General features: G+C 35.0%; 53 protein-coding genes (2 of these 53 cut by a window edge). 17 read left to right on the top strand and 36 right to left on the bottom strand.

The genetic code is table 11. The annotated features are described in order from the left end of the window. Together AC07XU_RS00515 and AC07XU_RS00510 are read right to left on the bottom strand one after the other, a co-directional pair. A protein-coding gene (locus AC07XU_RS00515) for a glycosyltransferase family 4 protein (RefSeq protein ID WP_494941676.1) crosses the window boundary here: on the bottom strand, window positions 1-786 show its 5' portion. The gene continues 333 nt to the left of window position 1, outside the view; the window shows 786 of its 1,119 coding nt (coding positions 1-786); its start codon is at window positions 784-786; the stop codon falls past the left edge of the window. A gap of 63 nt (window positions 787-849) precedes the next feature. Continuing rightward, a complete protein-coding gene (locus AC07XU_RS00510; RefSeq protein WP_494941675.1) occupies window positions 850-1,668 on the bottom strand; it encodes a 2,3,4,5-tetrahydropyridine-2,6-dicarboxylate N-succinyltransferase in 819 nt (272 codons plus the stop codon). Window positions 1,669-1,812: 144 nt separating this feature from the next. Here AC07XU_RS00510 and AC07XU_RS00505 point away from each other — a divergent pair, with 144 nt between their 5' ends. Continuing rightward, window positions 1,813-2,205, top strand: coding sequence for an RNA-binding S4 domain-containing protein (locus AC07XU_RS00505; RefSeq protein WP_494941674.1), 393 nt, complete (start codon window positions 1,813-1,815; stop codon window positions 2,203-2,205). Between the two features lie 73 nt (window positions 2,206-2,278). Here AC07XU_RS00505 and AC07XU_RS00500 read toward each other — a convergent pair whose 3' ends face one another. The 3 genes from AC07XU_RS00500 to AC07XU_RS00490 all read right to left on the bottom strand — a co-directional run bounded on the left by AC07XU_RS00500 (window position 2,279) and on the right by AC07XU_RS00490 (window position 4,310). Further along, entirely contained in the window at window positions 2,279-3,031 is a 753-nt protein-coding gene (locus AC07XU_RS00500) for an EcsC family protein (RefSeq protein ID WP_494941673.1), read from the bottom strand. 60 nt (window positions 3,032-3,091) lie between these two features. Further along, window positions 3,092-3,574: a nucleoside deaminase gene (locus tag AC07XU_RS00495; protein ID WP_494941672.1), complete on the bottom strand. Its 483-nt coding sequence runs from the start codon at window positions 3,572-3,574 to the stop codon at window positions 3,092-3,094. A 136-nt stretch (window positions 3,575-3,710) separates the two neighbouring features. Beyond that, on the bottom strand, window positions 3,711-4,310 hold the full coding sequence (locus AC07XU_RS00490; protein ID WP_494941671.1) for an OmpH/Skp family outer membrane protein: 600 nt from the start codon (window positions 4,308-4,310) through the stop codon (window positions 3,711-3,713). 234 nt (window positions 4,311-4,544) lie between these two features. Here AC07XU_RS00490 and gyrB point away from each other — a divergent pair, with 234 nt between their 5' ends. Further along, window positions 4,545-6,503 carry a DNA topoisomerase (ATP-hydrolyzing) subunit B gene (gene gyrB / locus AC07XU_RS00485; RefSeq protein ID WP_494941670.1) on the top strand — a complete coding sequence of 653 codons (1,959 nt, stop codon included), beginning with the start codon at window positions 4,545-4,547 and terminating at the stop codon, window positions 6,501-6,503. A 373-nt stretch (window positions 6,504-6,876) separates the two neighbouring features. Here gyrB and AC07XU_RS00480 read toward each other — a convergent pair whose 3' ends face one another. Both AC07XU_RS00480 and AC07XU_RS00475 read right to left on the bottom strand, forming a co-directional pair. Continuing rightward, window positions 6,877-7,803, bottom strand: coding sequence for a bestrophin family protein (locus AC07XU_RS00480; RefSeq protein WP_494941669.1), 927 nt, complete (start codon window positions 7,801-7,803; stop codon window positions 6,877-6,879). Window positions 7,804-7,841: 38 nt separating this feature from the next. Further along, on the bottom strand, window positions 7,842-8,336 hold the full coding sequence (locus tag AC07XU_RS00475) for a hypothetical protein (RefSeq protein WP_494941668.1): 495 nt from the start codon (window positions 8,334-8,336) through the stop codon (window positions 7,842-7,844). A gap of 248 nt (window positions 8,337-8,584) precedes the next feature. Here AC07XU_RS00475 and AC07XU_RS00470 point away from each other — a divergent pair, with 248 nt between their 5' ends. Next, complete coding sequence (locus tag AC07XU_RS00470) at window positions 8,585-9,505, top strand: sterol desaturase family protein (protein WP_494941667.1); 921 nt, start codon at window positions 8,585-8,587, stop codon at window positions 9,503-9,505. A gap of 69 nt (window positions 9,506-9,574) precedes the next feature. Here the strand turns inward: AC07XU_RS00470 and AC07XU_RS00465 are convergent, their stop codons facing one another. The 6 genes from AC07XU_RS00465 to mdh all read right to left on the bottom strand — a co-directional run bounded on the left by AC07XU_RS00465 (window position 9,575) and on the right by mdh (window position 14,549). Continuing rightward, the gene (locus AC07XU_RS00465) at window positions 9,575-10,924 is read right to left on the bottom strand and encodes a sensor histidine kinase (protein WP_494941666.1); all 1,350 of its coding nucleotides are present in this window, start codon (window positions 10,922-10,924) and stop codon (window positions 9,575-9,577) included. Further along, on the bottom strand, window positions 10,924-11,601 hold the full coding sequence (locus tag AC07XU_RS00460; protein ID WP_494941665.1) for a response regulator transcription factor: 678 nt from the start codon (window positions 11,599-11,601) through the stop codon (window positions 10,924-10,926). Before AC07XU_RS00460 ends, AC07XU_RS00465 begins: the two co-directional genes overlap by 1 nt. 170 nt (window positions 11,602-11,771) lie before the next feature. Beyond that, complete coding sequence (locus tag AC07XU_RS00455; protein ID WP_494941664.1) at window positions 11,772-12,308, bottom strand: SRPBCC family protein; 537 nt, start codon at window positions 12,306-12,308, stop codon at window positions 11,772-11,774. A 60-nt stretch (window positions 12,309-12,368) separates the two neighbouring features. After that, a complete protein-coding gene (locus tag AC07XU_RS00450; protein WP_494941663.1) occupies window positions 12,369-13,043 on the bottom strand; it encodes a peptidoglycan recognition protein family protein in 675 nt (224 codons plus the stop codon). A gap of 55 nt (window positions 13,044-13,098) precedes the next feature. Continuing rightward, on the bottom strand, window positions 13,099-13,539 hold the full coding sequence (locus AC07XU_RS00445; RefSeq protein WP_494941662.1) for a retropepsin-like aspartic protease: 441 nt from the start codon (window positions 13,537-13,539) through the stop codon (window positions 13,099-13,101). 71 nt (window positions 13,540-13,610) lie between these two features. Beyond that, window positions 13,611-14,549, bottom strand: a complete 939-nt coding sequence (gene mdh, locus AC07XU_RS00440; protein ID WP_494941661.1) for a malate dehydrogenase — start codon at window positions 14,547-14,549, stop codon at window positions 13,611-13,613. A 768-nt stretch (window positions 14,550-15,317) separates the two neighbouring features. On the opposite strand from mdh, the gene AC07XU_RS00435 reads away from it, so the two are divergent. The 5 genes from AC07XU_RS00435 (at window position 15,318) to AC07XU_RS00415 (ending at window position 24,502) form a co-directional block, all read left to right on the top strand. Further along, window positions 15,318-15,770 carry a lipocalin family protein gene (locus AC07XU_RS00435; protein WP_494941660.1) on the top strand — a complete coding sequence of 151 codons (453 nt, stop codon included), beginning with the start codon at window positions 15,318-15,320 and terminating at the stop codon, window positions 15,768-15,770. An 80-nt stretch (window positions 15,771-15,850) separates the two neighbouring features. After that, complete coding sequence (locus AC07XU_RS00430; RefSeq protein ID WP_494941659.1) at window positions 15,851-16,531, top strand: type 1 glutamine amidotransferase domain-containing protein; 681 nt, start codon at window positions 15,851-15,853, stop codon at window positions 16,529-16,531. A 1,203-nt stretch (window positions 16,532-17,734) separates the two neighbouring features. Beyond that, window positions 17,735-22,168, top strand: coding sequence for a DNA polymerase III subunit alpha (gene dnaE, locus AC07XU_RS00425; protein WP_494941658.1), 4,434 nt, complete (start codon window positions 17,735-17,737; stop codon window positions 22,166-22,168). Window positions 22,169-22,341: 173 nt separating this feature from the next. After that, window positions 22,342-22,659, top strand: a complete 318-nt coding sequence (gene trxA, locus AC07XU_RS00420) for a thioredoxin (protein WP_136878156.1) — start codon at window positions 22,342-22,344, stop codon at window positions 22,657-22,659. A 634-nt stretch (window positions 22,660-23,293) separates the two neighbouring features. Further along, a complete protein-coding gene (locus tag AC07XU_RS00415) occupies window positions 23,294-24,502 on the top strand; it encodes a PQQ-dependent sugar dehydrogenase (RefSeq protein ID WP_494941657.1) in 1,209 nt (402 codons plus the stop codon). A gap of 331 nt (window positions 24,503-24,833) precedes the next feature. Here AC07XU_RS00415 and AC07XU_RS00410 read toward each other — a convergent pair whose 3' ends face one another. From AC07XU_RS00410 to AC07XU_RS00395, 4 genes are all read right to left on the bottom strand, one after another. Further along, the gene (locus AC07XU_RS00410; RefSeq protein ID WP_494941656.1) at window positions 24,834-25,628 is read right to left on the bottom strand and encodes a DUF3667 domain-containing protein; all 795 of its coding nucleotides are present in this window, start codon (window positions 25,626-25,628) and stop codon (window positions 24,834-24,836) included. 17 nt (window positions 25,629-25,645) lie between these two features. Beyond that, window positions 25,646-25,951 (bottom strand): hypothetical protein, encoded by a 306-nt coding sequence (locus tag AC07XU_RS00405; RefSeq protein ID WP_494941655.1) that lies wholly within the window; start codon window positions 25,949-25,951, stop codon window positions 25,646-25,648. Window positions 25,952-25,987: 36 nt separating this feature from the next. After that, window positions 25,988-26,407: a DUF1801 domain-containing protein gene (locus AC07XU_RS00400; RefSeq protein ID WP_494941654.1), complete on the bottom strand. Its 420-nt coding sequence runs from the start codon at window positions 26,405-26,407 to the stop codon at window positions 25,988-25,990. A gap of 115 nt (window positions 26,408-26,522) precedes the next feature. Beyond that, a complete protein-coding gene (locus AC07XU_RS00395) occupies window positions 26,523-27,458 on the bottom strand; it encodes a DUF3078 domain-containing protein (RefSeq protein WP_494941653.1) in 936 nt (311 codons plus the stop codon). Between the two features lie 54 nt (window positions 27,459-27,512). Here AC07XU_RS00395 and AC07XU_RS00390 point away from each other — a divergent pair, with 54 nt between their 5' ends. Then, window positions 27,513-28,433: a DUF58 domain-containing protein gene (locus tag AC07XU_RS00390; protein WP_494942983.1), complete on the top strand. Its 921-nt coding sequence runs from the start codon at window positions 27,513-27,515 to the stop codon at window positions 28,431-28,433. Window positions 28,434-28,447: 14 nt separating this feature from the next. Here AC07XU_RS00390 and AC07XU_RS00385 read toward each other — a convergent pair whose 3' ends face one another. From AC07XU_RS00385 to AC07XU_RS00340, 10 genes are all read right to left on the bottom strand, one after another. Next, window positions 28,448-29,653: an aspartate aminotransferase family protein gene (locus tag AC07XU_RS00385; protein ID WP_494941652.1), complete on the bottom strand. Its 1,206-nt coding sequence runs from the start codon at window positions 29,651-29,653 to the stop codon at window positions 28,448-28,450. Between the two features lie 95 nt (window positions 29,654-29,748). Next, window positions 29,749-30,198 carry a hypothetical protein gene (locus AC07XU_RS00380; protein ID WP_494941651.1) on the bottom strand — a complete coding sequence of 150 codons (450 nt, stop codon included), beginning with the start codon at window positions 30,196-30,198 and terminating at the stop codon, window positions 29,749-29,751. Window positions 30,199-30,250: 52 nt separating this feature from the next. Next, on the bottom strand, window positions 30,251-30,874 hold the full coding sequence (locus AC07XU_RS00375; RefSeq protein ID WP_494941650.1) for a hypothetical protein: 624 nt from the start codon (window positions 30,872-30,874) through the stop codon (window positions 30,251-30,253). A 123-nt stretch (window positions 30,875-30,997) separates the two neighbouring features. Continuing rightward, window positions 30,998-31,549 carry an RNA polymerase sigma factor gene (locus tag AC07XU_RS00370; protein WP_494941649.1) on the bottom strand — a complete coding sequence of 184 codons (552 nt, stop codon included), beginning with the start codon at window positions 31,547-31,549 and terminating at the stop codon, window positions 30,998-31,000. Between the two features lie 82 nt (window positions 31,550-31,631). Further along, window positions 31,632-32,588 carry a transketolase family protein gene (locus AC07XU_RS00365; RefSeq protein WP_494941648.1) on the bottom strand — a complete coding sequence of 319 codons (957 nt, stop codon included), beginning with the start codon at window positions 32,586-32,588 and terminating at the stop codon, window positions 31,632-31,634. A 124-nt stretch (window positions 32,589-32,712) separates the two neighbouring features. After that, complete coding sequence (locus AC07XU_RS00360) at window positions 32,713-33,558, bottom strand: transketolase (RefSeq protein ID WP_494941647.1); 846 nt, start codon at window positions 33,556-33,558, stop codon at window positions 32,713-32,715. A gap of 190 nt (window positions 33,559-33,748) precedes the next feature. Next, window positions 33,749-34,210 carry a thioredoxin-dependent thiol peroxidase gene (gene bcp, locus AC07XU_RS00355; protein ID WP_494941646.1) on the bottom strand — a complete coding sequence of 154 codons (462 nt, stop codon included), beginning with the start codon at window positions 34,208-34,210 and terminating at the stop codon, window positions 33,749-33,751. Window positions 34,211-34,278: 68 nt separating this feature from the next. Further along, window positions 34,279-36,033, bottom strand: a complete 1,755-nt coding sequence (locus AC07XU_RS00350) for a M23 family metallopeptidase (protein ID WP_494941645.1) — start codon at window positions 36,031-36,033, stop codon at window positions 34,279-34,281. Between the two features lie 4 nt (window positions 36,034-36,037). Continuing rightward, entirely contained in the window at window positions 36,038-36,649 is a 612-nt protein-coding gene (locus AC07XU_RS00345; protein ID WP_494941644.1) for a fumarylacetoacetate hydrolase family protein, read from the bottom strand. A gap of 31 nt (window positions 36,650-36,680) precedes the next feature. Then, window positions 36,681-37,160, bottom strand: a complete 480-nt coding sequence (locus tag AC07XU_RS00340; protein ID WP_494941643.1) for a T9SS type A sorting domain-containing protein — start codon at window positions 37,158-37,160, stop codon at window positions 36,681-36,683. A gap of 222 nt (window positions 37,161-37,382) precedes the next feature. Here AC07XU_RS00340 and AC07XU_RS00335 point away from each other — a divergent pair, with 222 nt between their 5' ends. Continuing rightward, window positions 37,383-39,344: a KUP/HAK/KT family potassium transporter gene (locus AC07XU_RS00335; protein WP_494941642.1), complete on the top strand. Its 1,962-nt coding sequence runs from the start codon at window positions 37,383-37,385 to the stop codon at window positions 39,342-39,344. Window positions 39,345-39,616: 272 nt separating this feature from the next. Here the strand turns inward: AC07XU_RS00335 and AC07XU_RS00330 are convergent, their stop codons facing one another. The 9 genes from AC07XU_RS00330 to yihA form a co-directional block, all read right to left on the bottom strand. Continuing rightward, window positions 39,617-40,660 (bottom strand): acyltransferase, encoded by a 1,044-nt coding sequence (locus tag AC07XU_RS00330; RefSeq protein WP_494941641.1) that lies wholly within the window; start codon window positions 40,658-40,660, stop codon window positions 39,617-39,619. Window positions 40,661-40,754: 94 nt separating this feature from the next. Beyond that, a complete protein-coding gene (locus AC07XU_RS00325) occupies window positions 40,755-42,704 on the bottom strand; it encodes an amino acid permease (protein WP_494941640.1) in 1,950 nt (649 codons plus the stop codon). A 210-nt stretch (window positions 42,705-42,914) separates the two neighbouring features. Continuing rightward, a complete protein-coding gene (locus tag AC07XU_RS00320) occupies window positions 42,915-44,351 on the bottom strand; it encodes a TolC family protein (RefSeq protein WP_494941639.1) in 1,437 nt (478 codons plus the stop codon). Next, on the bottom strand, window positions 44,344-47,517 hold the full coding sequence (locus tag AC07XU_RS00315) for an efflux RND transporter permease subunit (protein WP_494941638.1): 3,174 nt from the start codon (window positions 47,515-47,517) through the stop codon (window positions 44,344-44,346). Before AC07XU_RS00315 ends, AC07XU_RS00320 begins: the two co-directional genes overlap by 8 nt. A gap of 21 nt (window positions 47,518-47,538) precedes the next feature. After that, window positions 47,539-48,615, bottom strand: a complete 1,077-nt coding sequence (locus tag AC07XU_RS00310) for an efflux RND transporter periplasmic adaptor subunit (RefSeq protein ID WP_494941637.1) — start codon at window positions 48,613-48,615, stop codon at window positions 47,539-47,541. A gap of 285 nt (window positions 48,616-48,900) precedes the next feature. Continuing rightward, complete coding sequence (locus AC07XU_RS00305) at window positions 48,901-49,341, bottom strand: hypothetical protein (protein ID WP_494941636.1); 441 nt, start codon at window positions 49,339-49,341, stop codon at window positions 48,901-48,903. A 155-nt stretch (window positions 49,342-49,496) separates the two neighbouring features. Next, entirely contained in the window at window positions 49,497-51,212 is a 1,716-nt protein-coding gene (locus AC07XU_RS00300) for a M3 family oligoendopeptidase (protein WP_494941635.1), read from the bottom strand. A gap of 67 nt (window positions 51,213-51,279) precedes the next feature. Next, on the bottom strand, window positions 51,280-52,143 hold the full coding sequence (locus tag AC07XU_RS00295) for a UbiA-like polyprenyltransferase (protein WP_494941634.1): 864 nt from the start codon (window positions 52,141-52,143) through the stop codon (window positions 51,280-51,282). Window positions 52,144-52,188: 45 nt separating this feature from the next. Further along, window positions 52,189-52,833 carry a ribosome biogenesis GTP-binding protein YihA/YsxC gene (yihA, locus tag AC07XU_RS00290; RefSeq protein ID WP_494941633.1) on the bottom strand — a complete coding sequence of 215 codons (645 nt, stop codon included), beginning with the start codon at window positions 52,831-52,833 and terminating at the stop codon, window positions 52,189-52,191. A gap of 144 nt (window positions 52,834-52,977) precedes the next feature. On the opposite strand from yihA, the gene ubiE reads away from it, so the two are divergent. The 7 genes from ubiE to AC07XU_RS00255 all read left to right on the top strand — a co-directional run. Beyond that, entirely contained in the window at window positions 52,978-53,706 is a 729-nt protein-coding gene (ubiE, locus tag AC07XU_RS00285) for a bifunctional demethylmenaquinone methyltransferase/2-methoxy-6-polyprenyl-1,4-benzoquinol methylase UbiE (protein WP_494941632.1), read from the top strand. Further along, on the top strand, window positions 53,703-54,452 hold the full coding sequence (porT, locus tag AC07XU_RS00280; protein ID WP_494941631.1) for a type IX secretion/gliding motility protein PorT/SprT: 750 nt from the start codon (window positions 53,703-53,705) through the stop codon (window positions 54,450-54,452). The genes ubiE and porT overlap by 4 nt, the downstream gene beginning before the upstream one ends. A gap of 47 nt (window positions 54,453-54,499) precedes the next feature. Beyond that, a complete protein-coding gene (locus AC07XU_RS00275) occupies window positions 54,500-55,258 on the top strand; it encodes an SDR family NAD(P)-dependent oxidoreductase (protein WP_494941630.1) in 759 nt (252 codons plus the stop codon). Between the two features lie 65 nt (window positions 55,259-55,323). Continuing rightward, window positions 55,324-55,770: a GatB/YqeY domain-containing protein gene (locus AC07XU_RS00270; protein ID WP_494941629.1), complete on the top strand. Its 447-nt coding sequence runs from the start codon at window positions 55,324-55,326 to the stop codon at window positions 55,768-55,770. 100 nt (window positions 55,771-55,870) lie between these two features. Then, window positions 55,871-56,635: an alpha/beta fold hydrolase gene (locus AC07XU_RS00265; RefSeq protein ID WP_494941628.1), complete on the top strand. Its 765-nt coding sequence runs from the start codon at window positions 55,871-55,873 to the stop codon at window positions 56,633-56,635. Next, window positions 56,635-57,297 (top strand): CBS domain-containing protein, encoded by a 663-nt coding sequence (locus AC07XU_RS00260; protein WP_494941627.1) that lies wholly within the window; start codon window positions 56,635-56,637, stop codon window positions 57,295-57,297. Before AC07XU_RS00265 ends, AC07XU_RS00260 begins: the two co-directional genes overlap by 1 nt. Window positions 57,298-57,305: 8 nt before the next feature. Further along, window positions 57,306-57,671, top strand: the beginning of a protein-coding gene (locus tag AC07XU_RS00255; RefSeq protein ID WP_494941626.1) for an NAD kinase. It continues 516 nt past the right edge of the window; the window shows 366 of its 882 coding nt (coding positions 1-366); it begins with the start codon at window positions 57,306-57,308; its stop codon lies beyond the right edge, outside the window.

Here is a 57,671-nt window from a genome sequence, read left to right as displayed (position 1 = left end):
AAATGGAATATCTTTTAGAAATATAACTCGATCAAGCAGCCCTAATCTTTCAATTTCTAGTTTAACTTTTTTGGCATAAGGTTTTTCTTTGCCAATAATTATTAATTTAAAGTTGGAGTTAATTTTCGGCATTGCCCTAACAATAGTCAAAATGTTTTTACGAGCTTCAATAGTGCCAACGCTTAGTAGATAGTTTTCTGGTAGCGTGTACTTTAGCCTAACTTGATCTTTTTGAGATGCAGAAACAGCAACCTTAAAACTATCATCGCAACTTTGGTAAATTACCTCAATTTTAGCAGGGCTGATGTTGTAAAGCTCAATGATATCTTGCTTTGTTTTTTCGCTAATGGCAATAATTTGATCAGCATTTTTACAAGCATATTTACTTTTATAATCGTAAATTAATCTATCAATTGGCTTGTAATACTGTGGCTTACGTAGAAATATTAAATCGTGTATGGTTACTACACTTCTAATTTCGGTTTTTTTTAACCCAAAGGGGATTTCATAACTCAAACCATGATAAAGTTCAATCTTATCTTTTAATAATTGACTTTTAACACCGAAACTTCGCCATAAAAATTTTGCTTTTTCGGGCAGTTTAAGAAAAACATTTTCTCTTTTAAAAATAGAGAGGCCGATGATGTTTTCTTTCGCCTTTGGCGTATAAATGAAATATTGGTTTTGAGGGAAACCATTTGCTAAGTGCTCAATTAATGATCTGCTATAATTACCTAGCCCGGTAAAGTTGTTTGCAGCACGTTTGCCATCGAAACCTATTTTCATATTGTTAAAATGTTGTAAAGTTGGAACATTGAAACATTTAAACATTCCAACTTTACAACAGAATTATACAGCTACATTATTCTCTCTCAATGCATCATTAAGAGAAGTTTTTTTATCAGTAGATTCTTTACGCTGACCAATAATTAAGGCACATGGTACTTGAAAATCTCCGGCAGGAAATTTTTTAGTATATGAACCAGGAATTACTACCGAGCGAGCAGGTACTACACCTTTATATTCTATTGGAGTTTCGCCAGTTACATCAATAATTTTAGTTGATGCAGTTAAAACAACATTTGCACCTAAAACGGCTTCTCTCTCTACTTTTACGCCTTCTACAACAATAGCTCTCGATCCTAAAAAGCAATCGTCTTCAATAATTACTGGAGCAGCTTGCACTGGTTCTAAAACGCCACCAATACCAACACCACCACTTAAGTGAACACGTTTACCAATTTGTGCACAAGAGCCTACAGTAGCCCAAGTATCAACCATTGTACTTTCATCAACATAGGCGCCAATATTTACGTAAGATGGCATCATGATTACACCTTTAGCCAAGTAAGCGCCATAGCGAGCACTTGCCATAGGTACAACACGTACACCTTGCTCTTCATAGTTGGTTTTTAATTCCATTTTATCGTGGTAAACAAACGGACCAACTTTAATTTCTTTCATTTGTTTGATTGGGAAATATAAAATCACGGCTTTTTTAATCCACTCATTTATACCCCAACTATTTAAAATAGGCTCAGCAACACGTAATTCGCCCTTGTCTAATCTTTGTATAACTTCTTCTATAGCCTCGCAGTAGTTATTATAGGCTAATAACGACCTATCTTCCCATGCGTCTTCAATTAATTTTTTTAATTCTCCAATCATTATGTTTAAATTTTATGCAAAATAAATCAATTTTATGTATTCAACATTGTTTTGGCTCAACTAAATGTAGATTTATTGCAACAAACTAACTTAACAATTATATTTTATTTCAAAAAATCAACTTTGTTGCTAATTTTGATTGTTATGACCGAGAAAGAGAAATTAAGGATTGATAAATATTTGTGGGCAATAAGGTTATTTAAAACAAGAAGTTTAGCTACTGAAGCATGCAAAGCGGGTAGGGTAAAACTAAACGGGCAAAATTTGAAACCATCGGCCATTGTTAAGGTAGGAGAGGTTTATCAAGTTTCTAAAGGAATTGAAAAAAAGGTGATTGAAGTAGTTGAACTTTTATACAACAGAGTTGAATCAAAAATTGCGGTAACTAAATATAAAGATATCACACCTGAAGAAGAAACTCATGCTTTTAAATCTGTTTTTCATGCTCCAACGCTAAAAAGAGATAGGGGTACAGGTAGGCCGACTAAAAAAGATAGAAGAGAAACCGATGATTTGATTGATGGGATGTTTGAATAAAGTCGGTAAGTTCTTGGTCCGAAAGTCCGAAAGATAATGCCCTCAAAAACCACAAAAAGTTTAATTTTAAAGCTTAATGGTCGGACCTTCCGACTTTCCGACTTTCGGTCTCTAAAGCACGCATCCGATAAGCCATCATTGCAGTTTTACCTAATTTTTTAATCAATTGGTAATTTGCTACTGCACCAACTGCGGCACCAACAACAGGCAACAATTGTGCAAGTTTGGCTAAATCAATGTAATCTCTATACTCTTGCTGAAAAGTTTGCCAATCAAAATTTTCTGAGTTTTCTGGCAGTACAATTAATTTTTCATCCCAATTTTGCATTTGCTTAAATACATTTTGTGTGCCCGTTTTGCTCGAAAAAGCCAATTGAAAAATGTGTAAAATGTAAAGGCGTTCTCTGTAATCTTTAACGTCATATCCGTAAAGAGCTGCAATTTCAAAAAGCATTTTCAATTTTATACCAATCAATATCGGAAAATCTGCTATGCTCATCAAAAAACCACCGGCACCTGTAATGCCACCTTCAGCTGCGCCAGTTTTACTATAACTATCAATTTTAGCTTTAACCAACGCCTCTCTATGCAACAAACTAATGTTTTTATCCGGCACAGCCGATGTAGTATAAGTTGAGCCAAATAAAACAGCTTTAACCATTTGTTTAATGGTAGCAGTAATGGCTTTATGAACTTTAGTTGGAATATAGCTATTGATTTTCGTTTGTACCTTAGTAGCTAAATTGCCAAGCATCGATGGTTTTTTCATCAATTCCATCTTCCAAAAATCTAACTCATAGCCAATTTGTTTTTCGTAGTTGTTCATTTCTTTAGGTTGCGTAATTGAGTATAAGACAGGAGATTGAACTTAAATGTTACGAAAAGATTATTTTTCCTCTTTTAATGGCGATTTCTCCCACAGCTTAAAAGCTTGCTGAGCATCATCTCTTAACAACTGGATTATCGGTAATTTTCTGCTTACTAAAGGTTTTTCTATCTCTTGGTATATAAACTCGTCATCAAAATCAATTGCTGCGGCATCATTTTTTGTGTTTCCATAATAAATAGCGCCAATACCGCTCCAATATATTGCACCCAAACACATTGGGCAAGGTTCACAGCTGGTATAAATTACTGCACCAGTTAATTCAATAGTATTTAGGTTTTTGCAAGCTAATCTTATTGCCGCTATTTCTGCATGAGCAGTTGGATCTACAGTTTGGTTAACCGTGTTTGCGCTTTGTCCAATAATCTTTCCATCTTTAACTATCACGGCACCAAAAGGTCCGCCTAGGTTATCAATTACATTTTGTTCAGAAAGTTTTATCGCAATGCGCATAAATTTTTCGTGCTGATAGTTATCTTCCATGTATGTAGAGTTATAAAAATGATTATGATAAACTTAATTGCAACTGCCAAAAAAATGAGGTTTACGAGATATACTACAAAAAAAATGCCCCGATTGTTCGGGGCATTTTTTTTAATCATCAAAAATTGATGTTTAATTATTTTTTATCTTTAGCGTAAGCATCATTTAAACCTTTAACTACAGCGTTGGTTACATCTAAGCTCTCATCAGCAAATAAAACGTTAGCATTACCTTTTGAGTAAGTTAAAACCATTTTATAACCTTTAGATTTTGAGTAAGTTTTTAAGTAGTCTGCAATTTTATTGTAAAGCGCTTCTTGCTCTTTAGCATTTTCGTTTTGCAAAGCTGCACCAGCGTTTTGTTGGTAAGCTTTTAACTCTTGATCTTTACGTTGTAATCTTTGCTCTGTAGCAGCTCTCTGATCTGCAGCTAAGCCGTTAGCTTGTGCTTGGTATTGTTGTACTTCACGCTGAAAAGCCTGTCCTTTAGCAACTAAATCACTTTCAGCGGCTTTGCCTTTACTTTCCATTTTTGCAGTAATGTCTTTCGCATATTGATATTTAGAAAGCAAAGTATCAGAATTTACATATACAATTTTGTCTTCCGAAGTTACAGCTGTTTCTGTTTTAGTGGTAGCAGCATCAGTTTTACTTTCTTTATCTCCACAAGCAGTTAGTACAGATACTAATGCAATTGCAGTAGCTAAACTGCTTACTTTTAGTGTGTTTAATTTCATCCTATTTTAATAAATTTTAGCAAATATAAAAATCAAAACCGACTATCCTAAAAATCGCAGTTTTTTAATCAAATAAGGGTTTAATTTTTTTTCAAAACGTTTATAAATCCATTAATTTTCTAATAAAATTCTAGCAATATATTTTAACACTTTCAACAGTCAAATAGTTATCCACAATGTGTTTTAAGTGGTAAAATTTGGTTATTTTTGATTCTTTAAGTTTTAAACAAAATTATGAGCGAAGAATTAGATCCAAAGTCAAATTATAATGCAGATAATATACAAGTTTTAGAGGGTTTAGAGGCTGTACGTAAGCGTCCTTCTATGTATATTGGTGATACTGGCGTTAAAGGTTTGCACCATTTGGTTTATGAAGTTGTAGATAACTCTATTGATGAAGCTTTAGCTGGTCATGCAGATACAATTATTGTAAACATCTTAGCCGATAATTCAATTCGAGTTGAAGATAATGGTCGTGGTATCCCGACAGGTATAAATAAAAAAGAAAATAAATCGGCATTAGAAATTGTAATGACCGTTTTACACGCAGGTGGTAAATTCGATAAAGACACTTACAAAGTTTCTGGTGGTTTACACGGTGTGGGTGTAAGTTGTGTTAACGCACTTAGTACAGATTTAAAAGCAGAGGTTCACCGCGAAGGTAAAATCTGGATGCAAGAATACAAAATTGGTGTTCCGCAGTACGATGTTAAGGAAGTTGGCGAAACCGACAAAAGAGGTACTATTGTAACTTTTAGTCCTGATCCAACCATTTTTACACAAACTACAGAGTACAAATATGATACACTTGCAGCTCGTTTACGCGAACTTGCTTTCTTAAATAAAGGTATTACACTTACCTTAACAGATGAGCGTGATCCGCAAGAAGATGGTTCTTTCTTAACCGAAACTTTCCATTCTGATGGTGGTTTAAAAGAATTTGTTCAGTTTTTAGATGGTACTCGTGCATCATTCTTGCCAGAGCCAATTTATATCGATGGTATTAAAAATGGTGTTCCGGTTGAGTTGGCTTTTCAGTACAACGATAGCTATTCAGAAAATGTTCACTCTTACGTAAATAACATTAATACGCATGAGGGCGGAACACATATTGCAGGTTTTAGACGTGGTTTAACACGTACTTTAAAAAGTTATGCAGATAAATCTGGTTTGTTAAAAAACCTTAAAATGGAAATTACTGGTGATGACTTTAGAGAAGGTTTAACCGCAGTAGTTTCTGTAAAAGTTCAAGAACCACAGTTTGAAGGCCAAACCAAAACCAAATTAGGTAACTCTGAAGTAATGGGTGCGGTTGATGTGGCTGTTGGTGAAGCATTAGGTGCTTACTTAGAAGAAAATCCTAAGGAAGCTAAAATGATTGTAAACAAAGTTATTTTGGCTGCTACCGCTCGTGCTGCTGCTCGTAAGGCTCGCGAAATGGTGCAACGTAAAAGTGTAATGGGCGGTTCTGGTTTGCCAGGAAAATTGGCCGATTGCTCTGATAGTGATCCAGAAAAATGTGAGTTATACCTAGTAGAGGGTGACTCGGCTGGTGGAACAGCCAAACAAGGTCGTGATCGTAATTTCCAAGCTATTCTTCCATTAAAAGGTAAAATCCTTAACGTAGAGAAAGCAATGGAGCATAAAATTTACGAAAACGATGAGATTAAAAATATGTTTACCGCTTTAGGTGTAAGCATTGGTACGCCAGAAGACGATAAAGCTTTAAACTTAGCCAAACTTCGTTACCACAAAATCGTAATCATGACGGATGCTGATATCGACGGGTCGCACATTACCACGTTGATTTTAACATTCTTTTACCGTTACATGCGTGCTTTAATTGAAGCTGGTTACGTTTATATTGCTGCGCCACCATTGTATCAAGTTAAAAAAGGTAAAGAGTTTGAATACGCTTGGAACGATGCTCAACGTGATGCTGCGGTACAACGTTTAAAAGGTGCTGGTAAAGAAGAAAGCGTACACATACAACGTTACAAAGGTTTGGGAGAGATGAATGCAGAGCAATTATGGGATACAACTTTAAATCCGGCTAACCGTACATTATTAAAAGCTACAATTGAAAACGCAGCAGAATGTGATCATACTTTCTCGATGTTAATGGGCGATGAAGTTGCACCACGTAGAGAATTTATTGAGCGTAATGCAAAATATGCTAAGATTGATGCTTAGAAAGCTAGAAGCTTAAAGACCAAAGCAAAAAGCACTATAAAAACCTTCCAAGTAATTCTTGGGAGGTTTTTTATTGGTTTTTTCATCATTGCGAAGCCGATTTTTCATCGGATGTGGCAATCTCCTTTCTTAATTATCCTAATTAGATATAAGTTTTTGAAGAGCAGTAACATTGCTCATCGGCTTCATCAGTCCTGCTTTTTGGTACAAGCTCCCAATTGGTCTTCGACTTCGCTCAGACTAACATTGGGAGGCTTTCCCCGTCAATCAGGTCTATTTAACTTCTTTACAACATTTATTGACGTAAATATTCAAGCGCAAAAAAAAAGCCCCCTTCTTTTCAGAAAGAGGGCTCATATTTGGTACTAATCATTTATAAGATATAGTAAGAACCGATACCTTCTTTTTGCACTTGCGGCATGTCTTCGTATAATTTTTGGTCGTCTATTACTTGATACAGATCTCGCTCAATTGTTCTACAGATTGTGGTAGTTGGTGTATCTGTTGGTTTATTCTCAAATGGATCTTGTAAATGAACAGCCATTTTTTCTACCAATAAAAAGAATGTTGCAATAGCAATTACCAAAGGCACTTCCATGTAACCGAAGTATTCAATCAATCCGAAAGGTAATAAGACAATAAACAAATGGATAGACATGTTAATATACTTGCTGTAAGTCACCGGAAAAACTGTGTTTTTAATACGCTCGCATCCACCCATGTGGTTACAAAGCATGGTTAACGTCTTATCTAGCTCAATCTGTTGGTACTTATTTATCCAACCTTCTTTTAAAGCCCTTTTTAAATCCATCGCATGTAATTCTAACAAAGCTACAGTTACATTGCGCTGTTTTTTCACAAAAAGCACCTCGTTTTTATCAAGATAACGCTCTAAACCGTTATGAGAACTAAAACCCCTTAATCCTTGACTTAGCGCATAACACCAAGCAATTTGGCGTCTAATGAAACGCTTTTTAAAATTTTCAACTTCGGGTAAATCATAAGGATTATCTACCAGAGAAACGATTTGTCTAGCTAGCGTTCTAGAATCATTAACAATGGCTCCCCATAAAATTCTGGCTTCCCACCATCTATCATAAGCTTGGTTAGATCTAAATGCCAATAGCAATGAGATTACCGTACCTAAAAGTGCGGGAACAGCCAATGGGATAGAAATTCTAGTTACATGAAAATTTTGATAAAGTATAACGATGCCTAAAGAATAAGCAGTTACAAAAAATATTTCGTTTTTAATTTTCCCAAAAATATAAGATAACGGGATGTTATTACGTAGTAGCATGATAATAAAATTTGGGTTAAAAATTAGCGCATAGCTGATTAGGCGCTTATCGTTTTATTGTTTTCGTACATTTTAGTGTCGAATAATTTTTCTTCACCAGAAAACTCGTTAATGTCGATTTCTAATACATCGCAACCACATCTTTTAGTTAAAATAGCCGGGTCAATGCTGTACTTATTAATCGGCGTAAAATTGTGATCCTTCGGGTAAGCAATAAGATCAGCTTCTTTGGCTTCAATAAAGTTTTTAAAAGCTGCAACAGAACTTCCGTAAAAATAATCTATGCCAATAAACTTAATATGGTTTGGATATTTTTGTTTGTAAAGCTCAATCTGAGTGTAAAACTCGTCGCTTACATTTTCGTAATCTCTACTTCTCCTGCTAAGCATCAGCATGTCTGTAATAGAATCAGAAAGCTTAAATGCATGAATAAAAACTACTGCAATTTCCTCTGGTTTGTGGGTAACCACCAAAGCATCTATAATTTTTGTACTTTCTACATTAAAATCTGTTGGAACTAATATCGTTTTCATAACGCTTACCTGTTTTAATAAATGATTAAATTATTTATACAAGTTTAAGGCTATGTTATTATAACCAAATAAGAGACAGATTAGAACGAGATTAGAATTTAAAAAAGATCTTTAATTTACTATTAGAGCAACTAATTTACTTCATTTATAATTAAAGCGATTTAGATATATAGTCTAAATTAGATCGTACAATATTTAGGAGTACTCCTTTTTAGAATATTTTATTTATTTTTAATAAAAATTTAAAAATGAATCCTTTTGATATCCCTGATCCGGTATATTATTTTATTCCAATTTTTTTAATCGCTATTTTTTTCGAAATGTATATCCTCGCAAAAAAAGGATCAAACAACTATAAATATAAAGAAACCGAAATAAGCTTACTTATAGGATTAGGCGCTACAGTTTTGAACGTTATTCTTAAGTTCGTTTATATCATACTATTTTTTTGTTGTTTTAGGTTTAAACTTTTTGATTTTTTAGCACCCGCAAATTTTTTCGACACCAAATGGCATCTCGATCATTGGTACTTTTGGATTTTACTTTTGTTTTTGGATGATTTGAGTTTCTACATATCACATAAAATGGAGCACGAAGTAAGAATTTTTTGGGCAGGAAACATGAATCATCATTTATCAAAGGTATTTAATTTGGCTTCTGCCTTAAGACAAGGGTGGTTTGAATACACCTATAAATATATTTTTTGGATTTGGCTAGCTTTTATTGGCTTTCACCCTCTTATGATATTTTGCATGATACAAATTAATTTAATTTACCAATTTTTCTTGCATACTGAGTTGGTTAATAAACTAGGGTTTTTAGAATGGTTTATGAATACGCCATCACACCATAGAGTTCATCATTCTTCCGAATTTAAATATGTAGATAAGAATTATGGAGGCATTTTTATCATTTGGGATCGTTTGTTTGGTACTTTTGAAAAAGAGGAAACTCGGCCTATTTATGGTTTAACAGAAGAGTTGGTGAACGAAAGCGTTTTAAAAATAGTTACCCATGAACTTTTAACTCTTAAAAATGATATGAAACAAGCTGATAGTTTTAGGGCTAAAATTAAATATGCTTTGTACGCTCCAGGGTGGAAACACGATGGGCAAGATAAAAGAAATAAAGTGTTGCGGAATAAATTAAAAGCAGATCATAAAGATTAGAAATACTCATGTTTTGAAAGCCAAATCATTATCAAGCCTTCATTGCAGTTATAGAATTCTTTATATGCATTAAGTTATAGGAAGTAAAACTTTAATTTCAGTACCAATTTTTTCTTGCGATGATATTCCGATGCTACCTCTATGTAAACGAATAATGTTTAGCGATAAAGGTAAACCTACACCATAACCTTTAAACTGAGAGGTATTAGAAGCACGATAAAAAGGTTCGAAAATATGTTGGATATCGCTTTGTGGAATGCCTATACCTTGATCTTTTATTGCAATAGTTAAAACATTTAGCTTGCTTTCTAATGTGATTAAAACAGGTTTGTTGTTAGAGTACTTGCAGGCGTTACTTACAATGTTGGTAATGGCTAGTTTAATTAGGTTTTTGTTGGCCCGTAGCGTAATTTTACTTTCATCGCTTGGCAGCTGACTAAAATCTATTTCAATTTTGCTTTCGGGATGAACTTGGGTAACTGCATCCTGGGTTTCCATGATTAATTCATCCATTCTCACTTGTTCCCAGGGCTGATTTTGACCATTAAAACCAGATTGTGCCAAACCGAGTAAGCTGGTTAAAATATGCTCAAGTCGATCGGCTTCATCCTTAATTTTAGTTAAAGCCCTAAACTGTTTGTCGCTTATATTTTCATTTCTAATGGCTAATTCTACCTCGCCACTTATAATAGTTAATGGTGTTCTTAATTCATGCGAAGCATTGCTAATAAAATTGTTCTGTGTTTCAAAAGCAGTTTCTAAACGATTAAGCATATTGTTAAATGTTTGAGAAAGTTGCGACATCTCATCGGTTCCTTTAACATCTAATCGCAAGTGTAAATTTTCTGCTTTTATCTTTTTAACACTTTTAATAATGTTTCTAAGCGGATTTAGCATGTAATTAGAAAATTTCCAGCCTACTAGAAACGAAGTTAATACAGAAAGAAAAAAACCAACAATCAGGATTTTTTGTAAATCCCTTAACTCTCTAAAACCAAACGGATCATTTGCAGAAACAATTACAATATAGCTTTGCTGCCCTTTGCTTACTAACTTACCGGCGTAAAAATGATTTTCTATTCTGTAACGAGATAGTTTGCCAGCATTAATATTGTTGAAAAAGCTTTGCGGTAAGTCTATCTCAAACTTTTGAGTTGTGTTGCCATTTTTCTCTAAAAAATATTCTTTCTCATCTGGCAATCTCTCTAAATACTGGTTTCTAACTTGAGCATAAGCATTGTTATTTTTGTCTTTAGAAAATTTAATTTCGGCTGCAATATTTACCCTAGCTTCTAAGCGTTTGTAAAAATCTTCAAATGCAAATTCATTAGAGAAATACCAAACAAATCCACTCAATAATGAAATTATTACTGCAGATAATATAGCAAATAACAGAGTTATTTTTTTAGCAATATTCATTAAGCATCTTTTAAAACATAACCTAACCCAATTGCGGTATGAATTAATTTTTGAGAACCAGCTTTATCAACCTTTTTGCGGAGATAGTTTACATATACATCTACCACATTAGTACCCAAGTTAAAATCTATATCCCAAACATTCTCTAAAATATCTATCCTTGAGAGAATTTTAGCCTTATTTTTTGCCATAAATTCTAATAATCGATATTCAGTAGCGGTTAAAACAATTTCGGTATTTGCTCTTTTAACAGATTTTGCTGTTAAATTTATTTGCAAATCAGCAATATTTATAATTTGATCATTAGCCGCCGATCCGTTATAACGCCTTAAAAGCATTCTGATGCGAGCACATAATTCAGCGAATTTAAAAGGTTTTATCAGGTAATCATCAGCGCCATTATCCAAGCCATTTACCACATTTTCTGTAGTACCAAGTGCAGTTAGCATAATAATTGGCAAAGTAGGTTTCTCTTTTTTTATGATTTTGCATAATTCTAAGCCGTTAATTTCTGGCAACATAATGTCTAAAATAACCAGATCAAACTGATTTTCTAAAACCATTTTTTTTCCAATTAAACCATCTGGTGCAACGCTTACGTTAAAACCTTCTTCTGCTAAACCGCGGGTAACTACCGAAACAACATTAGGCTCGTCTTCTACTAACAATAAATTCATGCGTAGCAAATATTCTAAATTATATGAATAATCAAAAGATAAACCATTTTTTAAAATAGCTTGTAAAGATTATTTAACATTATATAGACATTAATTGTTTGGTACTTAATAATTAAAGCATAAAAAAACCTCGCTGTAAAATTAGCGAGGCTTCCATTTATTTAGCTTATTTAATTAACTAGCTCAGATTTTTCTTTTAGGTTTTTCAATCCATCTTCAAAATCTTTACCAATCATTTTATCCATGCTCATAAAAACACCCATCCATTTGCCCATCAAATCGTTATCTCCACTCATACTCCAAGTAACTTTTTTATTTGCTCCATCGCTGCTAATTTCAAATTTTGTGTCGGCCAAGCTTTCAAATGGCTCTACAAATTTCAATTCAATATCTACCATCTGGTTAAGTTGTACATTTTTAATTTTCATTTGTCCGCTGCCAGTTTCTTTACCAACCCATTGGTACAAATGATCTTTTTGACCAATAGGTCCACTGATTGTGGTTTTGGCGGTTGGCTCCATTCTAGACCATGAATTCCATTTCAAGAATTCATTGAAATTAGCAATGTTATTGTAAATGGTGCTGTCTGATGCTTTAATAATTGTAGACCTGCTAACAGAATAGGTTTTAGGCAAAAACATGCCACCTACCAGAATTATTATGGCCAATACAGCCACAATAATGCCTAATACTTTTAGAAGTTTCATAAAATTTGTTTTTTGGTTTTATTAAAGTTAAAAATAAACCAACTCAAAACAAAGTGAATTTTATTTGCTCACCTTAATTGGAGCACCTTTTAAATTTAAATCCTGTAATTCCTCTCTAATATTTTTCATAAAAGTCTTACCAGGGTCTATTTTACCAGATTGGTAATAAGGATTAGTTTCTCGCCACATCGATGTGTTTTTAAATAGCGTGTGTTCATAATGGCCAATTAAATACTGAATTTGATATCTTTTCGCCAAATAACGAACCAATTTTTCATTGGCCAATAGTTGTGCTTTAGTAAGCGGATAATTATCGCTGCCAACATTTTCAATGCCAATAGCACAATAATTTAAACCTATTACATGTCGGGCAAAAGTAGTATCAGGTAATAACTGATAAATTGTACCATCTCTATCTACCAAAAAATGAGATGATACATTTAAACTACTTGCACCTGTTAAATTTTTTCTTCCGCTAGGTAAAATAGATTTATTAAATGCATTGTAGGTGCCCATTAAACTTTTAGAAGCCGTCCAATGTAACACAATCATGCTTGGTTTAATGGTTGGTTCATCCTGCACTAAAGCATGTCTTCTTTTCAAATAATCAAGCGACAGTTTAGTTCTTGTAGCATCGAAAATAATCGGTTTATCAATAATGGTAATTTGCTGAGCAACAGCGAAATTTGAACTAAGTAGAAATGTAAGCAGTAAAAATTTTTGATATAAGTTCATTCGTAAGTGTTGCGATCCAACAGTTTAGTAATAGATCAATTTAACAATTGAATTATTATTTATATAGCTTCAAAACTAACTTTTGGTAATCAATTTTTGCTTTGTATTCCATTAAAATGTCGCCTCCAATTATAGCTGCAATTGCCGGATGTCCCATTGTTAAGTAAGTATCGGTAACACTTTGCAAATCTAAGGCAATCGCCGCATAATTTTTTAAAGTTAAACCGCCAACTTTAAGTTTGGGTACTATACCTTGTAACGTCTCCGATGTACTGAAAATTGTAGCTGCTTGTGTTTCTTCACTAACCGAAATTTCATTTACATGTTTTTCCATCAAAGTTTTATCAAATACAGAACGAGATGCACCAGTATCTAAAACAGCAAATAGCGTTTCCCCAAAAACAACGATTTCCACCAAAAGGTGGAAACCATCATCTTGTAAATTAATAACTTGTAGTGGAACGGTGATTGTTCGCATATATAATGTTTTCGTCATGCTGAATTTATTTCAGCATCTGTTTAGCAGGGCAGACCCTGAAATAAATTCAGGGTGACGGATCCCTGAAATTAAACCAACTTCATTTCAGCCAATACGCTGTTCATATTTCTAACAGCATCAGCACTTTTGTTAAATGCAGCTTGTTCTTCGTCGTTTAATTTATAGTCGATAATTTTTTCCCAACCATCTTTTCCAACAATAACAGGCACACCTAAACAAATGTCGTTTTGGCCATATTCTCCTTCTAAAGCAACGCAGCAAGTAAATAATTTTTTCTCATCACGTACAATAGATTCAACTAAAGCAGCACCAGCAGCACCCGGAGCATACCAAGCAGAAGTTCCTAATAAACCAGTTAAAGTAGCACCACCAACCATAGTATCAGCAGCAACTTTAGCCAAAGTAGCTTCATCTAATAAATCGCTCACAGGCAAACTTTGGTAAGTAGCATAACGTGTCAATGGTATCATTGTCGTATCGCCATGACCACCAATTACAAAACCTTGTAAATCGTTCGAGTTACAGTTTAAAGCCACACTTAAATAATATTTAAAACGAGCGCTATCTAATGTTCCGCCCATGCCAATAATGCGGTTTTTAGGTAAACCTAAAGATTTTAACGCCAAATAAGTCATGGTATCCATCGGGTTACTAATTACGATGATAATCGCATCTGGCGAATATTTTAAAATATTTTCTGCCACACCTTTTACAATACCAGCATTAATACCAATCAATTCTTCACGCGTCATCCCCGGTTTACGCGGTAAACCCGAAGTAATTACAGCCACTGCAGAACCAGCAGTCTGACTATAATCATTAGTTACGCCCTTAATTTTTGTGTCGAAGCCCAGTAAAGTTGCGGTTTGCATCATATCAATAGCTTTACCTTCAGCAAAACCTTCTTTAATATCTAACAATACCAATTCTTCGGCTAATTCTTTTCTAGCGATGTTATCTGCACAGGTTGCACCAACGGCTCCTGCACCTACTACCGTTATTTTCATTTTGGTTATATTTTGGATTTTCTTTTTGAAAACTGTTTTTCGATGCCCAAGATATAGAATTGCATTAGCTTACCCAAATGCTTTGTAAAAATTAATGTGCATATGATAATTAATTTACATAGCGTTTGTTAATTTTTCTCTTTTTTTAGAAGCGCAATTTTAGTGCAATTGTACGCGGCATTCCCGCTTTCTTTGCAATCTTTTTTGTTTACTACGCTTCGCTTCGTCAAAAAAGGATTTACACTCAATCGGGGCTAAAAACAAAAGCTTGTGCAATAAAACCCCCTCAAATTGCAAAATAGTAAACCACAAAGGCTCAATGAGCATGACGAAAAATATTTTTTTTCGCGTAAACCCCAGGCAGGTGGGGATCTTAAGACATTAATTATATGATATATATAACAATACCTTTCTGCCGCATTACGATGCCCAGTCAAGCTGGGCATGAGGGGGAGCATTAAAGCTTTGCGTTCTTTGTTTCTTTGCGGTTTCTCTATCGTCGCTTTATAGAGCGCATTTTCTTCCCCGTCATCCCCACGTAGGTGGGAGTCTTAATGAATTAGCTACATCATAGATATGACAATACCTTTCTGCCGCACTGCGTTGCCCATTCAAGCTGGGCATCACCGAGAGCTTTAATATTTTGCGTTCTTTATTTCTTTGCGGTTTAATCTATCATCGCTTTGCGTTTCCTCAAATAGCTGAGCATAACATAACTTAAAAAACCTTTTCTCTTCCTATTCGTTTAAATTATAAAATCACATTATCATGGAAAATCAACCAATAAAAGTTTTAGATCACCACGCATTTGCCGGGAAGTGGTATTCATTATATTCAATTCCTACCTTATTAGATAAAAATTGGAGACAAACAACAGAAACTTATACACTAGTGGACGATGAGCATTTTGATGTTTTGACCACCTACCAAAAAGAAGGCAATCCAGAAGAACAAACCATCACATCTAAATTATTCTTCGACGAAGACAAACCAGATGGAGACATGAAAGCTCAATTTTTATGGCCTTTTAAAATCGGGTATTGGATTATTGAATTAGCAGATGATTACAGTTATGTAGTTGTTGGTCACCCAGATGAAAAATATCTTTTTATTATGGCTCGTGAACCGCAAATAGAACCCGAATTATTAAGAGGAATTATTGAAAGATGCAGACAAATGGGTTACGATACAGGTAAGTTGGTTAGTCAAGAACATGCCTAATGTTTGTATCCTGTCATTATTTTATTTTGAAAATAATTAGGCATAGAAATAGATAGTAGGAACTTAAATAATTAAAAAATATGAAAGTATTAATCGTTTTAACCTCCCACAGTGAACTCGGGAACACAGGGAAAAAAACAGGATTTTGGATTGAAGAATTCGCAGCACCATATTATGTTTTAGCAGATGCTGGAGCAGAAATTACAATAGCATCTCCAAAAGGTGGTCAGCCACCAATAGATCCTAAAAGTGATGAGCCAGATGCACAAACAGAAGCAACTAAAAGATTTAAGGCTGATGCGGCTTTAAATGAAAAACTAAGTCAATCTGTTAAATTGTCAGAAATAAATGAAGCAGATTTTGACGCTGTTTTTTATCCAGGCGGCCACGGACCGTTATGGGATTTGGCTAATGATGAAAAATCAATATCATTAATTGAAGGATTTTTAAATTCTAATAAACCAGTAGCATTAGTTTGTCACGCTCCAGGAGCTTTAATTAATGTTAAAAATGCCGAAGGGGAGCCATTAGTTAAAGGCAAAGAAGTTACAGGTTTCTCAAATTCTGAAGAAGATGCTGTACAACTTACAGATGTTGTTCCTTTCTTGTTAGAAGATGAATTTAAAAAATTAGGTGGTAACTATAGCAAAGGACCAGATTGGGGCTCATACGTTAAAAAGGATGGATTATTAATTACTGGACAAAATCCTGGGTCATCTGAAGAAGCCGCTAAAGTTTTATTAGATTTACTAAAAAAGTAATCATCAGATTTTTGATAGCTAAAGGTTAGAAAGTTTAACTTTCTAACCTTTTTTTGTGAACGATGTTTTGCCAAAACGCTTAAGATATTGTTAAAGCGCATTTCCTACTGGTCGGTGTTTCACCGACCAAGTTATTTATTATTTTTACTAAACGGTTTCGCCAGGCCAGACACCGGCCGATAGGTGAAAATTATTTTTGGCATGAAATAGTATCGTCTTAAGCATCAACGAGATTAGTCAAGAACTTTTACAACCTCAGAGAGGTTATATGTTTATAGCTAAATTACCATTTTTCGATGTTCGACCCCGTTGGGGTCGTATCATATTATAGACTATTATTCCCATAAATATTAAAATCCTCTGGATTTTTGTTTAATTTAATGATGTTTTCTTAGTCTGGGGAGACGTTACTTTTTTCAACCAATTTGGTGTGTTTTTGTCTATGTTCAGACTTACACAATCTAAATTGATGAGGCTGTATCAAAAGTCAAAATTCTTGATAATTTTCCAAATTAAATTTTGCAATTGATTTTTACCCCACCCTGTTAAGGTTTTTGCTTTGGCTAATTTTGTGCTGTCCCTCTCCTTGAAGAGAGGGATTTAATGGACAGTGAAAGTAACCTAAGGGTTCAAACTACAGTCTTTCCTTTCCCTCTCTTCAAGAAGAGGGATGAGATGCCAACCCAAAAACAACCAACTTTCATAGGGAGAGGTTAAGAAACAGCAGCCAAAAAAAATCTTATTCTATGTTAGCATAACGATTTTTCTTTTTGAGACAGTCTCGTTCTCATTAAATCTGCTTACAATTTTTATAAGAACATTGCAACTGTAGTTATTTGTAATGTCTTTTGTTTTATAAACCTGATTGACGGGGAAAGCTCCCGATTTTTCATCGGGACTTGTACCAAAAAGCAGGGCTAAACTTTCATAAATGGTAATGTGTTTGCTTTTCAAAATAGTTTATAAATTAGCAATCAAACAATCAAAAAATTTTCTACTGGTCGGTGTTTCGCCTACCAGCTGATTTATTATTTTTATTAAAAGGTTTCGGCAGGTGAGACACCAGCCGATAAGTAAATTCATATCGTCATTGCCACGGTCGCTGCGCTTCCTCGCAATGACGATATGGTTTAGATGTTGATAATTTGCTGACACACCTAAGCCTTATTTTCTCTATTTTTGATATCCAACATTTCCCCAACTATGTATTTAATTTTTGATACCGAAACTACTGGTTTACCACGTAATTTTAATGCTCCAATTACCGATACCGATAATTGGCCTCGCTGTATCCAAATTGCTTGGCAGTTGCATGATGACATGGGGAGATTGATTGAGCACCAGGATTATTTAGTTAAGCCAGATGGATTTAACATTCCGTATGATGCTGAAAGAATTCACGGTATTTCTACCGAATTAGCCCAAGAGCAAGGGATTGAGCTTGCCGAAGTTTTAGAAAAATTTAATATCGCCCTTGGCAAAGCAAAATTTGTAGTGGGCCAAAATTTAGGCTTCGATTTAAATATAATGGGCTGCGAATTTTATCGCATGGGTACAGAAAGCCCAATGGCTAGCATGCCGGTTTTAGATACCTGTACCGAAATTACTGCCGATTTATTAAAAATTCCGGGTGGAAGAGGTGGTAGGTTTAAATTACCAAACCTTACCGAATTACATCAGCATCTTTTTGGAGTTCCGTTTGCCGAAGCACATAACGCAACTGCCGACGTAGAAGCAACTACACGCTGTTTTTTGGAACTAATTAAAAGAGAAGTTTTTAAAAAAGAAGAATTACAAGTTGAGGCAGATTATTTTCAGCGGTTTAAAGACATTAATGAAGGCCCAATAGGCTCTTTCGGCATACAGCATGCCAATTTAAAAACCGAATCTGACAAAATTAGAAAACGCCAGCAAGCGGCTGAACCTAGTGGAATTTCTAAACAAACTTTAGCTGGCAACAAACAAGAACTTGCAAGCGCAAGTTTTACGCATTTACATAACCATACGCAATTTTCTGTTCTACAAAGCACCATAAGTGTGCCCGATTTGGTAAAGGCTGCAGTAGCGTTAAATATGCCTGCGGTTGCCATGACAGATCATGCAAATATGATGGGTGCTTTTCACTTTGTGAGTAATGTTGGCAAGCATAATAAAGAGGTTAAAGCCAAAAATGCGGCGGCAATTGAAAATGGAGAAGAACCTAAAGGACAAATATTAAAACCGATTATAGGAGTAGAGTTTTTTGTATGCGACAATCATTTAGATAAAACTAAAAAAGATGATGGCTATCAAATTGTGTTGTTGGCTAAAAATAAACAAGGCTATCACAATTTGGCCAAAATGTCATCAATTGCTTATACCAAAGGCTTTTATTATGTGCCGCGGATTGATAGAAATATAATTGAGCAGTACAAAAGCGATATTATAGTCTTATCTGGTAACCTATATGGTGAGGTTGCTAGTAAGTTATTAAACTTGGGCGAAAAGCAGGCTGAAGAGGGTTTATTGTATTGGAAAGAAACATTCGGCGATGATTTTTATATAGAAATTATGCGTCACGGTCAGGAGAATGAAGACCGTGTTAATACCGATTTAATTGCTTTGGCTGCTAAACATTCGGTAAAGCTTGTTGCTACTAATAACACTTACTACATTAATAAAAAAGATGCAAATGCACACGATATTTTATTGTGTGTTAAGGATGCAGAAAAACAAGCTACACCAATTGGTAGGGGTAGAGGCTACCGTTATGGTTTACCAAACCAAGAATATTATTTTAAATCGGCTGATGAAATGAAGGCGCTTTTTGCCGATTTACCAGAGGCGATTTTAAGTACGCAAGAAATTGTGGATAAAGTAGAAGCCTACGAGTTAGCTCGTGAGGTTTTGCTGCCAAAGTTCGGTATACCTGAAGAGTTTTTAGTTGAAGAAGATAATGCAGATGGCGGTAAGCGTGGAGAGAATAAATATTTAAGGCATTTAACTTATGAAGGTGCCAAAAAAAGATATGGCGACCTTACAGATGTAATTGTAGAAAGGTTAGATTTTGAATTAGCTACAATTGAAAAAACAGGTTATCCGGGTTACTTTTTGATTGTACAAGATTTTATTGCCGAAGCTCGTAGGCGTGATGTTTCTGTTGGTCCTGGTCGTGGTTCGGCAGCAGGTTCGGTAGTAGCTTATTGTCTATGGATTACCAATATTGATCCTTTAAAATACGATCTCCTTTTTGAGCGTTTCCTTAACCCAGATCGTGTTTCCATGCCCGATATTGATATCGACTTTGATGATGAAGGTCGTGGTAGGGTTATGGACTATGTAATTGATAAATATGGCTCAAGTCAGGTTGCACAAATCATCACTTATGGTACAATGGCGGCAAAATCGTCTATCCGTGATACGGCTAGGGTTTTAGATTTACCACTTTTTGAAGCAGATAAAATAGCAAAGCTTATTCCTAATATGAAGCTGGCTAAAATATTTAATTTGGATGAGAAGGCTTTAAAAGCTGGAATGCGACCAGATGAATATGAACGTGTTTTGGAACTCAAAAATTTATCGAACGCCAAAAACTTAAGTGCCGAAACGATTGAACAAGCCATTATTTTAGAAGGTTCATTAAGAAACACGGGTATCCACGCTTGTGGGGTGATTATTACCCCAGATGACATTACCAATTTTGTACCTGTTGCAACTGCAAAAGATTCGGATTTATACGTAACACAATTTGATAACTCTGTTGTAGAAAGTGCTGGTTTGTTAAAAATGGACTTTTTAGGGTTAAAGACGCTAACACTAATAAAAGATACCGTTAAATTGGTAAAGAAAAGACATGGAATAGATTTAGATCCAGATGCTTTTCCGATTGATGATGTAAAAACTTACGAGCTTTTTCAGCGTGGCGAAACAGTCGGCATTTTCCAATACGAGAGTGCAGGTATGCAGAAGTATATGAAAGAGTTAAAACCAACTGTTTTTGGAGATTTAATTGCCATGAATGCCTTGTATCGTCCTGGTCCAATTGCTTACATCCCTAGTTTCGTAAAACGGAAAAATGGTGAAGAAGAGATAAAATACGATTTAGAAGCTTGCGAAGAATTATTGAAAGAAACTTACGGAATTACCGTTTACCAAGAGCAGGTAATGCTTTTATCGCAAAAATTGGCGGATTTTACCAAAGGTGAGGCCGATGTTTTGCGTAAGGCAATGGGTAAAAAGCAACGTGACGTTTTGGATAAAATGAAGCCTAAATTTATTAAGCAGGCTGCAGAAAAAGGTCATGATGCAACCATTTTAGAGAAAATTTGGAAGGATTGGGAAGCCTTTGCTGAATATGCATTTAACAAATCTCACTCTACTTGTTATGCGTGGATAGCTTATCAAACTGCTTATCTAAAGGCAAATTATCCGGCAGAATATATGGCTGCGGTACTTTCTAACAATATGAGCGATATTAAGCAGGTTGCCTTTTTTATGGAAGAATGTAGGCAAATGGGGGTTACTGTTTTAGGTCCAGATGTAAATGAGTCTGATTTAAAATTCTCGGTAAATGCCAAAGGCGAAGTCCGTTTTGGCATGTCGGCGGTTAAAGGAGTTGGAGAAAAGGCGGTAGAAAGCATTATTGAAGAACGGGTTTTAAATGGTCCATATCCAACGGTATTTGAGTTTGCTAAACGATCTAATACACGTATCGTAAATAAAAAAGCTTACGAAAGTTTTGTGTATAGCGGTGCTTTTGATGCATTTGGATTTCATCGAGCTCAATATTTTTATATCGGCGCTAATGATAAAATGAATGGGATTGAAAAATTAATCAAGTACGCAAACGATTTTCAGAACAATCAAAATTCATCGCAATCATCTTTATTTGGTGGCTCAAAAGCCGATTTAATTTTAGAACCAAGTTTTCCAGTATCTCCAGAATGGGGATTAATAGATCGTTTGAAATACGAAAAAGATGCAATTGGAATTTTCTTATCCGGACATCCGTTAGATGACTATAGATTTGAATTAAATCATTTTTGTCAACATTCGGTTAAACATTTATCCATTGTAAATAAAATTAGAAGTGGCGATACGAATGAAGAAGTTTTAATGGAGTTTGAATCCCTAAAAAATAGAGATTTAGTAGTTGGTGGTTTAGTGGTAATGGCATCGCAACGCATTACTAAAACAGGTAAGCCATTTGGAACTTTTGTTTTCGAAGATTATGATGATAGTTGTGAAATTGCTTTGTTTGGAGACGATTTCTTGAAGTTTAAACAGTTTTTAACCGAAGGTTATTTTTTGCAGATTAGAGGTAGAGTGGGAGAGCGCTTTAGGAAAGAGGGCGATTGGGAATTTAAAGTTACATCGATAGATTTACTGGCAGAGTTGAGGGATAAACTTACAAAATGTATCACCATACAACTCCCAATAGAGGCAATTAATGATGATTTAATGGAAAAAATTGATGCGCTTTTGTTAGAAAATAAAGAAAATAGCGAACGTCATAATTGCAAATTAAACTTCGAGGTATATGATCGGGTAGAAAATTTAAAATTAGAATTGCCATCTAAATCATTAAAAATAAACCCGAATAACAAGTTCTTAGAACAATTAACTAATTTGAATGTTGTGAATTATAGATTGAATTAGACGGTGGTCGTCATGCTGAATTAATTTCAGCATCTGCATTACAACACAGACCCTGAAATAAATTCAAGGTGACGGACGATATACGCGAAACTCAGTCAAGTGTCAAATTGACAGCGTGCTATTGATGGCATTACTATTGATTATATATTTGTAAATAAATTTAAAAATAAGTTATGGCTTTAGAAATAACAGATGCAAACTTCGAGGAAGTTGTATTAAAATCAGATAAACCAGTGTTGGTAGATTTTTGGGCAGAATGGTGTGGTCCATGCCGTATGGTTGGTCCTATTGTTGATGAAATTAGCAAAGATTACGAAGGAAAAGCTTTAGTAGGAAAAGTTAATGTTGATAACAACCCACAAATTTCTACGCAGTTTGGTATTCGTAATATTCCAGCGTTATTGTTTTTCAAAAATGGTGAAGTTGTAGATAAACAAGTAGGTGCAGTGCCTAAATCTGTTTTAGCAGGAAAGTTAGACGCACAATTGTAAAAAAAGGTTTGAGAGGAAAATGCTGAAGTTATAAAATAACTCAAGCTCAAAACTCTTATTTTAGTCATACATAAATCCGAAGTCTTTTGATTTCGGATTTTTTTTTAACCTTATCGCCATTGCTTAGGAACTGTGTCTTCCTATATATCTTATCATGTGGACGCATGTTTTTCTTCATTGGATTTTTAGCGTTTTGCTATGTCCCGCAAATATATTACTGCCTAAAGCCAAGACTTCCGTCAATCCCTAGTGCCAGCCAAATCAAAAAAACAGGAGCATAATAGATCAATTGGTACTTCCAAACCTAAAACGCAGTGGTTTTGTGTTCAATTTTGTACAAACATAACTTTGGCACTAACAAACAAAACGAAGTGCCACTGTTTTTTGATGAGCCAGGGATTGAGAAAGGCACATAGAGGGATTGATAAGCATTTTTGCATACTTTTGATGCTTCAAAAGTTTGATGCCTTGCGGCATAGAGCATAATAAGCTAGATTATTTTTTAGATAATCTATGATTTATAAAGAGCACAATCTTTAAGAGATATTTAATTCTAACATATAAATCCGAAGTCTTTTGATTTCGGATTTTTTATTGTCCACATTTTTTCGTTCTTTTAAATAAATCCAATTTTATGAAACAGTTAAAATTTTCTATAACCACTTTATTTGCAGCAAGTTTTCTATTAAGCTGTGTAAATGAAAGCCAAGTTTCTGCTCAAAATTCTGTAGAAACTAGCAAACCTACTGCAGACTATAAACCTGCTTTTGCCGGTCAAACCCGCATCCAAGCTATTAAAACTAAAACACCCTACACCATAACTGTAATCAATAAAAAGTTAGAAAACCCATGGGCAATTGCGGTGCTACCCGATGGAAGATTTTTAATCACCCAAAAAGGTGGAACAATGGTAATTCTAAATTCAAATGGCACCTTAGCCAAAACCATAACAGGCTTACCAAAAGTAGATGATTCTGGTCAGGGAGGCTTATTAGATGTAACCCTAGCTCCAGATTTTTCCAAAAGTAGAATGGTTTATTTCGCTTACTCAGAACCACAAAGCAAAGGTGTTTTGTTAGCTATCGCGAAAGGAAAATTAGCTGCAAATGAAACAGCGATAGAAAATCAGACTATCATTTACAGAGCAACCCCAGCTCATACTGGTAAACTGCAATACGGCTCGAGAATTGTTTTTGATAAAAATGGAAACTTATTTGTAAGCACAGGCGAGCGCTCTGATAAAAGTGTTAGAATTCAAGCTCAGCAGTTAAATTCATCGTTAGGCAAAATACTACATTTAACACCAGAGGGTAAGGCCGTTGCAAATGGTCCGTTTGCTAAACAAGCAGGTGCACGACCAGAGATTTATGCGTATGGTTTACGCAATCCAGATGGCTTAGCTATTCATCCAACCACTGGTGTTTTATGGGAAGCTGAATTTGGACCTAAAGGAGGAGATGAAGTAAATGTAATTAAGCCAGGTAAAAATTATGGTTGGCCAATTATCACCTATGGTGTAGAATATAGTGGCTTTAAAGTAGGTGATGGAATTACGCAGAAAGAAGGGATGGAACAACCCGCTTATTATTGGAACCCAAGCATTTCGCCAGGGAGCATTGCATTTTACACAGGAAATATCACAGAGTGGAAAAACAATTTATTTGTTGGCGCCTTAGGTGGTTCTCATATCATTAGGTTGGTACTTAGCGGCAATAAAATTGCTGGCGAAGAACGTTTGCTAGAAGATAAAAACGAACGTTGGAGAGATTTAGTTACGGGTAAAGACGGTGCTTTATATGCGGTTACCGATAGTGGTAATTTGTATAAGATTGCTAAGAAATAGTAATTCTTTATAACACGTTTGTCATCCTGACCGTAGTCGAAGGATTTCGCCATTACTCTGTTGCTAGTTTATCAACCAATTTTCTATTTGAAAAGCAGTTGCAGTGCTTATCGGTTACCATAGTCCTGCTAAACGCTTTATTTCGGGGTAACAGAAGAAGTTACCCCTACATGCTCGCTTATATCAGGTTTAATAAACAAGAGATAATACATCTGGCAACAAAAGCCCTGATAAGCTTCGACAAAATTATATAAAACTGTTTAAAATTTTGTCGAAGCTTTAAGTTTGTAATTGGTTTTTTTTTATAGCCAAAAATCTTAAAAATTTGTAACTACTGTGGTTTAAAGTACTTTAAAGCCTCTGGCCCAATTATAATTGCAGCAATAATACCAATCACAACAGCAATCATTATCACAATAATATAGGCTAATATCATTAAGCCCATAATAATTAAAACTTTACCTATAATGGCTTTGAGCGATTTTTCGGGGTAAAAACCTTTGTAAAACCATATAAATAAGGGCGGATAGACAAATGTGGTTAAGCTTGTGAAGATAGAAACCGCATGCACATTTGTTTTTAAAATATACATGATTGGATACAACAACAAAATGCATATAAAAATGTAAAAACATAATGCATAGGCATTCATAATGATATGCTCATAGTAATTTTGCCCCCATTTTCTTAAGGCCAAATAGGTAAATAACGATATAACAGGAACAAGCAATAACATGATAAGCGAGTTATAGCTAGTCATAATGGTTTGCATATCATTCATCATTTTAGAATTTATATGCTGAGAGGCATAAAACTCTGCCATTAGTTTATCTAATCCAATAATTTTGAATGATATAAATGCTGAAATACCGCTCAGTAAAAAAACTAACAACAATGGCTTATAGTGATTTACCCTATTTCCGTAAACAAATTCATAAGCTGTTTTACCTGGGTTGCGCAGTATTTTTTTAGCTGAATATAAAAATCCTTTATTGGTATGAATTAACGAGTATTGAACTTCGTCTAATACATATTTTTTATCAATGCGTTTAAATTTCTTTTGTCCGCAGTTACCGCAAAAATTTTCAATTATTGCGTTGTTACAGTTTTGACAAATGTATTCCATGAGAGATGATAGTAATGTTATTTTAGATTTCGAGATTTAATTTCTTTTAAAAGAAAGTTTAAGTTGATAAAAGTTGGCAATAAGGTAATTGGTAAAGTAAATAATGGAATTAAGACAATAAATGAGTTGTTTTTAAAACCACGGGTAAAAAATATGTATGCAAAAAATAGGGCAATTAAGAGCCAAACTATAGCAATACCTACTAAAACTCCTTTTAAAAGATCTCTTCGTTTGATTAATTTTTCATCAGGTAATTCTGCGAAAGGGTTTTTAGTCATGTAGTTTGTCTGTTGGTTTTGTAAAGTTACAAGAATGATCTGCAATTTAAAACAGCTTTTTTAATAACAATTAAATAAAACTCAACAATTATAATCTTGATTTTCAAGCGTATTTCGGCAAATTTTTTCTAAGATAGAAATGTCAATATCTGATAGCTTTTTTACATAAATACATGCCTTTGCCATTTTATATTTACCTAATTGAGCTAACCACTCTGTATTTTGATCGTTTTGTGAGCTTACATATAAAGAAAATGCTGGCTTTCGAGGCGAAAAGGCAATTAATGGAGCATCGCCCTCATGCCCACTTGCATATTTGTAATGATAACTGCCAAATCCAATTATTGTGGGTCCCCACATTTTAGGTTCAAAACCCGACCAAGCTTGCATCAGCTCGATTAGTTTTAAGCTATCCGCTTTTTTCTGATCATTATCTACGTATTTTTCAATAAAATCGAAAACATCAATAGTTGTTGCTGTAGTTTTGTTTTGATTTGCCATCGCTTTGCTTATTGGTTTTGTTTTAAAAAAAAAAAAGTATCTCAACCAAATTTAAGGGTTGAGATACAATTATTTACAAGTTTGATTAAGAAAATTTAGATTTGCATATCAAAGCTTAATATTTGCCAAATTTATAGGTTACACCAACACCTAAAGTTTCTTTAAGTTGTAATTTGCCGATTTGGTTATCATCATAAAATAAGTCGGCTGTAATTTGGGTGGTGATAAATTTATTGACTTTCATATCTAATATCCCAGAATAAGCTAATACCATATTTTGAGGATCTTTTAAGTAATTGGTAAAAATTCCAAATCTATTATCTAAAAGGATATTTTCCATCAGTTTAGCTCTATATCTACCACCAAAATAGGCGCCAAGTTGATACACAAAATTTTCTCCCGGTTTGGCGCCATAAGCATCGGTTAAAATACCATCTTTATTGGGATCAAAAACTGCATTGTCGCCAATAAATGTCAATCTTGAAGTAAATGGATGAATACTAAGTTGGAAATTGTCATTAGGAATGTAATCTGCTCCTAAACCAAAAGTTAAGTAACCCGGCGAAAGGAAATTACTGATATAACCTTGCGTTGGTTTGCTGTAATCATACCCTTTGCTAAATTGCGTTCTAAGGTTTAATGCAGCTGCGCCAAACCAGTTACTTTGCTTAATTTGATGGCCATATTTCGAAGTTATATCAATCACATCTTCAACTTTTGTTGATTTTCGATTTTCTTCAGACCTAAGTCCATAACCAAATAAAAACCTGTTTTCCCACAAGTCTTTTCCTTTTTTTAGGTTAAACTCATAGTCAGCCCTCGCGGTTAGAGCTATAGAGTTACTACCACCAGCCACCCAGTTAGAGAATGCTGCTTGGTTGAGCAATAGAACATTCGTTCCGCGTACTGTCCAACCTTCTTGTTTTTTTGAGGTATCTAACTTACCTACAATTTTTGTGCTTTCTGTGTTTACTTTTCCGTTTTGAATTGTTTGACTTACACTGTTAAAACTAATCAGGGATGATATAGCTAATAAAAAGTGTTTTTTCATTTTAAAATATAATTTTCGCTAAACATAATAAAAATCTTATATTATATTTACATGATGGCGGGTGCAATTAGATATGAAGACTTACAATGGAATACCAATTTAGAACTTTTGGCACGTCAGGTTGTGGAAGGTTTTATAACTGGTTTGCACAAAAGTCCCTTTCATGGGTTTTCGGTAGAATTTGCCGAGCATAGGTTATACAACACAGGTGATAGTGTTAAAAATATTGATTGGAAGCTTTTTGCCAAAACAGATAAACTGTTTAGTAAGCGTTACGAGGAAGAGACCAATTTACGCTGTCAGTTTGTAATTGACACTTCTTCATCTATGTATTTTCCTGATGAAAAATACAATAAGTTAACTTTTGCAGTTCAAAGTTCTGCTTGTTTAATGTATTTACTAAAAAAACAAAGAGATGCATTTGGTTTAAGTTTGTTCGCTGATGAAGTGACATTAACCACACCTGCAAAATCTACTAATACACATCAGAAATATTTGTTCGCACAGTTAGAACAGGTTTTACAAGCAAATAAAATGAACTTGCAAACTAATTTGGCTTCGGCTTTGCATCAAATAGCAGAGCTGATTCATAAAAGATCGCTAGTGATTATTTTTAGCGATTTATTACAAACGGTGCATGATGAAGGTAAAATTGCTGCACTATTTTCTGCCTTACAACATTTAAAATTTAACAAACACGAAGTAGTTATTTTTAACGTTACCGATAAAAATAAAGAAGTTGACTTTAAGTTTGAAAACAGACCTTATGAGTTTGTTGATATGGAAACAGGGGTGGTTTTGAAAGCGCATGCTAATAAAGTAGCATTGGCCTACATTAGCGAGATGAGTGCTTACCGCCAACAATTGTCTTTAAAATGTGCGCAATATAAAATTGATATGGTTGATGCTGATATAAACGAAGGTTTCGAGAATGTGTTGCAGGCCTATTTAATTAAGCGACAAAGGATGGGGTAGATTGGTTCATTAGTTCAATTCTGGCTATTTAGAGCAACAACCTTATTTACATTTTTTAAAATAATTTCACAAGCAGTTCTAATTTCATCTTCAGTGATGATTAATGGCGGTGCAATACGCATCGAGTTACTGCAATGCAAAAACCAGTCTGTTATAATTCCATCGGCAATGCAGCCATCAATAATTTGTTTTAAAACATCATAACTCTCAAATTCTGCAGCCAACATTAAGCCTTTGCCTCTAACTTCTCTAATCGCTGGGTGTTTCAATAAACTTTTAAAAAGTTCTCCTTTCGCTTCTACATCTTTTACTAAATCCTCAGCCAATATCGTTTTCAAAGTAGCCAAACCTGCAGCACAGCTTACCGGATGCCCGCCAAATGTAGTGATATGACCTAAAATTGGATTTTCAGAAAACACCGACATAATTTCTTCTGAACTGATGAAAGCACCAATAGGCATTCCACCGCCAATTCCTTTCGCTAACAATAAAATATCAGGCACAATATCAAAATGCTCGAAACCAAACATTTTGCCCGTTCTGCCAAAACCACATTGTATTTCGTCTAAAACTAGCAAAGTACCTGTTTCAGTACATTTGGCTCTCAATGCTTTCATGTAGCTTACATCAGGTATTCTAATGCCGGCTTCGCCTTGTACAGTTTCTACAAAAACTGCTGCGGTTTTATCGGTTATTTTAGCTAAATCTGCCTTTAAATTAAATGCTATGAACTGTACATCTGGCAATAGTGGGCGATAGGCTTGCTTAAATTCTTCGTTGCCCATTAAACTTAAGGTTCCTTGTGTACTGCCGTGATAACTATTTTTACAAGCGATTAATTCTGTTCTGCCAGTATATCGTTTTGCTAATTTCATGGCTCCTTCTGCTGCTTCAGTACCTGAATTAACAAAGTAAGTGCAACTTAAATTTGCTGGCAAAACCGATGCCAAGGCTTTGGCAAAATCTACTTGTGGACTTTGCACAAACTCGCCATAAACCATTAAGTGCATATAAGTTTCGGCTTGTTTTTGCACTGCCTCCACAACTGTGGGATGACAATGCCCGACATTGCTAACGCCAATACCAGCAATTAAATCCATGTACTTTTTGCCTTCAACATCATGTATGTAAATTCCTTTTGCTTTTACAAATTCTAAAAGGAGTGGAGTTGTTGAGGTTTGGGCGTTATGTTTTAGAAATAATTGGCGTTGTGTTAACATGGCACAAAAATAAGGATTTTGTCATCGTTTTTTGTCAATAAAAAATCCCGTAAGGCAAATAACCTACGGGATTTAAAAATTAATTATTATTTAAATTATTGTTTGTTGTGATTGCCTCTAAAACGGCTTAACAATTCTTTTTTAAATGCTTCTTGAGCTCTGTAAAATTTACCTATTTGCTTTATAGACAAACCACTAGCTTTAAATTTAGCATAATATTTTTTTTCAATGTTAAGGTCTCTTTGTCTAAAATCGAAATCACCTGCAATCAAACTTTGTACTTGGGCATCTGTTAAGTCATCAATTTCGGTTACTTTTCTAAAACTGATCATGCTTTTCATTCTATCTCTTCTTAAAGCACCTTGTTCTTTCTGGTAATCATTATATATTGGCCAAAATATTTTAGCTTCTTCAGCAGATAAATCTAATTTTTGAGTAAAGAAAGCAACTTTTGCAGCTTCTATTTTGTCATCTCCTGGCCTTGGGCCTTGCGCCAAAGCAAACATTGGAAATGAGATGAATAAGGCTAAAATTAAGTTTTTCATTCTTGGGTATTTGTTTTTATTTGATGATTGGTAATACAATTTACTTTTTCACCTATAGGTTATTAGAGATATCACTAGATGAATAGTTCTCTAAAATATAATTTTCTATTTCTTTGTCAGATGCCAACGTAGTACTCATGTTTTCACTTTCTTGCAAATGCTCAATAATTACACTTTCATCAATATCATATAACATTTGTTCGCTAACCAATTCTGCTGTGCGGTTTTGAGCTATTTCTTTATTTTGATTAAAATAGAAACCTGTTGCTGTGGCAATGATCAAACAAGCAGCTGCAGCATATTTCGCTATATCTGAATTCCATAAACTAATCTTTTTAATTTTTGGCGTTGCATTAATAGTTTGATCTAAAATTGCAGTATTTAACTTCTCGAAATAGTTCGCTGGTGTTTTAAAACCATCGGCTTTAATCAATTCTTTAATTTGCGCTGTAGCAATTTTACTTTCTATTTGTTCACTTAAATTTTCGAAATAGTTTTGTGGTACAGCAAAGCCTTGATTTTCTTTTTGCATCAAGCCATCTACAAAAACAGATTGATTGATGCGAGCTTGCAAATCATCAAAATAATTATCAGGTACACGATACGGAGTAGAACGAGACAAACTCGCTAATTGCGATGCTTCCTTTTCCCAATCCATATTTTCATTGTTTTTCATTTGATATTTATTTGTTATGAAGTCATCATGAGTGTTTATTGTTTTCAATTGAAACTCATGATGGTTTCATCTATTATATTCATCACGTATTATTGATGCTTTTTATTGCAAAAGGTTTAAAAGCTAATCTTGATTTATTAAAATACTTTCAATTTTTTTAACGGCGATATGAAATGAGGCTTTCAAAGCACCAACACTTGTACCTAAAACTTCAGAAATTTCATCATACTTCATATCATCAAAATACTTCATGTTAAAAATGAGGCGTTGCTTTTCTGGAAGTGTTAAAATTGCTTCTTGCAGTTTGCGCTGTATTTTATCACCATCAAAGTACGATGATGAAGCTAAAGTTTCTGCTAACTCACTACCAACATCATCTAAAGAGATGTTATTTTTAAGTTTTTTCTTATTCAGGAAAGTGATAGATTCATTTGTGGCAATACGGTACAACCAAGTGTACAATTGCGAATCGCTGCGAAAGTTGGCTAAATTTTTCCAAACCTTAACAAAGGTTTCTTGTACTAAATCATCCGTGTCATCGTGATCGATAACTATTCTGCGGATGTGCCAATAAATTTTTTGCTGGTATTTATTTAAAAGCAAATTGAAGGCTTCATTTCGTGTCTTTTCAACACTAAATTTCTGCAATATTTCTGCGTCTTCAACTTGTTTCATATTGGAGATTTGAGTATTGAGATATGAGATGTGAGACTGAGCGCTGTGTCTCAAATCTCACATCTAATATCTCACATCTATTTTATTTCTTCCTTTTCATTACTTTCTGCGCTGCTGCAACAATATCAGCTGGATCAAGTTTGTATTTTGTCATCAACTGATCTGGTGTTGCACTTTCTCCAAAACTATCATTAACGGCAACAAATTCTTGTGGTGCCAAATATTCAGTTGTCAACAAACGGGCAACACTTTCACCAAGTCCACCAAATTTGTTGTGCTCCTCGCAGGTAACCACACAACCTGTTTTCTTCACAGATTTTAGAATAGCTTCCTCATCCAAAGGTTTAATGGTGTGGATATTGATGATTTCAGCATCAATGCCCAATTCAGCTAATTGTTCTCCAGCTTCAATTGCTCTCCAAACCATGTGTCCGGTTGCAATAATGGTAACATCGGTCCCCTCATTTACCATCCATGCCTTGCCAATCTCAAACTTCTGGTCTTCTGGTGTAAATACCGGGATTACAGGGCGGCCAAAACGCAGATAAACTGGACCTTCATAATCCATGATCGCTAATGTTGCAGCTTTTGTCTGGTTGTAATCGCAGGGATTGATAACCACCATGCCTGGCAACATCTTCATCAGACCGATGTCCTCCAGAATCTGGTGTGTTGCACCATCTTCACCCAGCGTTAGACCAGCATGCGATGCACAGATCTTAACATTCTTGCCAGAATAGGCAATCGACTGGCGGATCTGATCGTATACACGACCTGTAGAAAAGTTGGCGAAGGTGCCCGTAAACGGAATTTTTCCACTTATTGTTAAGCCTGCAGCAATTCCCATCATGTTTGCTTCTGCAATACCAACCTGCACAAAACGCTCAGGAAAGTCTTTTATGAAGGCATCCATTTTTAGTGAGCCAACCAGATCGGCACAAAGTGCAACAACATTTTCATTGCGTTTACCCGCTTCGTGCAATCCTGCACCGAAACCCGAACGTGTATCCTTTTTTTCTGTATATGTGTATTTTTTCACGATGTGTATATTTTAAATTAACAGCGTTCAAGCTTGCTGCGCAGGTTTTCATACCCCAAACCCCTAAAGGGGCTTTTAAATTTATAATGTTAATTTGTTAATTCCCCCTTTAGGGGGTAGGGGGTTAATAATCCCCAGCAGTTTCTTTTAACTGCCCAAGAGCGGTTTCCAACTGCTCGTTGCTTGGTGCAGAGCCATGCCACTTGTGCGTGCCAACCATAAAATCAACCCCGTAGCCCATCTGGGTGCTCATCAGGTTCAGAATTGGCTTGCCTTTTCCCGTCAGGGATTTTGCATAATGCAAGGCCTTTACAATCTCTGCCATGTCATTACCATCAGAGGTAATTACATGCCAGCCGAAGGCCTCGAATTTGGCCTGAAGGTTTTCAAGGGATAATACTTTTTCAGTCGGTCCATCAATCTGCTGACCGTTGTAATCCACGCTCGCAATCAGGTTATCCACCTTGTGGAAAGGGGCAAACATCAAAGCTTCCCAGTTCTGTCCCTCCTGAAGTTCCCCATCGCCCATCAATGCATAAACGATGGATTTATCACCATCAAGTTTTTTGCCCAATGCTGCGCCGATGGCAACAGAAAGTCCCTGTCCGAGTGAGCCAGAGGCAATGCGTACGCCTGGCAGGCCTTCATGTGTTGTAGGGTGTCCCTGTAATCTCGAATCAAGTTTTCTGAAGGTAGCAAGTTCGCTCACCTCGAAATAACCTGATCTGGCCAGTACGCTGTACCAAACCGGAGAAATGTGTCCGTTTGAAAGGAAGAACATGTCTTCGCCAGCACCTTCCATCTTAAACTCTGGATTGTGGTTAAGCACCTCGAAATATAATGCGGTAAAGAAATCCGCACAGCCCAAAGAGGCACCTGGGTGGCCAGACTGAACGGCATGAACCATTCTCAAACAATCTCTTCTAACCTGTGAGGCGATATCTTCTAATTCGCTAATTGTATGTTTCATTAATGTAATATTGGTTTGTTGATGAAGTAAGTCGTTTAGACAAAAAATTACTTCATCTATTTAAAAAATGTGCTTATTTAACAAAGGCAAGGTAATTATAAAATATTAAAGGTATTTGCACTTTATCAAATTTTTCTAATCTACAATTTAGTTTATTAGTTTATTCTTACTCCATAAACAAATCTAAAAACTATTTAAGTAATTCTAAAACTTGTGCAGTTGGGGCCTTTGTATCAACTTTTGTGATCACATGAGCAATATTTCCTTCTTCATCAACAATAAAAGTTGTACGGTTTGTGCCCATATATTTTTTACCATACATACTTTTTTCTCCCCAAACACCATAAGCTTCAACTATAGATTTGTCGGTATCTGCAACCAAAGTAAATGGTAATTCGTATTTGGTAATAAATTTCTGATGAGATTTTTCATCATCTATACTTACACCTAAAACTTCTATGCCTTGGGCTTTTAATCCTTGGTAGTTGTCTCTAAAATCACAAGCTTCGGCAGTACAGCCAGGAGTGCTATCTTTTGGATAAAAATACAAAACCACTTTTTTTCCCTTAAAATCACTTAAGGTTACCGTATTACCATTTTGATCTTTTGATGTGAATGCTGGGGCTTTATCGCCTTGCTGTAAAAAACTCATAATGCGCTATATTTTAATTGTCTTAATCTGTTAGCAATTTAGGCATTTAAACAGTTGATTATCATAATTTATCTGTAAAATTCGATGGCATAACGTTTGGTATTTTCCTTCATATCAATTATGATTAACTCAAAGCTGTGTTTGCCAGGTTTAGTTTGTTCATCGAAGTTATGCCATAAGCTAGCTGTTTTAGCATCAAATTCCATCAAAACCCATTTACCATCTATGTAGCCATTAAAGCTTTTTATGCCAGATAGATTATCGCTAATTCTAAAGCTCATTTTACTTAAACCGGCCATGTTTTTGCCATTGGCGATATTTACTGGAACAATTGTAGGCGCTAGTGTATCTATTGCAATAAAAAAACTACCAAAATTACGTGGCTTTGCTTTTACATAACCATTTTCAAAATATCCACCTTGTGAAGAACGATTAGTGTTTACAATTAAGGCTTTGCTTTGATACTTGTTAAGGGTGCTGTCTGCTTTAATCCAAATTTCGAAACCTAGGTGCAATGGAGTTAAGTTGTTATGAATTTGATGAATAGCCGAAAATGCATTGCTTTGAGGCTTTGCTAATTTCTTATAAACAAAGTTCAAATCATTATATAAAGACCCCTTAGGAATAATAACCTTTACATCTTCACTATTAAATTCATTTACATTTGAGTATTGATATGGTGTGCCCGTTGGCAAATTTGATGTGTTAATTACAGCTTTTGGATCTGCTTTAACATTAAATGCCAACGTACTTTTGTTTCCTTTAGAGTCGGTAATTACGTATTTAAGCTGATGTAATTTTCCATCGTTAAAATTTATCCGACCATTATTAACAAGGTTGCTGTAAATTTTTAACGGATTACCTGGATCAACAAAGCTTTTTTGTATGCTTCGTTTTAGATTTAGCAAAGCTGGATAATCAACATGAGCGTTAATTGCTTTACTATTTTCGAAACTAAATCTCTCTAGAGCCGAAGTATAAACAGCTTTTCCATCCAGAAATAACTCAATAGAATAAACTCCATTTAAACCAGAGTTGCCACTATGTCTGTCTGTTGCCACAATCCCGAAGCCAACTTCGCCGCTCAAGTTAATTGTACTTACTTTATTTAAAGTATAATTACCATTACCTCCAGCAACTTGAAAATATTGTTTCGGAGTAAATTCGTTAAACGGTTTTTCATTTAATCGATAAACATACATTGAAGAAATAACTGGCGGGATATTATCTGGGATCTGAATGCCTAACAATTGTGGGTTTACAGTTGCCTCAGTTTTAGAATCGCGTAACTCGAAATGCAAATGCGGTCCGCCAGAACTACCTGTGTTACCAGAATAGGCAATAATATCACCTTTTCTAACCAGAATAAAATCTGAATTTGGAAATTCATCAATTTCGTACGATTTCTTCTGGTATTGGATCTTTTTAACCTCTTGTGCAATTTTAGGATTAAATCTCACTAAATGGCCATAAACGGAAGTGAATCCATTTGGATGGTTGATATACAAGGCCAGACCAAAACCGCTATTTTGCACACGTAAACGAGAAATATATCCATCCGCAGTTGCGTAAACAGGATAACCAGTACGTTGATTTGTCCTAAAATCTACTCCAGAATGAAAATGATTAGATCTTAACTCGCCAAAAGAGCCAGCTAATGCAGGTGGAATAATATCTAGCGGCTGTCTAAAATCGGTTAATGGATAACTGTTTTTGCTAAAAACTTCCTGAGCATCTGCCTTGATGGCTAAAAAAGGCAATAAAAAGAATAAATGGTGTATTTTGAACGAAACGGCGTTCAAATATTTTTTTGAATATAACATTGATTTATTTAACGCTAAAATTCAATAATTGTTTGCCTTCTAACCACGCTTCTAACTGATCTCCTTGTTTTACCTGTCCAACTCCTTCTGGTGTTCCGGTAAAAATTAAATCTCCTTTTTTTAAGGTGATATATTGAGAAACGAAAGCAATTATTTTTTCAAAAGAAAACAACAAATTTGCGGTATGGCCATTTTGGCGAGTTTCTTTGTTAATCTGTAATTCAAAATGGAGATTGTACATATTCTCAAAATCTGCCTTTGGTAAAAAATTACTTATCGCAGCAGAATGGTCAAAAGCTTTTGCTAATTCCCATGGTAGGCCTTTTTCTTTGTGCTGGGTTTGGATATCTCTCGCGGTAAAATCTATACCCAAGCCAACTTCGTCATAATAATTGCTAGCAAATTTTTCGGCAATATGTTTTCCTTCTTTGCAAACCTTTAGCACTACTTCTAGTTCATAATGAATATCTGAAGAAAAATCAGGGATATAAAAAGGTTTATTGTCTTTTAAAACTGCAGTATCTGGTTTTAAAAAGATGATGGGTTTAGTTGGGATAGCGTTATTTAGTTCTTTAGCATGCGCAGCATAGTTGCGTCCGATGGCAATAATCTTCATGAAACAAAAATAGAAAAAGAATGAAAGGATTTTATAAAACAGAAATCTTTCTAACCACAGGCTCGCCACCAGCAACAATTTTTAAAAAATACATGCCGGTATTTAACCTGTTAGGTATGGTATAGGTTTTTGTTTGCTCACCAGCTGGTGCACGTTCGTTTGCCAACGTTACAACGTCATTACCAAGCATATCTGTAATTTTAACAACAAAAGTAGATTCCCTTTCGAGCTTTAAACTGATATTAATTTGCTCACTAACCGGATTTGGATACACTTTTAAAACAGTAATTACCTTGCCTATTTTTGTTGGAGAACTAAGCGAGTTTTGACCATTAGAAGAACTAAAACTTACACTCCCAGGTTTGTAAGGGGTAATGTTAGCTTTGATTTGTGGTACTCTGCTTACAACCTTTGGTTTAGGTTTGTAAGATATTTTAGAAGTATCAATCTTTTGCGCAAAAACAGAAGAACCCAAAAAGACAACCATGCATATGGTGCATAGTAAACTCATTGAGAACGCTATTTTGGGCTTTAAATTCATTTTAACTGTTGGCAAAAATATAAATAATTAAACAAAGAAATTAAACATTTTGTTGTTTAAAGTAATATTTAACACTATTTAACACCCAATATTTTTAATGTTTAATTAAATTAATTTCGCTTTAGTTTACTCGAAATAATAATCTGCTTAATATTAATTATTTAATTAATTTTGCATCCAAATTTTATAACTGTGTCAAATCATAAAAACGTTAATGCGCTTACAGCGGGTGGTGTTCTTGTAAGTTTAGGTATTGTTTTTGGAGATATTGGAACTTCACCTCTGTATACCCTAAAAGCTATTTTCAAATCGGTTTTTAATACGGGTCAGCCCATTAGTTCAGATTTAGTTCTAGGTGCCTTGTCTTGTATTATTTGGACATTGACCTTGCAAACAACCATCAAATATGTAATTATTACTTTAAGAGCTGATAACAAAGGAGAGGGTGGTATTTTCTCACTATACTCCTTGGTTCGAAAAAAGGCAAAATGGCTAGTAATACCTGCAATTATTGGTGGGGCTGCTTTACTTGCCGATGGTATGATTACGCCGAGTATTACCGTAACATCTGCTATTGAGGGTTTAAAACTCAAATTTCCTCAAGTACCGGTATTACCAATTGTAATAACAATCATTACACTTTTGTTTGTTATCCAACAATTTGGCACAAACCTGGTTGGCAAGTTATTCGGGCCTATTATGTTTGTTTGGTTTGCCGTTTTAGGTATTACTGGCCTAATGCATATCTCTGATGATCTTTCGGTAATAAAATCACTAAACCCTTATTATGCCATTAATTTATTAATAAACAATCCAAGTGCTCTGTTAATTTTAGGTGGTGTATTTTTATGTACAACAGGGGCAGAGGCTTTGTATAGCGACTTAGGGCATTGTGGTAAGAGAAATATCCGTATCAGTTGGATTTTTGTAAAAGCCATGCTCATTTTTAATTACATGGGGCAAGGTGCATGGGTTTTAAGCAATACAAATTATAATCCAAACAACCCTCTAGATAATCCATTCTTTAAATTGGTGCCCGAGAGCATGGTAATTTACTTAGTTATTTTGGCTACAACAGCTGCAGTAATCGCATCGCAAGCGATGATATCCGGCTCATTTACCTTAATTTCTGAAGCGGTAAGATTAAACCTTTGGCCAAAAGTTCGTATCAATTACCCTAGTGTGCAAAAGGGTCAGTTATACGTGCCATCAATTAACTGGTTATTGTGTATTGGATGTATTTTAATCGTGCTTTATTTCAGAGAATCAGACAAAATGGAGGGCGCTTACGGATTAGCCATTAATTTAACGTTTTTGATGACAACCGTTTTGGTGGCGGTTTACATGATCAGAAAGAAGTTTCCAAAATACATTATTGTCATTTTCGTAGTTGTTTATACTGCAATAGAACTTACCTTTTTAATTGGTAATATGGCTAAGTTTTTACATGGAGGTTGGGTTACATTATTGTTAAGTTGTGCGCTTTTAAGTGTAATGTGGACATGGTACAACTCGCGAAAAATTAAAAATCGCTTTGTAAAATACGTTGAAATTGAAGATTATTACGAGATTTTAAAAGAATTGAGCAATGATGAAACTGTGCCTAAATTTTCATCGCAGTTGGTTTACTTAACAAGTGCAAATTTCAAAACTGAAATCGAATCTAAAATCATTTATTCCATTATTCAGAAAGAGCCTAAACGTGCCGATGTGTATTGGTTGGTGCATGTTGATGTAATGGATGAACCTTACACCATGGATTACAAGGTAGAATTTTTAATTCCTGGCAAGTTGATACGAATAGATTTTAAATTAGGTTTTAGAATAGAGCAAAGGGTAAATTTATTGTACCGCAAAGTGGTAGAAGAGTTGGTTAAAAACGGTGAGGTTGATATTACCAGTCAGTACAAATCATTAAACAAGCATAAAATAACAGGCGATTTCCGCTTTGTGTTGTTAGAAAAACACTTGTCTAAATTTACCAACCTTAGCCTTTACGAACGTACCATTATGGACTATTACTTCGTGCTAAAACGCATCAGTTTATCTGAAGTGAGCAGTTTTGGTTTAGATTCGAGTTATGTAGATGTAGAGAAAGTTCCATTAATTTTCGTCACGCCAGACGACATAGAAATGCACCGTTTACCAGTTTAATATGAACCCAGTTAAAAGCTGGGTTTTTTGTTTTTGAAGAGCAATTACAGTGCTTATCGGTTTCGATATCCCCGCCATCGCTTCAAGTCCTCGGTTTCGTTCCTCACCTTGCGGGCTTTTCGCTTTGTCGGGTCTAATTTACTTAGGTATGCCCAAGTAACCTAAACCTGACAGCAACGAGCATGAAGCCCGAAGTTTACGCAGGGCGAAATAAAGTGTATGGCAGGACTTTAGAAGGCGATGGAATGCAGAACCATGCTTTTCAAAAAAAGTTAGCCCACAACTTTTGATAATCCGAGCCTTTTTAACAGAGAAATAATGGAACCGGAAATTACTAAACATGCCATTGTAGTAAGCGGAATACCAATTTCCGGGCCGAATGTAGTGCCATTAAGGCCAAATCTGTTTAGCCAATATAATACAATTACGTGAACGAAATAAATGCCGAAACTATGTTTATTTATCGTTTTGAGGATTGATATGAGCTTGTTATTTGTGATGCTAATGTGTTTGATAAAAAGAAACAAACCGCTTGCAGCAATAATTACGTTGGGTGAGAAATAAGTGTATAAATCTACCGTAAATTGACGGTTGTACGTTGAAAGAAAATAGGTGCCAAATGCAGTTAACAAAACACCGAAGACAAAAATGACAAAAGAAATAATTTTGATGTTTTTTACCTTTTCGAAATTTTTAACCGACAAATAATAACCTAAAACAAGGTAGCCAACAAAGCCTCCAAAATATTTTAGGTTAATTGTAGGTAGATACTCATCAACCATTGGGTGCGTTAAAGTAACCACTAAAAACCAAGTCGTTAAAAAATAGATGATTTCTTTCTCGGTAGCATTTCTAATCAATTTCGATAGTAAAGGTATCAATAGATAGAGGCCAATAATCATGTAGATATACCAAAAATGGTAAGTTGTTTTATAACCAAATTTACTAGATGAAATGGTTAGCATATCGAAAAATGGCAGTTTAAAAGCGTTCTTTAAAATAAGGAGTGCATGAACTGAATAAATAATCATCCAAAACAAAGAGGGATAAATTATTCGTGCTACACGTTTTTTAAAATAATTACCTAGTTCATAATCTTTTGTGAGCAGTAAAGCACCCGTTATCATTACAAAAACGGGAACACAAAACCTTACCAAACTATCGTAAAAATTGGCTATTGACCAATTTAAGCTAGAAAGATTTGTGTACCGCAACAATAATGGAGCAGCAACATGCAAAAGAATAACACTAATTGTTGCAATAACTCTTAAGTTATCAAGCCATGAAGTATCTTCTTTGATTTTAAAACCGCTCATTATAGAGCTCAAAGTTAATGATTAAACCACATAGACACACAGTTATCAAAAAACTATGTGTCTATGTGGTTATATTTATGGAGTGTAATATGATTTAGTTTGATGAAACCTCTTGCCCTAATTTACTATATTTATAACCATAAGCGAAGTACACCACTAATCCTACTACTAACCAAATTCCGAAGCCAATCCAGTTGCTGATGCCTAATTCGCACATCATGTAAAGACAACTTAATAAACCTAAAACCGGGATTAATGAAAGATTTTTGGTTACGCAGTAATATGCAATTATGATGCAAATAAATAAGAAAATCCACATCGGTATTTTATGTTTAAATAACGACCATCCACTTTCGTATTTTTTGTCGTATGAAATGGTAGAATTAGCCATAAACTCATCGTATTGAGCAGGGGTTAGGCTATTTAAATAAGCTTCTGCATCAATTTGTTTACCTTGTAAAATTACCGGACTGGCACTAATCTCGTTTTTAACGGTTTCTAATTCGGTTGCACTTAAAGAGGTAATAAATTTAACAGGATCGTTGATTTGAGTTTTATTAGTTATAAATGCCGTTGTTTCTGCTTTAAATTGGGTAAAAGCAAAAACCATTGAAGCAATTAAAGCAATTGGAATAATAAACTTAGAATTTACATAAGGAATTCTGAATTTGCCACGTTGTACACCTGGTCTGTTCTGTAAAACCAAAACACCTGCACAAACTAAAACAAAGGCAAACAATGTACCGATAGAACACAAATCAGTTACTATGGTTAAGTTCATAAATAAAGATGGAACGGCTACCACAAAACCAACAACAATTGTTGCAAAAGATGGTGTTTTATATTTAGGATGTATTTTTGAGAATGATTTTGGTAGTAAACCATCACGGCTCATGCTCATCCAAATACGTGGTTGCCCCATTTGAAAAACTAACAATACGCTTGCCATCGCAAAAACTGCGCTTACTGCAATAATGCCGCTCATCAATTTTAAATCAATAGCATCAAATACGAAAGCCAAAGGATCGCCAACAGCTAAAGTATCGTACTTAACAATACCTGTTAAAACTAAAGCGATAGCAACATATAGCGTTGTACAAATGATAATTGCCCACATCATCCCTCTGGGTAAATCGCGTTGCGGATTTTTACATTCTTCTGCCGTTGTAGAAATGGCATCGAAACCGATATAAGCAAAGAATACCGCAGAAACACCTTTTAAAACACCAGAAACACCGTTTGGTGCAAAAGGATTCCAGTTTTTCGTATCAACATAAAAAACACCAACAGCCAAAACCAATAATATAACTGCTAATTTTACCACCACCATTGCGTTACTAGCATTTCGTGACTCTTTCATGCCACGGTAAACCAACCAAGTAATAAAAATGATAATCCCTAATGCTGGCAAATCTGCAACAATATGAAAATTGCCAATTTGTGGCGCTGTTAACCAAGCGTTATTTTGTAAGGCTGTAGCCGCATCTAAATCAGCCAAGTTTTTACCAGCATTTAATAAGGCTTCGGCGTGCTTATTACCATTGTAGGCAGAAAGGTAATCCATAGTTGCCCAATCTGGTATATGTATTCCATCAATACCTAAAGCCGGTATTCTGATGGAGGAGAGGAGGCCTGTAAAATAATCTGACCAAGAAATGGCTACGGTAATATTGCCAATGGCATATTCCATAATTAACGACCATCCGATGATCCATGCTACCAACTCCCCAAAAGCTACATAAGAATAAGTATAGGCACTACCAGAAACAGGCACCATTGATGCAAATTCTGCATAAGCAAAAGCTGCAAAACTACAAGCAACAGCTGTAAATATAAAAAGGAATATTACTGCGGGGCCACCATCAGCACTTGCTTTACCAATTGTGCTAAAAATACCAGCTCCAATAATTGCAGCAATACCAAAAGCGGTTAAATCTCTTACTCCTAAAGTTTTATGTAATGAATCGCCGTGTTCGCCATAGCCTTTTGATGCATCTTCTAAAATCTTAATAATAGATTTTTTTCTGAAAAGTTTATCTAACATAGATTAGTATAGTTTGTTCAAACTTAAAAAAAAAATCTGTTTTTATAAGGTTTAAGTTATAAAGACTAGGTACTTGATCAATATCACTGTATCGAACCATGCAAACTACTTTTAAAAATGTTTTATAGATATCGATAATGAAACACTTTAACGTTCGATTAGAAATAACATACGCCCTGAAAAAACAGGGCGTATGTCAGGTAAACTTTGTTAATTCCATCCACCACCTAAGGCTTGGTAAATTTTTACCATAGCATTAAGTTGCTGCTTTTTTGTTTCTATAAGCTCTAATTTTGCATCCAAGGCATCGCGTTGGGTCATCAATACTTCCAAATAATCTGCTCGGGTAGATTTGAACAAGTCATTAGAAATTTCGATAGACTGCGTTAGCGCTTGTACCTGTTTGGATTTTAAATCGTAACTTTTAGCCAAGTTGCTCATACTTGCTAACTGATTAGCTACTTCGATGTAGCCGTTTAAGATGCTACGTTCGTATTTATAAATAGCCTGAATTTGTTTGGCATTTGCCGATAAATAATTTGCTTTAATGGCGTTTCGGTTAATTAATGGCGCAGCTATATCGCCAGCTATTGAGTACAACAAAGATTCTGGTGTTTTGATTAAGTACGAAGGATTAAATGCTTGGAAACCTAAGTATGCAGAAATTCCGAAAGATGGATAAAATTGCGCTTTGGCTAATTTCAAGTCTAATTTTGCGGCCGTTAAATCAAGTTCAGCTTGTTTAATATCAGGTCGGTTGGCTAACAACTCCGAAGGAATTCCAGCTTTTAAATCAGTCTTTAAATCTGCATCAAAGGCATTTGCATTTCGGGCAATATGTTGCGGATAGCGACCCATCAAAAAGTTGACCTTGTTTTCTGTTTCAGTTATCCTTTGCAAAATTTCATACTCCAAACTTTTAGAACTTAAAATCTCTGCTTCGAATTTACGTACAGCTAATTCGGTAACTCGTGCTGCTTCTTTTTGTAGTTTTACTACCGCCAAGGCATTGCTTTGGAGCTCGATGTTTTTTCGAACCATTTGCAACTGATTATCTAAGGCAAGTAGTTCATAATAAGAATTTGAAATTTCTGCCACCAAGCTAGTTACTACAAAATTTTTACCCTCAACAGATGAAAGATATCTTGTATAAGCAGCTTTTTTGGCATTACGTAATTTATGCCAAATATCTACTTCCCAATTTGCGTAAAGACCAGTTAGGTAATCGGGTAGGGGTTCTGGCATTTCTTTTCCGGGTTTAATTTCTGTACTGGCATCTCCCGCACCCTGACTGGTGTATCTGCCTACTTTTTCTAAACCTGCTCCCACATTAACACCTACTCTTGGTAGTAATTCACCTTTTCTGGCTCGTACTTCGTTCTTAGCAATTTCAATTTCCTGTAATGTAATATTCAACTCCTGATTGTTTTGCAATGCTGTGTCAATTAAACTGATAAGATCTTGATCTTTAAAATAATCTTTCCATTTTAATTTAGCTACACTTGTTGTGTCTGGGCTCTGATTTGCATAATTATTTGGCGTGCTTTTGTTTTCGTTTTTCTCTACAAGAGCAGGGGTTTTGCAACTTGTATAGGTTAGGCTTAGCATTGCTAAGCCTAATATTTTATGATAGTTTTTATTAAACATTGCCTTCAATTTCTTCAGTTAGTGGGTATTCTTCTTCAATTTTAATTAATTTACGCTTGTTGGCTATAGTACCAAAAATGTAGTACAACCCCGGAATAATGATAACGCCGAAAATGGTGCCTATAAACATACCTCCGGCAGCAGCAGAACCTATAGTTCGGTTTCCAATTGCACCAGGTCCGGTGGCAAAAACCAATGGAATTAAACCGGCAATAAATGCAAATGAAGTCATTAAGATAGGTCGGAACCTAACTACAGCACCTTCCATAGCAGCAGCCAAAATATTTTTGCCTTCTGCGTGTTTTTGCGCTGCAAATTCTACAATTAGCACTGCATTTTTACCTAGCAAACCAATAAGCATCACCATTGATACCTGTGCATAAATGTTATTTTCTAAGCCAAATAACTTTAAAAACAAGAAGGCGCCAAATATCCCAGCAGGTAAAGAAATAATTACCGCTAGTGGTAAAATGAAACTTTCGTACTGTGCCGCAAGTACCAAATAAACAAAGCCTAAGCAAATTAGGAAGATATAAATGGCCTCGTTTCCTCTACTACTCTCGTCTTTAGAGATACCAGCCCAATCAATTCCATATCCGCGAGGTAATGTTTTTTTAGCTACTTCTTCTACTACTTTCAAAGCTTCTCCAGAACTGTAACCAGCAGCTGGTGAACCATTAATCTCTGCAGAATTATACAAGTTGTGTCGGGTTATTTCTGAAAGTCCATAAACTTTTTTCATTGTCATAAATGCAGAAAAAGGGACCATTTCTTCTCTGTCGTTTTTTACGTAAAGCTTCATTACATCTGCCGGTAAAGCCCTGTATTGTGGCAAAGCTTGTACAATTACCTTATACTGGCGGCCAAATTTGATGAAATTAGTTTCATAGTTACTACCTATTAGGTCTGATAAAGTTTCCAATGCCTTCTCTGGAGTTACACCTTTCTGTTGCGCTTTATCGTTATCGATGTTAAGCATGTATTGGGGGAAACTAGCACTGTAAAAAGTAAATACAGATTGCAATTCCGGTCTTTTGTTCAGCTCTTTTACAAAATCCTTGCTTACATTTTCCATTTCTACATAATCGTTCCTTCCAGATTTATCTAATAGGCGTAGCTCGAAACCACCAGCAGCTCCATAACCAGGCACAGCAGGCGGTTGGAAAAATTCAATCATCGCCCCTGGCATATCTTTAGATTTTTCTTCTAATTCTTTGATGATATCCTGAGCACTGTTTTTCCGATCTTTCCAGTCTTTTAGATTAATTAAGCAAGTACCAGAGTTGGCACCAGTACCTTCAGTTAAAACCTCATATCCCGCAAGGGCCGATACAGAATTTACACCTTCAATTTCCTCACAAATTTTTTCGAGTTTCTCTGAAATTTGGTTGGTACGCTCCAATGTAGAACCTGGAGGGGTTTGGATAATTGCGTAAATCATTCCTTGGTCTTCGTTCGGGATAAATCCCGATGGTACGGAACTACTTAAGAAATACGTGCCTAAACAGAAAATTGCTAATACACCAAAAATAGCTAATTTCCTCGCAATCACCTTATTCATCACTTTTTCGTATCTACCTGTAAGCTTAAAGAACCAAGCATTAAAAGCACCTAAACCCTTATCGATAAGTGATTTTTTTTGTTGATGATTTGGGGTGTGTTTTTTAAGCATAATGGCACACAATGCTGGTGTTAGGGTTAAAGCTACTATCCCAGATAAAATAATTGAAGTGGCCATTGTGATGGAGAATTGGCGATAAAATACGCCAACCGGACCAGACATAAAGGCTACTGGAATAAATACTGAAGCCATTAAAAAGGTAATGGCTACAATGGCACCGCCAATATCTGTGATAGCTAATTGGGTAGCTTTTAATACTGATAGGCGCTTATCTGCCTCCATTTTTGCATGCACAGCTTCAATAACCACAATGGCATCGTCTACTACAATACCAATAGCTAATACTAAAGCAAATAGTGTGATGAGGTTAAGTGTAATGCCAAAAAATTGCATGAAAACGAAAGAACCAATCAATGAAACTGGAACAGCAATGGCCGGAATTAAAGTTGAACGCCAATCGCCTAAGAAGATGAAAACCACCAAGCCAACCAAGATGAATGCTTCGATTAAGGTGTGTACTACTTTTTCTATCGAAGCATCTAGGAATTTAGAAACATCATAACTGATTTCGTAGTCCATACCTTTGGGAAAATTCTCTGCCTTGATTTCTTCTAATCGTTTTTTTACGTTTTCGATAACTTCTTGTGCATTGCTTCCATAAGATTGTTTTAAAACAATAGCTGCAGATGGTTTTCCGTTAATATGCGAGTATAAATCATACATAGCACTACCAAATTCTACATCGGCCACATCTTTTAACCTCAACAACTCGCCATTAGCGTTTGCTCTTAAAACGATATTACGGTAGCCATCTTCGTTGGTAAACCTACCGGGATATTTCAATACATATTCAAATGATTCGGAACGTTTACCTGAGCTTTCACCTGTTTTACCTGGCGAAGCTTCGAAACTTTGGTTGTTTAGTGCTTCCAAAACTTCATCAGATGAAATTTTATAAGCTAGCATCTTATCTGGTTTTAACCATATGCGCATGGCATATTCACGGTTACCTAAAATATCAGCAAAACCCACACCATCTACACGTTTTAGTTCGGGAATAACATTTATATCCGCATAGTTGAACAAGAAGTTTTCGTTCATGTGCGGATCTTTACTAAATAAGTTCACATACATGAGCATGTTGGGTTGCTGGCGACTAATTTTTATCCCTTCGCGAATAACTAAGGGTGGGAGTTTATTGGTTACTGCAGCCACCCGATTTTGTACATTTAATGTAGCTTGATCTGCATCAGTGCCTAAATTGAACACCATTTGGATAGAACATTCACCGTCGTTACCTGCATCTGAAGTCATGTATTTCATTCCAGGAATACCATTCAGGGCTCTTTCTAAAGGAATAATTACCGATTTAATGAGAAGTTCGTTGTTAGCTCCGGGATATTCGGCAACAATGTTTACCATGGGCGGCGAAATATTGGGCAATTGAGTTACAGGTAAGCCTACTAAGGCGAGTATGCCCACAAACACGATGATGAGTGATATCACGATTGATAACACTGGTCTTTTTATGAATTTACTAAACATGATTTTTTAAGGGAATTTTACCTATTCTGCTTTTAATTGTAATTGGCTCAACACTTGTTTCGGTTCCATAAAAGTGAACTTGATTTTTTCGTCTTCTTTTACTTTTTGCACACCATCTAACACAATTTTGTCTGAAGCTTGTAAACCACTGGCAACAATGTACAGGTCGGGCATTTCGCCTCCAATGGTAATCTCTTCCGATCTTGTTTTCCCATTTTTATCAATCACAAAAACGTATTTTTTATCCTGTAGTTCGTAAGTGGCTTTTTGAGGAATGATAAGTGCATTTTTTAAAGGAATATTCATTTGAACTTTTCCAGTTTCACCATTTCTAAGCAGCCGGTTTGGATTGGTGAATTTTGCCCTGAAAGCAATGTTTCCAGTTTCAGAGTCAAACTCGCCTTCAATAGTCTCTACTTTTCCCTTCTCATTTAATGTTTGGCCATTAGCCAAAATTAGACTAACCGAAGGATTATGGTCTGCCTTGGCTTGTTGAAAGTTAAGGTATTCGGGTTCTGAAACATTGAAATAGGCAAAAATTTGGCTATTGTCAGATAATGTTGTTAACAATTCACCTTCATCAATTAAACTTCCTAATTTTTTAGGTAAGCGATCTATGGTGCCTGCAAAAGGAGCTCTTATTTCTGTAAAAGATAAGTGCAGTTTTGCTAATGAAGCACTTGCTTTTGCTTGAGCCAATTTAGTTTTAGCCATGGCTAGCTCATTTTGAGCTACAACATTTTTATCAGCAAGTAATTTGGTATTTGCCAACTCAATTTCTGCAGCTTTAACTTCCGCTTCGGCTTTTAACACTTCCGCTTCGTACATTTTGGGCATAATTTTAAAAAGCAATTGACCGGCTTTTACAGTTTGGCCTTCATCAACGTAAATATGTTCTAAAAATCCTCTCTCTTGCGCTCTTAGCTCAATGTTGCGCACCGATCGTAGCTGCGATACATATTCTTTGTTAAAAGAGGTGTCTAATGTGAGCGGACTTGTTGCCGTAAAAATGGTTTCTTCTTCTTTTTGTTCGTGTTTATTGGTGCAGCTAGCAAATAGCACGGCGCATACGCTTGCGAGCATGATGATATGTTTCATTTTGAAATTTTATTTTTTTTTGGATGATTATAACAGGAGCAGATGTAATTGTAGACCTGTAATGTGTTGCCTTAACAACCTACTAGATAATGTGTTATACAAGAAAATCAATGACAGAAAACTTGAGGTTTACTATGTCATTCTGTAAAATGATTTTAATTTAAATGATCTAAAATTGTGTGCTACCTAAGGATTTTTGTTTAATAGAATAATTGATCAATACAGATGATTTATTTTCTGTGTTACAAAGCTAAGTTTCTAGATTTGTCGAAACTGTTGATGGTATCAAATTCTAAAAACTCTGATAAAGAGATACTTTAAACGGGAAGTGTAAGAGAAATGCTCACAATATGGAATTGAGAACTTTTTAACGATTTTTGAATTTTCTAAAAATAATGAATAACAAAAACCAGGAGTAACTTTAAGGCCGAAGATTGCTTTTTTAGAAAGATTCTCTTCATCATCTTTAGTTTCTTCAGAATAGCTAAACTCCGTTGAAAACGAACTTTTTCCAATATGTAAATTTGCGCTTTTTTGAAAAGGCTTTTGGTGTTGTTTAGCTTGGTGAGTATTTGAAGCAAAACCGCAATACCGAGAAATGCTAGAATCAGCAGCTTGGGCATCACTATTCCCTTTAATAAAAAGAAAAAGTAAACAAAATATAAAAAGATAAAGGCCCCTCATTGTTGCGTCAAAAGTAGAATAAGGTTTTAATTTTTTTAACACCTAATCAAAATTGTTTGTCTGTTTTTTGTCAGTTTTCTTCTGTGATGGAAATTAATCTATTGTTAATTTATACCCAAAAAAAATTGTAGCTACCCGTTAAATAGCTACAATTTTTTTTATAGTGATAATTTTAAAAGATATTAAGTTGTAAATAACTAACCCAACTTATCTAATTCCTCTTTTACAAAATTTGCTAACTCGTTTACGTAATCTGCACTAAAATCAAATTTAATTCCAGCTGTTTCATAAATTTCGTTCATCGGTTTTGTATACCCTAATGCTAACGCTGCCAAGTATTGTTCTACAGCTTTTTCAGGATTTTCTTTATAGTTTTTCCAAACAGCAATTGCTCCTAATTGCGCAATTGCATATTCGATATAGTAAAAAGGAACCTCAAACAAATGCAATTGCTTTTGCCAAAGGTTTCCAAATTGCTGTTCAAACTCGTTCCAATCGGCAAAGCCAGCTCCAAAACGTGTATAAATTTGTTTAAAAGCAGTTTCGCGATCTGCTGCATTATGATCTGGATTGGTGTAAATCCAATGCTGAAATTGATCTATCACAGCTACCCATGGTAAAGTTTTTAAAACGTCTGCAAGCTGCTCTTTTTTAGCTCTAATTAAGTCTTCTTCATTATCAAAATAAACATCCCATTTATCCATAGAAATTAATTCCATGCTCATAGATGCTAGTTCTGCAACTTCTGATGGGCAGTGTTTAAAATCATTTAACTCTAGGTTTGCAGTTAAAAAAGTATGGATGGCATGGCCACCTTCGTGCACCATTGTTGTTAAATCTCTTAATGAATTGGCCGAGTTCATAAAAATAAAAGGAGCTCCGGTCTCTGCCAAAGGATAATTGTAACCTCCAGGTGCCTTACCCATTCTACTTTCAACATCAAAAAGTCCATTTGCTTTCATAATAGCCAGCTTTTCTCCTAAGCTTGGGTCAATTGCATTAAAACAATCAATGCTTTTATCAATTAATTCTTGCCCGTTGTTAAATGGTTTTAAAGCAGGTTTGCCTGTTGTACTCACTTCCATATCCCAAGGTTTTAATTCATCTAAACCTAAGGCAGCCTTTCTTTTTTCGGCTTGCTCTCTTAAAACCGGAACAACTTCTTTTTCTATAGCTTCTGCAAATTTGTAACAATCTTTTGGCGTGTAATCAAATCGGCCTAATGCCTGAAACATATAATCACGATAGTTCTCGAAACCAGCGTTTAATGCAACCTGATGGCGCATTTTAACTAACTCATCAAATAATATATTTAATTCATCCTTATCTGCTAATCTGCGCTGTTGTACGGTTTCCCATGCATTTTGTCTAACTGATCTATCTGTATCCTTTAAAAAGTTAGATGCTTGTTCTAACGTATATTCCTGACCATTAATATTAACGCTCATTGCGCCAGTAATACCTTGATACTTTTGTTGAGTAACTTGTAGTTTGGTAAATAGCTCAATATTTTCTTCGCGATATAATTCTAATGCCTTTTTTACCGCTCTGATGTAAACAAAATATTTATCTTGATCTAACTCATCAATAAATGAACTATCATTTAGCTTTTTGTTTAATTCATTTGCCACCGGCGATATTTTGGGCTCAATTTCAGTAGCGAAATATTGAAAATCTTTTACCAATTCTTCGTTGGCAGTATTGCAACTCATTTTGATATATCTCCAAGCAAAGTTTTCTTCAAGTGCAGCTTCTAACTCACTTTTATCTTTTAACCATTGCTCTAATTCTTCCACATTGTTGATGTCTCTTTTTAACAATTCGTCAAAAATTGGAGTTAAATTTTCCCACTCCATTATAAGATCTTGAGGGATATATGTTCTTTGTTTTTTGCTTATAATTAAATTGTCCATAGTAGTTTTAATGTTGTAATGTTGAAACGTTTGAAAGTTCAAGACGTATATCCTGCCAATCTTAAAATCATTTTAATCCTGTTCTTAAAAAGGTGTCTATCAAAAAGCATGCAGCAAATATTACCGATGCATATCCATTTGTTGTGGCAAAAGCTCTGTCAACTTTGCTGATATCGGTAGGCTTTACCAATAAGTGCTGATAAATTAACATGGCACAGAAAAAAGCAATGCCGATATAATAAACCCAACTAAACTGAACAAAGAACAAAGGAAGTATAACGCACAACGCCGATAAAATATGCAATACAACCGAAAGCCTCAATGCATTTTTTATGCCTAACAATGCAGGGATTGAATGTAGCTTTTGTTCGCGATCAAAATTTTCATCTTGCAAGGCATAAATAATATCGAAACCACTCACCCAAAATAATACGGCAAATGAATAAAAAAGCGGCACGATATTGAAAACTCCAGTTACTGCAATGTATGCGCCTATAGGCGCCAAGGCCAAACCTAAACCTAAAACCAAATGGCATAATGCGGTAAAACGTTTGGTGTAGCTATAAAATAGCACCACAAAAAGTGCAATTGGCGAAAGATAAAAACAAAGAGGGTTAATAAAATAGGTAGCAATAACAAATAAAATGCAGTTAGCAATAACAAACGTTAAGGCTTCACTTGCAGAAATTTTTCCTGCCGGGATATCTCTAGTAACGGTTCTTGGATTTTTTGCATCAATATTTCGATCTAAATATCTATTAAATGCCATAGCAGCATTACGGGCAAAAACCATACAAAGTATAACGAGTAAAAAAAGCAACCAATTAAATGGATTTGTTGTGGTAGTAACCCCTAAAAAAAAACCAATTAGGGCAAAAGGGAGTGCAAAAATGGAGTGTGCAAATAAAACTAGCGAAAAATATTTCTTCATTTGTTGGGTGCTTTGGTTAACTGTAAATTGTTAACTGAAAACTACTTATTCTTTATTGCTTGCTGCGTAAAATTGAGGATCAATTTCTGGCTTAACAAAATCTTCATTTACTTCTTGTACAAATTGAAGTAACTTCTCTCTTCCTTGAGCTTTTTCTGCAGAAGTAACGAAAAACGGTGGAACCTCTTCGAACCACCCTAAAAGTGTTTTGTTAAATTTAGCTACATTTTGGTCCGTTTTTGGTGCCGATTGCTTATCAGCTTTGGTATAAACTAAGGCAAAAGGAATTTGGCATTCGCCCAACCACGAGCAGAATTCTAAATCTATCTTTTGAGGCTCAAGTCTGCTATCAATAAGTACAAAAACACATTGTAGGTTTTCTCTTTTAGTTAAGTAGTTTCTTATAAATTTCTCCCATTTCTCTCTGCTGCTCTTAGAAACTTTAGCATAACCATAACCGGGTAAATCTACGATATACCATTTTGCGTTAATTAAAAAATGATTTATTAGTTGTGTTTTGCCTGGTCTTTGAGATGTTTTAGCCAAACCTTGCACGTTAACCAACATGTTAATTAGAGATGATTTACCAACGTTAGAACGTCCAATAAATGCATATTCAGGCATATCTGGTAAAGGTAAAGCAGAAACTTTTGTGTTGCTTACAACAAATGTGGCAGATTTTATAATCATGCTGCAAAGGTAAGAAATTAACATTGTAATGTTTTAAGGTTTACAGCTAGAACAACTTATTGCAATATTCTGATGAACTAATTTATGATTTTGCCCTTTCAACTTTAAAACCTTGTAACATTAAACTATCTTTGACCAACAATTATGAACCCACAAGTTACACCTTACGCAAACGAAAATTCGAAAAAAGAGCAGGTAGCTACTATGTTCAACAACATATCTGGTACTTATGATTTTTTAAATCATTTCCTTTCTTTAGGTATTGATATCATTTGGCGCCGCAAAGCGATAAAAGAATTAAAGTCGATTAAGCCTAGGTTAATTTTAGATGTGGCTACAGGAACTGGCGATTTTGCTTTCGAATCGATAGATATTCTGCAACCTGATAAAATTGTTGGCGTAGATATTTCTGCTGGAATGCTAGAAGTGGCCAGGAAAAAAATAAACGACAGAAATTTAAGTCACGTTTTTTCGGTTCAATTAGGCGATTCAGAAGGTCTAAATTTCGAAGACAATACTTTTGATGCGATTACTGTAGCTTTCGGGGTAAGAAATTACGAAAATTTAGAGAAGGGATTGGCAGATATGCTTCGTGTTTTGAAACCTGAGGGCAAAATTGTAATTTTAGAATTTTCTAAACCAAGATCCTTCCCTATTAAACAGAGTTATAATTTGTATAATAAATACATCACACCATTTTTTGGAAAACTATTTTCTAAAGATGGTAGAGCATATTCTTACTTACCTGAGTCGGTTGCTGCTTTTCCTGATGGTAAAGATTTTACAGCAGTTATGGATAAAGTTGGATACAAAAATACCAAACACAGACCTTTAACGTTTGGTATAAGTGCCATATATACAGGGGTTAAATGATCAAAAGAATAACGCTTTTTTTTAGCTTTTTTTTACTTAGCATCAGCATTGCTACGGCTCAAAATTGGGGAGGTGGTATTGATGACGAACAGTTTAACTGGGGTTTTAGCTTTCAGTACATTGTATCAGAATATAAACTAACCAAAACAAAAAATTGGAGAGCGCCTTATTTTGATGTTGATCAAAACGCTTACGTAACCGACTCGCTTAAATCATTATCATCCCCAACATCAGCAGGTTTTGGAATTGGTTTTGTGGTTAATAGTAAGCTCACCCCTAATGTTGATGTTCGCTTTACGCCAACCCTTGTTTTTAATGATAGGTTATTGAATTACGAATATGTTGATAATTTGGTTAATAACCCTGGTGTGCCATTAGTACAACGTAAAGTACAGGCTACCATGATTGATTTTCCTGTGGGTTTAAAGCTAAAATCTGATAGGTTATTAAATTTTAGAGCTTACATGTTAGGTGGTTTAAAATATTCGATGGATTTAGCATCGGGCAAAAAAACCAATGATGATGCAGCCGCACCCATTGATAAACTGGTTAAAAACAAAAGAAATTTTCTTTCCTACGAAGCCGGCATTGGTTTCGATATCTATTTCGAGTATTTTAAAATGTCTCCTGAGCTTAAAGTATCTTATTCTTTTAAAGATATTTTACAGCATACCAATAACCCTTATACAGATCCAATAGAAAAGGCAAAGCTTAGACATTTTACCTTTAGCTTATTTTTTGAGTAAACTAAGCCATTCAAATTTCTTACCTTTGGGCTTAATTTTATCAATCCATGGTTAAAATTGCTTTAATTACAGGCGCAACTTCAGGTATCGGCGAAGCATGCGCACATCTTTTTGCACAGCAAGGTTATCATCTCATCCTTTTAGGTAGAAGAGAACATTTATTAGAAAAAATTGCTCATCACTTGGTAGATAAGTATACTATCGAAGTAAAAAAAATCCAAGCAGATGTAACTGATAAAGAAAACATCAACTATGTTTTAGAAACTTTACCAGCTAACTGGAAAAATATTGATGTTTTGATTAATAATGCAGGTTTAAGCCAGGGTTTAGATCCAATTGACAAAGGTGATACCGATGATTGGGACAGAATGATTGATACAAACATTAAAGGCTTGTTGTATGTTTCGAAAGTTATTTCAAGTTGGATGGTTGCTGCAAAAAAAGGCCATATTGTAAACATAGGTTCTATTGCCGGTAAAGAAGTTTATGCAAACGGCAACGTTTACTGTGCTACAAAGCACGCAGTTGATGCGCTAAATAAAGCAATGAGAATAGATTTATTGCCACACGGAATAAAGGTTACAGGTATACATCCTGGAGCAGTAGAAACTGAATTTTCTATTGTTCGTTTTAAAGGTGATGAAGGTAGAGCGAAAAAAGTATATGATGGTTTTGATCCGTTAGTAGCGCAAGATATTGCTGAGGCGATTTGGTTTGTGGTTAGTAGGCCTGCACATGTGAACATTAACGATATGCTAATTATGCCAACAGCCCAAGCTAATGGCTCATTAATAAAAAGAGACTAAATAAGTTTAGAGTTTTCAGTTTTGTCAATTTTCAACTTTACAACATTTTAATATTACATTTCAATATGATTTCAACAACTATAGATCAAGAAATAAAACAAGCAATGCTTGCAAAAGATCAGGCTAAATTACGAGGTTTAAGAGCTATAAAAGCTGCAATTCTTTTGGCAAAAACAGAAAAAGGGCATGCTGAAGAACTTGATCAGGATGCAGAAATTAAAATTTTGCAAAAATTGGTAAAACAACGTAAGGAGTCGGCAACTATTTACAAAGATCAAGGTAGAGATGATTTGTTTCAAGTAGAACAGGAAGAAATTGACGTGATTAGTCAGTTTTTACCAAAGCAATTAGACCAAGCAGAAATTGAAGCTGTTGTAGTAAGAATTATTGCAGAAACAGGAGCCACATCAGTAAAAGAAATGGGCAAGGTTATGGGAGCTGCTAATAAAGAATTAGCCGGCAAAGCCGATGGCAAATTGATTGGTGAGATTGTTAAAGCTAAACTAGGTTAAAAACTATATTAGCTTGTTTTCTAAAAAATATTAATTATAATTACCTTAATTAGTTTTACACTATTAACTTAGTAGGATTACCAAACAGCTTAAATTTTATATGAAATACGAAGTAATTGAAGAAGAGGGTTTTAAGTATATAGAAGCGGGTACAGGAGAGCCACTAGTATTACTTCATGGCCTTATGGGCGAGTTAAGCAATTGGGAACCAGCCTTAGATCATTTTAAACAAAATTATCGTGTAATAGTGCCAATATTGCCTATTTACGAGCTTCCTTTGCTAACTTTAGGTGTTAAAAGCTTATCAAAATACGTACTTAGATTTTTAAAGTTTAAAAAATTAAGTCAGGTTGTTTTAATTGGTAACTCATTAGGTGGTCATGTGGGTTTGGTGTTTACGGCTGCGCATCAACAATTCGTTAAAGCTTTAGTCTTAACAGGCAGTTCTGGTTTATATGAAAACGCGTTTGGTGGTTCATTTCCAAGAAGGGAAAGTTATGATTATGTACGTGAGAAAGTGGAGTTTACTTTTTATGATCCGGCAACGGCTACCAAAGAATTGGTTGATGAAGTATTTAAATCTATCAATGATCGCTCTCGAGTTATAAGAATTTTGGCTTTAGCTAAATCTGCAATTCGCCATAATATGGCTAAAGAATTGCCTAAAATAACTATACCGGTTTCATTAATTTGGGGCCGACAAGATAAAATTACCCCTCCAGAGGTTGCAGTAGAGTTTCATGAATTATTACCTAACTCAGAATTGAATTGGGTTGATGAATGTGGACATGCTCCAATGATGGAAAAACCAGAAGTATTTAACCAATATTTAGATAAATTTTTAAATAGAATTTTATTGAAATAATGATTGCTGAAGAACTCATATCTAATGTAATACCACCCCTAAAAACTTCTGATACCGTGCAGAAGGCTTTGGAAAGGATGAGTGAGTTCAAACTTTACCATTTACCAATTGTAAATGAAAGCCAATTTTTGGGTTTGGTATCTGAAGAAGAATTAATTGAGGTTAGAGATCAGCAATTACCAATAGGCAGCTTGTCATTAACGCTATTAAATCCTTTTGTTTTTAAAGAAGCCCATATTTACGATGTGATAAGGTTATTTAATCAACTTCAGTTGTCTTTAGTGCCTGTTTTAGATGTAAATAAGAATTATTTAGGTGTGGTTTCTATCAACAACCTTTTGTCGTACACTGCAGAAACATATGCAGTTAAAGAGTTTGGAGGGATCATTGTTTTAGAAATTAACAATAGAAATAATTCTTTGGCTCATATGGCGCAAATTGTTGAGGCAGATAATGCTCAAATTCTATCATCATATGTAAGTTCATTTCCAAATTCAACGAGGTTAGAAATTACACTTAAAATCAATAAAACAGAATTGTCTGGTATAATTGCATCCTTCGAAAGGTATAATTATGAAGTTAAGGCTGTTTTTAACAATACGCAAAACGACGATGGTTCTACAGATCGATTTAACTCTTTCATGAACTATTTAAACGTATAAAATCCCTAATGAAAATAGCAGTTTACGGAAGAGAATTTAATGATAGTGTCTTACCTTTTGTTCAACAGGTTTTCAAGGCTTTATCATTATATAAAATTGAAGTTGTAGTTTACACCAAATTTTATAATTTCTTAAAAAATAAAGTAACATTACCTGTAAATATTTCAACTTTTTCTGGCCATAAAGAATTGTTAGCCAAAGGCGATGTTTTGCTGAGTTTAGGTGGCGATGGTACTTTATTAGATACTTTATCTTTAGTAAGAGATTCTCAAATTCCAGTAATCGGGATTAATTTCGGCAGATTAGGTTTTCTGGCAAGTATCAATAAAAATGAAATCGACACTGCCATTAATGCGTTGGTAAATGGCGAATAC

Source organism: Pedobacter sp. GW456-11-11-14-TSB4, assembly GCF_059424425.1.
This window is presented reverse-complemented; position numbering and strand designations above follow the sequence as displayed.

Bases quoted from the DNA above. Each gene is read 5' to 3' on its own strand.
- AC07XU_RS00510 (WP_494941675.1), bottom strand. From the start codon at position 1,668: ATGATTGGAGAATTAAAAAAATTAATTGAAGACGCATGGGAAGATAGG.
- AC07XU_RS00505 (WP_494941674.1), top strand. From the start codon at position 1,813: ATGACCGAGAAAGAGAAATTAAGGATTGATAAATATTTGTGGGCAATA.
- AC07XU_RS00500 (WP_494941673.1), bottom strand. From the start codon at position 3,031: ATGAACAACTACGAAAAACAAATTGGCTATGAGTTAGATTTTTGGAAG.
- AC07XU_RS00495 (WP_494941672.1), bottom strand. From the start codon at position 3,574: ATGGAAGATAACTATCAGCACGAAAAATTTATGCGCATTGCGATAAAA.
- AC07XU_RS00490 (WP_494941671.1), bottom strand. From the start codon at position 4,310: ATGAAATTAAACACACTAAAAGTAAGCAGTTTAGCTACTGCAATTGCA.
- gyrB (WP_494941670.1), top strand. From the start codon at position 4,545: ATGAGCGAAGAATTAGATCCAAAGTCAAATTATAATGCAGATAATATA.
- AC07XU_RS00480 (WP_494941669.1), bottom strand. From the start codon at position 7,803: ATGCTACTACGTAATAACATCCCGTTATCTTATATTTTTGGGAAAATT.
- AC07XU_RS00475 (WP_494941668.1), bottom strand. From the start codon at position 8,336: ATGAAAACGATATTAGTTCCAACAGATTTTAATGTAGAAAGTACAAAA.
- AC07XU_RS00470 (WP_494941667.1), top strand. From the start codon at position 8,585: ATGAATCCTTTTGATATCCCTGATCCGGTATATTATTTTATTCCAATT.
- AC07XU_RS00465 (WP_494941666.1), bottom strand. From the start codon at position 10,924: ATGAATATTGCTAAAAAAATAACTCTGTTATTTGCTATATTATCTGCA.
- AC07XU_RS00460 (WP_494941665.1), bottom strand. From the start codon at position 11,601: ATGAATTTATTGTTAGTAGAAGACGAGCCTAATGTTGTTTCGGTAGTT.
- AC07XU_RS00455 (WP_494941664.1), bottom strand. From the start codon at position 12,308: ATGAAACTTCTAAAAGTATTAGGCATTATTGTGGCTGTATTGGCCATA.
- AC07XU_RS00450 (WP_494941663.1), bottom strand. From the start codon at position 13,043: ATGAACTTATATCAAAAATTTTTACTGCTTACATTTCTACTTAGTTCA.
- AC07XU_RS00445 (WP_494941662.1), bottom strand. From the start codon at position 13,539: ATGACGAAAACATTATATATGCGAACAATCACCGTTCCACTACAAGTT.
- mdh (WP_494941661.1), bottom strand. From the start codon at position 14,549: ATGAAAATAACGGTAGTAGGTGCAGGAGCCGTTGGTGCAACCTGTGCA.
- AC07XU_RS00435 (WP_494941660.1), top strand. From the start codon at position 15,318: ATGGAAAATCAACCAATAAAAGTTTTAGATCACCACGCATTTGCCGGG.
- AC07XU_RS00430 (WP_494941659.1), top strand. From the start codon at position 15,851: ATGAAAGTATTAATCGTTTTAACCTCCCACAGTGAACTCGGGAACACA.
- dnaE (WP_494941658.1), top strand. From the start codon at position 17,735: ATGTATTTAATTTTTGATACCGAAACTACTGGTTTACCACGTAATTTT.
- trxA (WP_136878156.1), top strand. From the start codon at position 22,342: ATGGCTTTAGAAATAACAGATGCAAACTTCGAGGAAGTTGTATTAAAA.
- AC07XU_RS00415 (WP_494941657.1), top strand. From the start codon at position 23,294: ATGAAACAGTTAAAATTTTCTATAACCACTTTATTTGCAGCAAGTTTT.
- AC07XU_RS00410 (WP_494941656.1), bottom strand. From the start codon at position 25,628: ATGGAATACATTTGTCAAAACTGTAACAACGCAATAATTGAAAATTTT.
- AC07XU_RS00400 (WP_494941654.1), bottom strand. From the start codon at position 26,407: ATGGCAAATCAAAACAAAACTACAGCAACAACTATTGATGTTTTCGAT.
- AC07XU_RS00395 (WP_494941653.1), bottom strand. From the start codon at position 27,458: ATGAAAAAACACTTTTTATTAGCTATATCATCCCTGATTAGTTTTAAC.
- AC07XU_RS00390 (WP_494942983.1), top strand. From the start codon at position 27,513: ATGGCGGGTGCAATTAGATATGAAGACTTACAATGGAATACCAATTTA.
- AC07XU_RS00385 (WP_494941652.1), bottom strand. From the start codon at position 29,653: ATGTTAACACAACGCCAATTATTTCTAAAACATAACGCCCAAACCTCA.
- AC07XU_RS00380 (WP_494941651.1), bottom strand. From the start codon at position 30,198: ATGAAAAACTTAATTTTAGCCTTATTCATCTCATTTCCAATGTTTGCT.
- AC07XU_RS00375 (WP_494941650.1), bottom strand. From the start codon at position 30,874: ATGAAAAACAATGAAAATATGGATTGGGAAAAGGAAGCATCGCAATTA.
- AC07XU_RS00370 (WP_494941649.1), bottom strand. From the start codon at position 31,549: ATGAAACAAGTTGAAGACGCAGAAATATTGCAGAAATTTAGTGTTGAA.
- AC07XU_RS00360 (WP_494941647.1), bottom strand. From the start codon at position 33,558: ATGAAACATACAATTAGCGAATTAGAAGATATCGCCTCACAGGTTAGA.
- bcp (WP_494941646.1), bottom strand. From the start codon at position 34,210: ATGAGTTTTTTACAGCAAGGCGATAAAGCCCCAGCATTCACATCAAAA.
- AC07XU_RS00350 (WP_494941645.1), bottom strand. From the start codon at position 36,033: ATGTTATATTCAAAAAAATATTTGAACGCCGTTTCGTTCAAAATACAC.
- AC07XU_RS00345 (WP_494941644.1), bottom strand. From the start codon at position 36,649: ATGAAGATTATTGCCATCGGACGCAACTATGCTGCGCATGCTAAAGAA.
- AC07XU_RS00340 (WP_494941643.1), bottom strand. From the start codon at position 37,160: ATGAGTTTACTATGCACCATATGCATGGTTGTCTTTTTGGGTTCTTCT.
- AC07XU_RS00330 (WP_494941641.1), bottom strand. From the start codon at position 40,660: ATGAGCGGTTTTAAAATCAAAGAAGATACTTCATGGCTTGATAACTTA.
- AC07XU_RS00325 (WP_494941640.1), bottom strand. From the start codon at position 42,704: ATGTTAGATAAACTTTTCAGAAAAAAATCTATTATTAAGATTTTAGAA.
- AC07XU_RS00320 (WP_494941639.1), bottom strand. From the start codon at position 44,351: ATGTTTAATAAAAACTATCATAAAATATTAGGCTTAGCAATGCTAAGC.
- AC07XU_RS00315 (WP_494941638.1), bottom strand. From the start codon at position 47,517: ATGTTTAGTAAATTCATAAAAAGACCAGTGTTATCAATCGTGATATCA.
- AC07XU_RS00310 (WP_494941637.1), bottom strand. From the start codon at position 48,615: ATGAAACATATCATCATGCTCGCAAGCGTATGCGCCGTGCTATTTGCT.
- AC07XU_RS00300 (WP_494941635.1), bottom strand. From the start codon at position 51,212: ATGGACAATTTAATTATAAGCAAAAAACAAAGAACATATATCCCTCAA.
- AC07XU_RS00295 (WP_494941634.1), bottom strand. From the start codon at position 52,143: ATGAAGAAATATTTTTCGCTAGTTTTATTTGCACACTCCATTTTTGCA.
- yihA (WP_494941633.1), bottom strand. From the start codon at position 52,833: ATGATTATAAAATCTGCCACATTTGTTGTAAGCAACACAAAAGTTTCT.
- ubiE (WP_494941632.1), top strand. From the start codon at position 52,978: ATGAACCCACAAGTTACACCTTACGCAAACGAAAATTCGAAAAAAGAG.
- porT (WP_494941631.1), top strand. From the start codon at position 53,703: ATGATCAAAAGAATAACGCTTTTTTTTAGCTTTTTTTTACTTAGCATC.
- AC07XU_RS00275 (WP_494941630.1), top strand. From the start codon at position 54,500: ATGGTTAAAATTGCTTTAATTACAGGCGCAACTTCAGGTATCGGCGAA.
- AC07XU_RS00270 (WP_494941629.1), top strand. From the start codon at position 55,324: ATGATTTCAACAACTATAGATCAAGAAATAAAACAAGCAATGCTTGCA.
- AC07XU_RS00265 (WP_494941628.1), top strand. From the start codon at position 55,871: ATGAAATACGAAGTAATTGAAGAAGAGGGTTTTAAGTATATAGAAGCG.
- AC07XU_RS00260 (WP_494941627.1), top strand. From the start codon at position 56,635: ATGATTGCTGAAGAACTCATATCTAATGTAATACCACCCCTAAAAACT.